This is a genomic window from Vibrio sp. TRT 1302 (genome assembly GCF_050113875.1).
Lineage (GTDB): Bacteria > Pseudomonadota > Gammaproteobacteria > Enterobacterales > Vibrionaceae > Vibrio.
Genome location: NZ_JBNJOF010000023.1, coordinates 1 through 56047 on the forward strand (window position 1 = coordinate 1; position 56047 = coordinate 56047).

A 56047-nucleotide genomic window follows, 5' to 3' on the forward strand; every position below is an offset into this window, starting at 1 on the left:
GAGCAACTTTTTGCTCGATCTGAGCAAGATCTTGCTCGATTCGAGCAAAAAGTTGCCCGGAAGCAAGAAGAGTACCAATGAGATTAATTTGCCAACGATGGTTACTTACTAAAGCTACAACGCCACGCCAATATCGCGCTATATCTTTTGACATTTTAGCTTGTAATTAAGGCGAGGTTTCGCAAACTCTTGTACACGGCAGTCTGACGATCAATCGGCTTACATATAGAGAGCAAATCATCAATGAAATGGCTCAATGCTCTAGCTTCAATCTTACGTACGCCACGCTGTTGAGCTTCGTTGAGGTAGTCGTAAACGCTAGCCGCACCAAAGTCACCAAAGATCATCTCGCCAAGCTCGTTGATCAGTACATTATGTGCATAAAGATCGCCATGACATACTCGGTTGTCATGCAAATGATTAAACACATCCAGCATCTGATCGACGATCTTTTCTATTTGTTTTACTGAAAGGGTGAAGCCAGCTTTGAACACGTCACGAGTACAGGTTTCTAGAGTCGGTGGCAGGCCTAAATTAAAGTAATCATCAGGGATTAACTCCATCACTAATGCCAGATAATCCTGCTCACTAACCTGAGCGATGGATTTGACTAGATTATCGTGATGTCCGGTTTGCAGGCAGGCTTGTAGCTCGTCACAAGGGTAGCCGTCGCTAGTCACCTCACCTTTGAACACTTTCACCGCTACATTGGCAGGGAAGTCGAAGTCGGAGTTTAGCCAATTAGCATGAGAAATAATGCCTGAAGCCCCTTGTCCCAATACATGATTGAGTTTGTAGCTGTCGGAATTGACCTGTGGAACACTCTGCTGATGAGATAGTCGTTCACAAAACGGGTTACCAGCAAAGGCCATCCAAGACAGTTTAGGCAGTTGCAGTAGCACATCAGGGAATCGCTCTAGCTGGTTGGCCGACAGGCGCACTAACTCGAGGTTTATCAAGTTGCCAAAACTGGATGGCAGTTCCTTGATCATGTTTCCGGCTAGCGCGAGTTTTTGCAGACGAGGTCGATAGCCTAGAGATTCTGGTAACTGCACAATTTGATTGTCAGTTAATATCAACCAGCGCAGTTTTTCTGGTAACGAATCCTCGGCAACTCTTACGATTTGATTGCTTTTGAAGCCAACCATTTCGAGCTGCTTACATTGACCTAATATCAAAGGTAAATGTGTGAATCGGTTGTTAGAGGCAAAAAGGATTTTTAAACCCGTTAACTCAGTTAGCCACTGCGGTAGATCACTTAAAAGGTTGTCTGACACGTCTAGAATTTCTAGTGAGTCAGCCAAAGTTAAAATCTCTCGAGGTAGCTCTGTTAGCTGCTCGCGAAGTTGAAGACGTTGAATACCGGCTAATTCGCCGCTTTTAAGTTGTTCTACTGTATGCAAACTGGCTGCCTTTATGTGCTCTGGAATGAAAAAGAGAGCGCGTATTCTACGCAGATTGACGTATAAAGGCGAGGTAAGAGGGCAATTTTGAGCAGATAAAAGCCGAGTATAGTGGTACTCGGCTTGGCGTAGTGCTGATAATTACAAGAATGCTTTGAATGGCAGTTCAGGTTCGTTTTTGAAGATGTCTTTAAAGCCGCGGAAATGCTGGTAGTGCATACGACCTTTATCTGTTGGGTAGGTGTATTTGCCACCGACTTGCCAAAAGAATGGAGCAAATTGATATTGCAGGCGATCTTTCTTCATGTTCCACAGTACTTCAATTTCACGTGGATCATTTTGGAAGTTAGCCCAGATATCATGGTGGAATGGCATCACAACCTCACAATCGAGAGACTCTGCAGCTCTAAGAATATCGGATGATGTCATCTTATCTGTGACACCACGAGGGTTCTCACCGTATGAAAGGAGAGCGACATCAATTTGGTATTCGTTACCATGCGCCGCATAGTAATTCGAGTAGTGTGAGTCCCCTGAGTGGTAGACGGAGCCTCCGGTTGTTTCAATTAAGTAGTTCACCGCTCTTTTGTCCATTCCATCTAAAATGTTTTTGTCGTAAGAGGACGTGCCTTCAGGAAGAGTGACCAGTGCCGTACGATCAAAAGAGTCTAAAACACGGATTTTGAGATCACCGATTTGGATCAGGTCGCCAACTTTTGCCACTACGCAGCGCTGCTCGGGTACACCCCAACTGATCCATAAGTCGACACAAGCTTGCGGACCGATAAACTTCACATGCTCAGGGCAATTTTGCAATACCGCAGCTGCGACGTTGATATCGATATGATCAGCATGGTCGTGGGAGGCGAGTACCGCATCGATTTCTTTGATAGCAAAAGGATCAAGTGGGAAGATCGCCGTGCGCAAATTAGGTTGGAGTGCTTCAACCCCACCCATGCGCATCATTTGATGCTGGTTTTTCATTAACGCATTCTTTTGCGTTTTTTTACCTGTACCACACCAGAAATCGATTGAGATATTGGTGTTACCTGCGCTTTTGAGCCAGATGCCGGTACAGCCAAGCCACCACATAGAAAACGTATTCGGTTCGACTACTGTGTTTTCAATCTCTTCGTTTAACCATGTACCCCATTCTGGGAAGGTATTTAAGATCCAAGATTCACGGGTTATTTCATTCACTTTGCTCATAACAGTACCTTTGAGTTTACGATATTGGATTAATTTAGGGTGCAGGAAGCCAAGCGTCTTAACAGATGGTTGAGACGCTGAACTAAGTATTTGTTATTTATCTATTTAATTTCTAAACCAGAATGACTTGCGTTCCACGGGCTTCTATCGCTTTGACGACATCTGGATTGGCATCTTTGCCAGTGATGACAATGTCAATTTTACTTGCTGGGCAGAAAAGCATTCCGGTTCTTTGCCCCACTTTAGAGCTATCAACGACCACGACCAGCTTGTCGATTTGTTCGAGCATTTGTTGCTCGGCCACGGCGGTAAGCATGTCTGCTTTATAGAGCCCGGCATCGGTCAGTCCTTTGCCAGAGGTGAACATCCAATTACCCGCATAGCTACCTAATGAGTCTGGAGCTGGGTTAAGGAAGATGTTTTGTGCCTTGTTGTATTGCCCCCCAATAATGATCACGTCCTCATGATCTTCATTGATTAGGTAGCTCGCCAATGGAAAGTAATTTGTGACGATTTGGACATCTTTGCCACACAACTTTTGGCCGAGCAAAAATGCGGTCGAACCACAGTTGATCACGACACTATCTCCAGAGTTACACAACTCAGCTGCCCGAAGTGCAATCAGGGACTTCTCTTCGTAGTGGTCAGTGCTGTTGATGTTAAGTGGTGACCATTTTTTCTTTTGATTTTCTATTCGTTCTGCACCGTTGCGAACTTTACGCAGCTTACCTAGCTCATCCAGTTTTGAAATGTCGCGACGAGCGGTCGCAGGAGAAACATTAAAACTATCAATGATATGTGAAACATTGATGGTGTGGTTTTCTTCTAATAACGACAATATGCCGTTGTGTCTTTGTACTTCATTCATTGTTATCACCTGTTCAAGTTTGTGATTACTTGGTGATTGTCTGTGATTTGTTTTGATTCTAATAATCACCACTTTGAATGTCAAATGGGCGTGAAACAAAAACATGCCACAAATCACAATATTATATAAGTTATTGATTTATAGGTGTTTTGTTGATTTTTATGTGACCGGCTACCCAAAAATAGCCACAAGTGAGAGGCAAAATTGATAAAAATCAAAATAATCACAAATGAGCATTGAATGATTACTTTTGATTGTTAAAGTTTAGTCCGTGAGCAAAAGAGGGTGTATTTCACTACCTACAAATGAAAGCGCCCTGTCCTACGAACCAAATAAAAATACAAAGACTATTAGGGGTAAAGATATGGAGTTCTTATACGACATCTTCTATATTTTTTACAGCCAAGTGATGACCAAGGCTCCGCTATTGCTGGGCTTAGTGACATTGATTGGCTATTGGCTGCTTAGACGTGATGCCACTACTATCATCAAAGGATCAATCAAAACCGTTGTCGGTTTTATGCTTGTTCAAGTCGGTGCGGGCACTTTGGTTGCTGGCTTTAAACCCGTGATTTCAAAACTATCTGAATATCATGGCTTAACTGGCTCGGTCATTGACCCATACACCTCAATGATGGCGACCATGGAAACCATGGGCGACAACTACTCTTGGGTGGGGTATGCGGTTATTCTTGCGCTGGGTATCAACATTCTTCTTGTCCTTTTCCGTCGCTATACAGGTATACGCACAATCATGCTGACTGGCCACATTATGTTTCAGCAAGCGGGTTTGATTGCCGTGTTCTACTTTGTTCTTGGCGCGAGCATGTGGGAAACCATTATTTACTCAGCGGTATTGATGGCTCTCTACTGGGCGATATCTTCCAACATCATGTTTAAGCCGACAGAAGAAGTCACTGGTGGTGCGGGTTTCTCAATTGGTCACCAACAGCAGGTTGCATCTTGGATTGCGACAAAAATAGCGCCAAAACTGGGCGACAAAAAAGACAGTGTTGACCATCTTGAGTTGCCTAAATGGCTCCATATTTTCCATGACAGTATTGCGGCGACTGCCATAGTCATGACGGTATTCTTTGGCATTATCTTACTTTCATTTGGTTTGGATAATCTTCAACAGATGGCGGGTTCAACCCACTGGTCTATTTATATTCTCGAAACTGGTCTTAAGTTTGCGGTCGCGATTCAAGTGATTGTTGCTGGTGTTCGTATGTTTGTTGCCGAACTTTCAGAAGCATTTAAAGGGATCTCTGAGCGCGTTATTCCTAACGCTGTATTAGCAATCGATTGTGCGGCTATTTACGCTTTTTCTCCTAACGCGATGGTATTTGGTTTTATGTGGGGGGCTTTAGGTCAATTTGCTGCAGTTCTGGCAATGTTGGCATTTGATACACCCATTATGATCATTCCTGGATTTATTCCGATGTTTTTCTCCAATGCCACAATTGGTGTGTTTGCCAATCACTTTGGTGGCTGGCGAGCCGTGATGAAGATCTGTTTTGTGATGGGCATCATTGAGGTGTTAGGTAGTGCATGGGCTATTCACCTATTTAGCCAACAAGGGACTGAATTTAATGGTTGGATGGGTATGGCTGACTGGGCCTTGGTATTCCCGCCAATAATGCAAGGTCTCTCAGCATCTGGAATGTTCTTCTTTGTTCTATTAGCTCTGTCTGGGGTGTACATGTTCTTTGCAGCTAAGCAATTACGTGCGGAAGAAGATGCTCAAGGTGTGGTGACGGTATGTGAAGAGCCTGAAGTTATCGAAGCCGTCGAGCAAGCACTAAAAGCGAGTGATGGTGTGCGCCCGGTGAGCATTTTAGCGGTATGTGGAAATGGTCAGGGTTCGTCGATGATGATGAAAATGAAAATCGGCAAGTACTTGGAGAAAAAAGGTATCCCTCATGTGATGGACTCGTGTGCGGTATCTGACTACAAGTCAAAGCTGGCATCGACAGACATTATTGTTTCTTCAAAGCATCTATCGGCAGAAATGGAACCAGGAGAGGGCAAGTTTGTACTCGGAGTACAAAACATGCTCAATCCAAACTCTTTTGGTGACGAGCTACTCGACATCATCAATAAGAACTTCGTCCGAGCTAAGTAGCCTGTCAATCAATAGACAAGTATCCAATAACAATAATCAAGTGCCAGTTATCGCTGGCACTCCATTGGAGATAGAACCATGGGTTTTAAGCAATCACTAATCGACAATAACTCAATCAAACTACATGCCAGTGCAGCCAATTGGCGTGAGGCTATCGCTATCGGTACGGACATGTTGATTGCCTCAGGCGCGATTTTGCCAAGTTATCATCAAGCCATCATCGACAGTGTTGAGAAACTTGGTCCATACATTTGCATAGCGCCAAACTTAGCACTGCCTCATGCCCGCCCTGAAGATGGGGTGATAAGAACCGCATTTGCACTCGTTACTCTTGAACAGCCTGTGTTGTTTGATGGTGAGGAAGAACCCGTTGATGTACTGATTACCTTAGCTGGTAGTTGTTCTAATCAGCATATGGAAGGGTTAATGGAAGTGACTAGTGTACTTGATGATGAAGAGTCCGAAACAGGGGTAGACCTAAACAAGTTACGTCGTTGTCGTTCCAAGACCGACGTGTTTAACGTCATTGATCAAGCACTTGCGGAATTGGTCTAAGGAGAAAGTATGTATAGCGCACTCAAGCAACGTGTTTTGCAAGCTAACCTTAAGCTGCCTAAATATGGTCTAGTCACTTTTACTTGGGGCAATGTATCTGAAATCGATCGCCAACTCGGCGTTATCGTCATTAAGCCCTCGGGGGTTGAATATGATGCAATGACAGCTGATGACATGGTGGTGGTTGATCTGCAAGGCAAGGTAGTCGAGGGAAGGTTAAAACCATCGAGTGATACGGCAACACATATCGAGATCTATAAAGCATTTCCAGAAGTTGGTGGCGTAGTACACACTCACTCACGTAGTGCGACTATCTGGGCGCAAGCAGGAATTGATATCCCCGCCTTAGGCACCACTCATGCGGATTACTTCTACGGTGATATCCCTTGCACTCGTAAGTTATCTCATGACGAAATTGCCGGAGCTTATGAGCAAAACACTGGGCTAGTAATCATTGAAGAGTTTGAAAAGCGCGGTATCAAACCTATGGCAGTTCCAAGCGTGATAGTGGCAGGACATGCACCATTTTCGTGGGGTAAGAACTCGGATGATGCTGTGCACAATGCCGTTGTTCTGGAAGAAATTTCAGCGATGGCTTTGGCGACTCGCTCATTAAATAGCGGAATCAAAATACAGCCTGAGTTATCTGATAAGCATTACTTACGTAAACATGGTGATAACGCTTATTACGGCCAGCGTTAACCCTTTTTGTTGCGAGGAGACTCGATGTACAAAGTATTAGCATTAGATTTGGATGGCACCGTGTTGACTGATGAACACACTATCCATCCACAAGTAAGGCAAGCAATTCAAGAAGCTAAGCACAAGTGCAAAGTGGTGGTGGTCACTGGACGCCATCATACCGCAGCTAGACCCTATTATTACGAGCTTGGGCTAGACACACCGATCATCTGTTGTAATGGCACTTATGTCTACGACTATGCCAACGATCAGGTGCTAAAGCAAAATGCAATAGCGAAAGATGATGCGCTGGTCTTTATCGAATTGGCACGAGAGTTTCAGGTCAAGATGGTGATGTATATCTCCGATGCGATGACTTACTCAAACTACAACCCGATTACTTACATGCAAGCCTTAGAAGGCTGGGCAAGTACGGTACCAAGTTCCTTTAGACCGAAGATCTACCGAGTGGATTCATTCAGCGAAACGGCGAAACAGAGTCAGTATATTTGGAAATTTGTCGTCGAAGGGTGTCCGAGCTCTGTAGAGCGTTTACTAGAGCATCCATGGGTCAAAAGACAGTTTAATGGGGAACGTTCTTGGTCAAATCGTATCGACTTTTCCGCCAAAGGTAACAGTAAGGGTCATCGCCTTGCTGAGTATGTTTCCGAGCTTGGTTATCACGCCAATCATGTGATTGCAGTGGGAGATAATCACAATGACATCTCAATGCTGCAATACGCCAATTTAGGGGTTGCAATGCTCAATGCTGACGACCACGTTAAATCACACTCAAAGCTCGTGTGTTCTACAGATAACAATCATGATGGGCTAGCCCGTCTAATACGTGAAAAAATTAAGGGATAAAACCATGGCAAAACCAATGATTCAAATTGCTCTAGACCAAACTAACCTGCCCGCTGCGATTGAAGTGGCGAGCAATGTTGAAAGTTTTGTAGATGTCATTGAGATCGGTACCATTTTAGCGTTTGCCGAAGGGATGAATGCGGTTTCTACCTTACGCAAAAATCATCCTAAACATATTCTTGTATGCGACATGAAAACCACCGATGGTGGTGCCATTCTGTCTAAAATGGCTTTTGAAGCCGGGGCAGATTGGATCACGGTTTCGGCTGCCGCGCACATTGCAACGATTGCAGCATGCAAAAAAGTTGCGGATGAACATGGTGGTGAAATTCAGATTGAAATTTATGGCAACTGGACGATGACCGATGCGCAGGCTTGGGTCGATCTTGGTATATCACAAGCCATTTATCACCGTTCTCGAGATGCTGAATTGGCGGGTGTTGGCTGGAGTGAAGATGATCTGGATAAGATGCGTGCGCTGTCTGAACTGGGGCTTCAATTGTCGATTACAGGCGGTATTGTGCCGGAAGATATTTACCTGTTTGAAGGTATTCAAGCGAAAACCTTCATCGCTGGCCGTGCATTAGCGGGAGAAAAGGGCAAGCAAACGGCGGAATCTCTACGCACTCAAATTGACCGTTTCTGGAATTAGGGGGAAGCTATGTATCAAAACTTGCAACGCCATCGCATTGGTTTGTATGAAAAGGCGCTGCCTAATCAATTGAGTTGGGAAGAGAAACTCAAAACCACCAAGCAACTTGGCTTTGATTTTCTTGAGATATCTGTTGATGAGTCTGATGAACGCCGTTGCCGTTTGGATTGGGATGACGAGACCATATATGCATTGCGTCACCAGTGTGAGCAGTACGCTATGCCTTTGCAGTCCATGTGTTTAAGTGCACACCGCAAATTTCCTTTTGGTTCTGCCGATCCTGAAATTCGCAAACAAGCGTTACTGCATATGGAAAAAGCGATTGTATTAGCATACAAACTGGGGATTCGTACCATTCAACTTGCTGGATACGATGTCTACTATGAGCCTTCAAATCAAGTATCTCACCAACGATTTATCGAAGGGATGCAACAGTCTGCTAAGTTAGCCGAACGAGCGGGTGTGATGCTTGCGGTTGAGATAATGGATACCGACTATCTTAACTCCTTGAGTAAATTTGAGCTGCTACGCCGAGAAGTTGACTCTCCATACTTCACCGCTTACCCCGATGTAGGTAACATTTCTGGGTGGAACTATGACGTCGTGACAGAGTTAAAGTTGAGCAAGCCACATATCACGCAGATTCATCTGAAAGATACCTACCGAGTGACGTCTGATTCTCAAGGTCAGTTTCGTGATCTTGTCATAGGGGAAGGTGAGGTCGATTTCAATGCCATCTTTACTACGCTTAAGCAGACGGGTTGTGTTGTACCATTGGTCATTGAAATGTGGGCGCAAGATGATAATTGGAAACAGAACATAATTACTGCTCAACACAGATTAAATCAAGCTTGTGACCATGCCAATCTGCCGAAACTTTTTGCGGCTTAGTTCTACGTTAATTGTTTTAATTTCCTAGAGCCTCCTGCTCCGGAGCTTGTTTAAGCGCCGTTGATCCCAACTGGGATAGTGCAGCATAAATCCCCCGTACTATGCTGCACACTTTCAGTCGAACGTATAAGATTTGACTTACAGGTTGGCTTGACGCAAAGTTGCGCTGACTTTTCCACCGAGTAAGCTGCCTACGCACATGAAACTGCTTCACTTACAACTGTTCTGGTACGAAAAACATCACACTTTGTTGGAGATGGAAGATTTACCGACCTTGACTGCTAGCCAAGAGCAAGAGCTCATAGAGTGGGTGAAAAAACATCGTAAAATATTGAGCTACGAAGTCCATCAACAGACTTGGGTCAAAGTGAATATTGATGGTTTTGCGTCACAAATCCGCCTTAACCCTAATGGCACACTATCGGAAAAAGATCTCTTCAGTGATAAATCTCTTCAAGGGCTTTGGAAGGTGGTCGATGGATTTTTATTTATTAAGGTGATTAGTGGTGAATTTGTCGTAGAGTACCAAATCGTTGGTAGCAGCACTGATAACATCCATAGTGGTATCGAGTACATCAACGGTCAAGTGAGCACTTATAGCAAGTTTGTCGTCACCAAATGAGACATCCTCAGGCGCAAAATATCGATATTGCGCCTGAAGTTATGTGACTACCCACGGTGATGGCGCATTAGTTGGCGGTAGCTTATCAGTGATAGCAGAGCAAAAAACGCAGGATCGCTCCAGCCAAACCCAACAAAGATACCGGTAACCCCAGCATAACCCGTGATGGCGACACCAAGTAGGTTGGTTGTTAGCAGCGCCTTGAGTAACTGTCGCACTGTTTCTCGATGTTCTATCTCTTTCAAGAACAGACTGACTGCCGCGACACCACCAAGAAAGATACTGGTATGCTGTGAAAGGAAGTAAGCGTATTGGTCATTGATTTCGACACCGTACATCGGCCACATAATGCGAGGCATAAAAAATAACGCCAAAGCAAATACGGCGTAGATGCCACCATGAATGCTAAAGAAAGCCTTATTACTCATCATTCCTCCTCAACGGTTAATGGGGCCATTGTTGATGTTTGTCAGTGGTTGGTTAACGTCGAAGATAATCCCTCTAACTTGTGGAACTCCCATCTGTTTGAGTCTTGCTGCATGCATAGCTAGATAGTTATTTGCAGTTGTTTCATCTTCAAACAGGTAGACGCCGCCGCCCAGTTTGTCTGCTTCACTTTCTGTCCATATCTTCCATATTAGACCTGGTTCTTGATTGATGGACTGTGCGAGGCCGACCAGAGCCTTCGACATCTCTTCACCCATTGGGCCGTTATATTCAAAATCGACTTGTAATAGTTTCATCTCATCTTCTCTTTCAGTTGTTGCACTGTATGTGCTGTTGTTTGATGCAGCTATTGTTGTCTATATAAATTGAACAGAAAAGTTCATAATATTGCGTATAAGTGTCTAAATTTTTGACAGGTAAATCATGAGACTGAAAAGTACCTTAGAGCAATGGATGACCTTACAAGCGGTGGATAGTGCAGGAAGTATCCAAGCGGCTGCGCTGTTACTAAATAAAAGTCACACGACTTTGATTTACTCGATTAAAAAGCTTGAAGATCAACTTGGAGTGAAGCTGGTAGAAGTTAAAGGTAGGCGCGCCAGTATCACTGAGCATGGTAAGTCTTTACTTCGGCGTGCAAACAGTATGTTAGAGCAAGCTAGGGAGTTGGAGGAGTTGAGCCAACAGATTTCTGCTGGTGTCGAATCGGAAATAACGGTCGCTATTGATCACTTATGCGACCCATCTCTTCTCTACAAGCCGATGGCACAGTATCTTAAACGAAACAGCACCACTTCAATACAGGTTATCGAAACATCACTCAGCAAAACCACTGAAATGGTCACGAGTGAGAGAGCCGATGTGGCAATTATTACTCTGCCTGTGACCAACTATCCAGCGCAGGTACTATCGATGACGAGTATGGTTCCTGTCGTCTCTAGTGAGCACCCACTAGCAACACAGAGAAATATCTGTATGGCAGACTTTGCTACCTATTGTCAGGTCGTGATCCGCGATCTTGGGGCGGATGCTGCCGAGTATCGAGAGCAGAATGTGGGCTGGCTGAAGGCTAACCAGCGGATAACCGTCGATAACTTTGACCATGCCTTTCGAGCATTAGAAGAAGGGGTTGGCTTTTGTCGTCTTCCGGAACATATCCTTGCCAAGAGAAATCATGGCCAACTAAAGGTTCTCGACATAGAGCATAATGCTAAGTATCAGGTCCCGCTGCACATCACCTTACCAAAAGGAGTGAAAACGGGTCCAGCAGCAAGGTGTTTTTACGACCTCTTGCTAGAGAATGTTAGCTAATCAACCTATCTATCAGTGGGGAGCGAACAATCACAGTCAGTAATTGCTCACAACCAACCATTTACGTTTGAGTGACGCAAAAAGTGACCGACGACACGGAGCTAAAATTTACCGTCGCTAAGCGGCTTCAAACTTGTTGTTGATGTGCGATATTTCACGCAGATGCAGAGATGTCAGATTACGATAGCGGTGACAGTAATGAGAACTGAAAAAGAGAAAATGTTAGCGGGTGAGCCTTATCAGGCATGGGATGAGCAACTTTACAATGAACGAATTGAGTGCCGTAAAGTTTTGCAAAAGTTAAACAACAGCATTCCAAATACTGATGAGTGGCGATCCGCGATAGATCGCTTGATCCCTGATTCACAAGAGGCGTATCTAGAGCCTCCGTTTCGCTGTGATTATGGCTCTAATATCAAGCTTGGTAAGAACTTCTACGCCAACTTTAACTGTGTTGTGTTGGATGTGGCTGAGGTGACGATTGGTGACAATGTGCTGTTTGCCCCCAATGTACAGATTTACACGGCTGGTCATCCTTTAGATGTTAAAGGCCGCGTCGAGGAAGGGGTGGAGTTTGGTACACCGATTGTCATAGGTGATAACGTCTGGCTTGGCGGTGGTGTGATTGTTTGCCCAGGTGTGACCATTGGAGACAACAGTGTGATTGGTGCAGGCAGTGTGGTCACTAAAGACATTCCTGCCAATGTGGTCGCGGCTGGGAATCCGTGCCGGGTACTTAAAACTATTGAGCAGTCATAGAGCCTATTGGATTGATGTTACGAGGGAACTCATGGCATCAATCCTGACAGGTCACCCAATTTCGAAATCAATGCTAGGTACGGACCGTCTCTTCCGCGACCAATACCTTACGTAGCAATCCTGCCAATTGTTTTTGCTCATCTGCGGTTAATGCGCTGAGCATATGATCCATATTTGCTACGTGATCATTAAGTGCGGCATCAACAAGCTGCTTCCCCTTGTTAGTCAAAATAACTTTGCAGCTGCGTCTGTCCTCTTCGCTAAAGAGTCGTTCAACTAATCCATCTTTGACCAGTTTTTCTAGGCGTGTACTGACCGCACCAGAAGAAAGCATCAAGGTTTTATACAGCTCTGTTGGGGTGGTACCTGTCGGAGTACTGCGGCGCATAGTGGCAAGAATATCAAACTCAATACTGCTGAGACCGTGTTGTTTGAATATCGGATCCATCTTTGCTTTCCATGCATTGCTGGTACGACGTAGCCTTCCTACCACTCCCATCGCTGAGCAATCTAGGTCGGGTCTGACGTGTTGCCATTGAGCCAGAATGGTATCGACATTATCCGCTGACATTTTTATCTCCCACATAAATATCTTTTTAAAAAGATACTTGATCAAAAAAACGATCTCCATTACTTTATAAAAAGTATCTTTTGTAAAAGATACTTTCATTTGAGATTAAATGGGGTGGGAAAATGAATGGAATTGATCAGATCAAAACTATCGCTTTGACGGCTATTGCACCTGTGGTGTGGGGCAGTACCTACATAGTGACAACAGAGATGCTGCCACCAGAGAGCCCTTTACTCGCATCGACTATTCGCGCGTTACCTGCAGGCTTGCTGCTGGTGGTTCTTGGGAATATGTTGCCTAGTCGAGCATGGTTGATGCGCCTTGCTTTATTGGGTTTTCTCAATATTGGTCTGTTTTTTTACTGCTTGTTCTTTGCAGCGACGTATTTGCCAGGTGGAATGGCGGCAATGGTGATGTCAGTCCAGCCTGTTGTTGTGATGTTGTTGAGTTGGAAATGGCTCAAGTCTGAACTCTCATCTCTCCAGCTTTTCGCTAGTGTTGTCGGCATGGCGGGTATCGCTCTGTTGGTGGTCAATAGCTCCGCAGAGCTTAGTGCCATAGGCCTATGTATTGCGATCATCGGGACGTTGAGCATGGCAAGTGGTGTGATACTGACCAAAAAATGGGGCAGACCACAGGGTATGACTCTGCTCAACTTTACTGGCTGGCAGTTGTTGTTTGGTGGCTTGATGTTACTTCTCGCTGCCTTGTGGTTTGAAGGTATTCCACACCATCTCAACATGACCAACTACCTTGGCTACCTCTATTTGAGTGTTATTGGTGCTGTACTTGGCTATTTTCTTTGGTTCCGTGGAATAGAAAAGCTGCCACCTATTACCGTCTCATTTCTCGGCTTTCTTAGCAGTGTATCGGCCTGCATCTTAGGCTATTTGGTACTCAATCAAACCTTAACTGGTTTACAACTTCTCGGTGCTGTAAGCGTGTTGATCGCCATCGTCCTTGCCGCGCCACGCACCAGTAAATCAGGCAACCAACGCCCATTACTTAAACCTTTGAAAAGGAATTAATATGAACATTACTATTGTTGCAGGCAGTCAACGTGCCAACTCCCAAAGTGTTAACGTTGCCCACTATCTCAAATCTCTGGCTCTGAATCATTTTGAACGAGCGGATGTGCTTGACCTTCATCAACGGAATCTGCCGTTGTGGAACGAAGGTGTTTGGCAAGGAACTGACGAGTGGCAGCAGTGGACGCCAATAGCGGAAACACTTAAACAGTCAGATGCCGTGATATTGATTACGCCAGAATGGCACGGCATGGCGACGCCAGCGCTGAAAAATTTTCTCCTATTGACCACGGATGAGGAGCTCGCGCATAAACCAGTATTATTAGTGACGGTTTCTGCGAGTGTGAATGGTGTCTACCCAATCAGTGAACTGCGTATGACCGGCAGTAAAAATAATCATGCGTGCCTTCTTCCTGATCACCTGATTTTTCGTAACGTAGAGCAATTGATGACCGATGACCATCAGTGCACCGATGAGTTGATGCAGCAGCGTAGTGAGTACACCGTCTCTTTGCTGGCCAGTTATGCACGAGCGCTTGCTCCGATACATCGAGATATGGTTGTGGCGGGTAAGCCATTTCGTTATGGCATGTAAAGACCTTCAGACACGAGGCAATCCAACGGATTTGTGGCTCGCTAGATGTTGAGGTGGCAGCAAAAAGCCGTGGTAAATACCACGGCTTTTTAGATTATTGGGTTTGGCACTCAGCAGGGGCTGGGCGATTTTGCCGGATAGCCAGTATGGCTTGAGGCAGTAATGACATCACAATCATGCCAACCATTAAGCTGTACTGGAATGGTGTGAAAGACTCTCCAAGCAGTACCAGCCCTGAGACAATACCTGCAATTGGGTTAGCAATTCCCCCAAACGTAAAGTCGACGACAGACATGCGTTGCAACAACCAAACATACATGCCATAGCCAAGAGCGGTGTTCAAACCAACCACCCAAAGTAGACCTGACAAGTTAGTCATTGAGAAATTGTGCGCCAGCGCCGCGTACTTAGTCGGCTCCATCGTAGCTTGAACGCCTGCGGCAACCGATAAAATCGCACCACCAAGAATCAGTTGCCATGTTAGCACTGTCCACCAGTGCATCCGGCTACCCAGTGATTTAGTTAGCGAACTACCAACAACAATACACATGATGGCTGCCAGCATAGCGCCTAGGCCAATAGGGTTGAGCGTGATTGAACTTGGATCAAACAACATCCACGCCAAAACAATTAAGGCCGCCCCACTTACCGCTTGAATGATACCTGGGCGACGTTTGTTGATCAGCCAGTTATAAACCATGGCAAACACTGGAACAGAAATCATCCCGACGCCGGAAATCGCCGATGGCAGAGTCAGGGCCATCACGAAGATCAAACCAAAGAAGGTTGCGATGTTGATTAATCCAAGACTAAACAGGATTTGCCAGTCGCCTTTTTTCGGCAGACTAGGTCTGAATGCCAACAACAGAAGTCCGGCTGGTAGTGCGCGAATCGCCCCCAGTAATAGGGGAGGCCAGTCCGCAAGTGTATATTGCGTGACCGCATAGGTGGTTCCCCAAAAGAATGCCGGAATCATGGCAAGTAGTATATTCATAATAACTATCTTTACGTTAAGATACTTTTGTGAGGAATGTACGCTTAAAATCGCTGTTTGTAAAGTATCTCTATGTTAAGATATTCGAAACAGCATTTTGTTACTGGAGACAAACATTCATGGACGCTATTGATAGAGTAGTAGAGCATTGGGCTAAGGAAAAGCCGGATCTAGAGACAGAGCCGATGGCGATTATGGGCCGATTGATGCGAATCGCCAAATATATGGAGACTGAAGTTGCTCAGCTACATAAGCGCTATGACCTAAAATTAGGAGAGTTTGATGTACTGGCGACACTGCGTCGCAGCGGAAAGCCGTTCCGTCTTACTCCCTCAGAGCTGATTGATTCGATGATGTTAACATCTGGCGCGATGACTAACCGCTTAGATAAACTGGAATCAAAAGGGCTGATTAGCCGAGAGCACAGCAAAGAAGATCGCCGCAGCGTCACTGTAGAACTGACCCAAGATGGTTTTGTTCTGATTGATAAAATCATCGAAGAGCATGCGGCAGTTCAGGCGAAGTTGGTCAAAGGTATCAATGCCAATCAGAAGAAGCAGCTCAATACGATTCTAAAGAGTTGGTTGACTCAGTATGAGTAGCGATTGAGATGAGAATTCTTAAACTAAAACGCCAGCGACGAATCGCTGGCGTTGTTTTTTTAAGAGATTATTTATTCAGTAAGGATTCCAATACTAATGCCTGTATCTGGAAGAAAATTCGGTATTAAGGCATTAACATAATCTAACGTCACTTCGTTAAAGGTTTCTTCATAGTTGAGTGCATCATAGTAGTTAATACCCACCGCAGCGTTACTGCCATAGGTATACGCAGTACTCAGATCATCAGAGAGCGTTGAAGCAAATGAATCCTTAAACATGGTTTTGAACTGCTGTAGCTCTTGAACGCTAATCCCTTTTTCTTTCATCAGTTGAAATTGATATTTAACCTCTTTAATTGCTTGCGCTTCATATTGGGGATCGAGTGTCATTGTGGCATCAAGTAGATTCCATGAAAATGTGCCATCGTTATACTGCTGTTGTACCTGGACGTTGTACACCCAACCATTTTTCTCTCGCAGCGTATCAAATAAGCGCTGATTTAGCGTGCTTGCGATAATGAGAAACGCAACTCGCTCTTTGATTGAAGCCACGCCTATGCGCGGAGAGCTATATCCAAGATGTATGTGGCTTTTACCTGCTTCACCATCAGTAAGTGTAATACGCTTTGTTTTAGGAATTTGGTATTGTGGCGCTGTACGTTTTGAATAAAGTTTCCCTTTGGGAAGACTACCGACAAAGCTCAGTATGTCACTACGAACACGATCAGGAGTAAATTTTCCCACTACAACCAAAGTGTAGCCATCTACCTGTTGGTATAGTTGGCGATACAACCTCTCTATGGACTCAAGCGTTACTTTGTTAAATCGTTCTGCAGTTGTGTTCGCACGGACAGCTTCAAAGCCAATTCGATTTTCTTGCAATTGAATATGGAATTTCTCGTTCGGTGTTAGTGTTTGCATGTTTTCAACGGTTGTTTTTTTGACTTGTTCAAATACCGTTGGGTTGACAACCGCGTTTTGCATTGCGTTGTAGAGTATAGATAAAGCCAGTGTTGCATCTTTGGCTTCTGATTGGAGTTCAATACCATTAAATGCAGCTCCGATTACAGGTTTTAAACTCATGTTGTGAGAGCGGAGTAAGCTTTCCATTTGTGCTGGTTGTATCCAGTTTTGACCGCTTTGAGCAAAGATGGCTGGAGCTAACATTGCTGCATCATACTCTTCGATGGTTTGCAACCTGTTGAGTCCTACGTTGGTGAACATTAAGAAAGAAATACGATCGCTGTTACTACGTGGCTCTAAAATCACGTCGACGCCATTTGAAAGTTGCCAGTGTACAATGCCGTCTTGCTTAGACTCTTTCAACACCTTGGCTGGTGGAAGTTGTGGTACAGGAATAATCGGCAACGAAAGCTCTGTCGGAGGAGGGACTGTGAGACGTGATGCCAAGGCGATCTGCTGCTTTAGTTTGTCGTTGTCGAGCTTTGTGCCTGAAAAACTCCAACGAACTGGCTGCGAAGCCCAGATTTTTAAATATTGATCGAGTCTTTCTTTATCGATCCGGCTTAGGACATTTTGTGCCAACGAATCATCATCTGTAGGGTTACTGAATACCCCATTGTTTTCAATGCGGTTGAGGATGCGATTGACAATAGCAGATGAAGGCAATTGGCTTTCATCAGCGAGTTTGAATGATGCCCATTTTTTATTGAATGATGCGTACTCAGACTCAGTCAGCCCATATGCTGATAGGCGTGTTAGCTCTTGAGTCAGTGTTTGTATTGCTATTGGGTGAGACTGATTGTTATGACCCAATGTAATACTGGTGACTGGCCTATTTGAAATTTGACCTGGACTTACGTCAATACTAAATGCTGTATCTTGGTTTGCATCATCAGACTGTTTCAAGCGTTCATATAGGACATCGCGAAAGCTTCGTTCAAGGTAGGTTTGGAGTACATCGCCTTGAGTTTTTATCTCCTGTTCTGCGCCGATGAGCAACGCGTTGGAAAAGGAAGTTGCTTGTTCTTTTTGATAGAAGAATGTTTTTAGGTTGGGCTTATAAGGTTGATGAGTACTGGTTTCAACTGGTGTTTCATTGCCACCAAATACTTGCTTTATATAGTCCAACCGACGTTCGTTAATATCACCAACCACGACTAATACACTGTTGTTGGGTTGATAATGAACTTTAGTAAAAGCGGATAATGCTTGTCTAGTCGCGGATGTCGTAATGTTCTCCTCACCAATTGGTGATTTATGCTCTAATCCTGTCCCATTGATTAGGGCGTCAGTACTTTTTGGGGCATAACTTTCGTGCGATCTGAGTAGCCTTTCCGCATTGATAACTGTCTTCTCCGTTTTTAGCTGATCTAGCGGGAAAGTAAACCTTCCTTTGCTGATGTCTGCCAGCCAGTCCGAGAATTGATAGAATTGAGCGTCTTCAATTTCTTTGTTATTTAAATCCACAATGTATTGTGTTGTGTAATAACTAGTGAAGGCGTTGATATCTGGACCTAAAGACATTCACGATAAAGTGATTGTAAGGCTTCAAAAGAGTGACTTTGTGTACCTTGAAACGCCATGTGTTCAATCAGATGTGCATAACCTCGTTCATTGTCTGTCTCGTCGTAAGAGCCGACATCGATATTGAGATGTAAAGTTGTATTCCCACTTTTCGTGTTGAGTACGTAGTAACGAAGTCCATTTGGCAATACTCCTGAAACGAGATCAGGGTGCGAGACCAAAGGTTGATTGAGTATTTCGTTAATATCAATATTGTCAGACTCATTTGACTTGCAACCAATTAAAATGACAGCCCATCCTGCGAGCAAGAGTGTTTTCCAAACCTTCATATCAGTTCCTTGTAACGAGCAAGTTTTGCTTTTTTGTTTAATTGAATGGATAAGATTCAGTAACGCCAGAAGTAGCTTACCGAAAAAGTAGGGCTGTCTAACGCGTATACACTATGAAACCACCCTTTAGGTTGCACCAACATTTCTCCTGGATGTAGTATCACCTCAACAACCTTGGCGTTTTTAAATTGAGGGAATACATCAAAGTTGGGGTTTTCTGGTTTTACCCAGCAGGGTTGGTAATTGCTGTTGTACGCCTTCATTGGATACAAGTAGGGTGCTTGGTCTGCTGAGTACACCAATAGCTTTTTACGCCCAATAATTTGATATAAAAAACCACACATGGGATCGCGGTGTAAACTACTGGCCGGTATGTGTGTGGGAACACAACCTAGCCATATCTGAGGATCGGAAAAGTCTTCAGCTGTAAAATAAAGGGGCATGAACCAGGGTTTCATTGCTTCTGGTAACGACGCTCCTTCTGTATACGGTTTGGTAAATCCCTCCACAAAGTTCTTATCGTAGCTTACTTCAAACTCGCGCATACGTTGTGTAAATTGACGCATGGTTTCTTTGTCTTCAGCCGATCGAACGCGAACTGTTTCATCCCCAAAGTGTTCATCTAGCGTGTCTAATGTCCAGTAAGTGTGATCCCTAGGCAATTCCATGCCTGTTACAATAAATGGTCTATTCTTGGCTAATTCTTCAAGTAGTTCGATTTCGGTAGGGTTGGATAAACGAGCAAAATTTGAAATGGATTCCGCGTTCATTTCAGCGTGCTGTTCTTCCGCTTCTTTAAAACGAGATTGAATCCATTCATTTGGTTGGAGCATCGCTTTCGCCATATGATTGGCGATATGCTCATCTCCTTCGAATTTAATTTGCCCAATAATCTCAGGATCACGGTAGTCAATGGTCGTAATATCGCGCTCAATCTGTTGAGCTAAGTTCAGAGGCAACCGAATCGTGCATTTCGGATTGGATATAACCCCTTCTTTAATCTGTTCACCTTTAGAATCACACTGGATATAAAAACCTGTTGCTTGTTTATCTTGTTGTTCAAACAAAAACTGGCAACTCATGGGCAACCCTTCTGGGTTTTCAAAGCCTTGCCGTAACACATTCATCAATGGAATCATAACTATATCCTTATCTTTCAATTAGTGCTTGATCGAGGTTTTCTTTAATAGGTGCGATGAAATAATCTATCAAAGGACGATCTCCGGTAATGATGTCCGCTTTTACTGACATGCCATATTGAACGCGCATTTCTTTGCCTTTGATATCGAAGTGTGTTTCTTCTAGCGTTAGATAAGCTGGGTAAAAGAGCTGTTCATTTTCCATCACAGCATCTTGTGAGATGTAGCTGACTTCAGCAGGTAAACTGCCATATCGAGTGTAGGAAAACGCATCCACTTTCACGCGAGCGTTTTGACCGACATGGATAAACCCAATGTCTTTACTGGGGATCATGATTTCCGCAATCGGCGGTGCATCGGCGGGGATGACTTTGAGTAGTACTTCCCCTTCTTCAATGTAATTCCCTCGATCAATTGCCGACAATTCTTGAACCACCCCACTGATAGGAGATTTGATTTGGCTATTTCGGCGCACCTCTTCCAGCTTTGCTAACCGTTGCTCAAGATCGACTTTGTTCAACTTAAGCACCCTTAACTCTTCCATTAATGCCAACTGGAAACTGTCTTGTACTTTTTTCTTGTCTTTTTCTAAGTTGGCTATCTTGATATTCAAGGCATAAGACTGTGCACGACTTAGTGAAATATCGGATTGAAGCTGAGCCAATTTTACTTCTTGGTCGAGGAATGTCATTTCACTGGCGTAACCGCTATCTTTAAGCTGCGAGTTAGCTTGCAATCGCTTTTGTTCCAATGGTAACTGTTTCATCAATCGCTTTCTTTGCTGGTCGATTACCGCATTTTCCGACTCCAGCTCGCGTTTTTGCTCGTCTAGATCCTCTAAATCATTATTAAGCTTTAGGTATCTGGCATGGGCAATTTCTTGATAGAGGTTTGAGAACTCCTCTTGCTTTTCTATTGCGGTTAATTGCCTGTATGGCACAAGTGCATTAATTCTTGCTTGTACATCCATGAGCTCAGACGATACAGACGTTATATCTGCCGTAATTTGCTTGGTGTTTAACGTCACCAGTATTTGCCCTTGCCAAACTTGCTGCCCTTCTTCAACACGTACCTCTTCGACTAAGCCCATCGATGTACTCCGCACCGTGTTCGCTTTCCCTACTGGAATAATGCGTCCTGTCGTTGGTGAAATGATCTCAATTTCCGAGTAAATCGAAATAACAATGGCGATTATGATGGAAACGATCATCACCACTATTAAACTGGAGGCGAATGGAGCTTTATGTTTAGCTCGATTCCTTAACACTTCTGGGTGAAAACAAATTTCCGTCATGTTATTCACCCTGCATTGTCAGGCGCTGGTAGTGCACTATTCGAAGGCACTTCACCTATCTGATATTGGTACAGCTTACGGTAGTGACTTGGTGCGTTGATTAACGATTTATGGTTACCTTGTTCGAGCACCTCGCCACTTTTCATGTAAATAATGGCATCGGAAATCCGCGCTAACGATAAGCGGTGAGTGATAATAATGATGGTTTTGTCTGTTTTTAGCTGCGCCAAATTGGCCACAATATTGGCTTCGGTTTCGTAATCTAAAGCACTGGTCGCTTCATCCAGAATCATAATCTGCTTATCTGATGCGAAGGCTCGGGCGAGGGCAATCCGCTGAATTTGTCCACCAGAGAGGTTCCCTCCTTGCTCAGCCACTGGGGTATCGTAGCCTTGGGGTAAGCTCATAATAAAATCGTGAATATCGGCCAGTTTTCCAGCTCTTTCGACCCATGAGTGATCATTGATTAAGGAGTCGAACAAAATGTTCTCGCGGATGGAGCCGGCAAGCAAAATACTCTTTTGTTGCACGACAGCGACTTGCTCTCGTAGCGAAGGTAAAGCGATTTCTTTGAGTTCTATGCCATCGAATAAAATGTCGCCTTGGTAATGGTCGTAGTTCCCAGCTAATAACTTCGCTAAGGTACTCTTGCCTGCTCCAGATTCGCCCAAAATACATAGGGTTTCTCCACGGCGTATCTCTACACTGAGTTTATTAACCGCCAGTTCATTTTGATTGTATTGAAATGAAACATTACAAAATTGAACACCCTGTGTGAGCGTTTTAATTTTATGCAGATGCTCTCCACTGCTTTCAGATTCAGCCTCCATGATTACGTTTACGCGTTCTAACGATATTTTGAAGGCGACAATTTCTTCCCAAATTGAGGCTAACCGAAGCAGGGGGCCTGTTACTCGATCTTTCATCATATTAAAGGCAACTAATGCACCTAACGTCATGGACTGATCCAATACATAGGTTGCACCCATAAATAAAATGACAGCCTCAGAAAACTTATTTATAAGTTCAGATAATTGACCAGAGTAAATGTTGACCTTGGCGAGTTCATACCCTTTTTTTAGTTTGATGTCGAATGCATGGTAAATTCGACCTAATACCGCATCGCTCTTTCGGTTTGCTTTAAGGTGATCATACGCGGTGATACTCTCTATCATCCTATTTTGATAATCAATGCTCGCAGAGAACATCTGTTCATTCGATTTCTTAATTTTTTTGTTAAAAATGAAATACTGCAATAGGTGAAGAGGTACAGTCATTAACAGTATTAAGCTAAGTGAAGCATTAAGGTTAAAGATCACGATGAAGAAGATGACCATAAAAATCAAATCCAAGCTAAATTGAGAGAGCCAGTTGGATATATGGTTTTTTATTTGATCTAACTCACCCAAGCGAGATAACACGTCGCCGACATTGGTGTTGTCAACTTCAGTTTTTTTAAGGCTGAATAGTTTCCCAAAGAAGTGGTGGCTTACTTCCGATATATGAGTATTGTTCATCCAGGCGCTTAAAATTGAACTTAGTGTCGATAAAGAACAATCAATTAAAGCCGCTGTGATTAAAACAGTAAGAATAACAATAAGAGTTGCGCTACCTTCCGAAACTAGAACTCTATCTATAATCGCCATAAATGATAATGGGACAGATAGAGAAATTATGTAAACAAACATTGAACTAATAATAATTAAAAATAGAAGGGAACTTAATTTATAAAAAATGGTTTCTAACATCACTCCATCTATTTTTTTCATAATGAACCACCATGAAGGTCACAGAAAACATTAAACCACAATACTTTAATGAGAAATTTTTAGATATTATCAGTAACTAATTTTCCTCTAATTCATTTATTTTTTTTATAATTGGATCTATATACTTTAATTTAACGTACGATACTGATAATAGAGCTATTATAAGGCCAATTCCATTGAGTTCACTTATGTCAAACAAAACGACCATAATAAGTAATATGTAAAATATTGCCCAATTAAAGTTGTCAATTTTTCTCTTATCCATAGTTAAAACTCCAAGTCATAGGTGCTCCTATAAGTGAGAGCACCTTATATTTATCAATCCTAATTTGTACATGAATTTATTGCAGCACCCCATTGATAAGCAGCATTTGCCACAGTTATGGGATTTGGCGCAGCAACGGCTGCTGCGGTTGAAATTACTGCTTTAGCAGAATCAGTGTAACAATCATAATTGACATTCGAATATATACTGCCGCCGCCGCCGCCGCCGCCGCCGCCGCCGCCGCCGCCGCCACCACCGCCAAAGGCGATACCGTTAGCACTTTCTACGCAGTTACAAATCTTATATACTTTAGACATAATTTGATTTCCTTATTAATTGAATTATGTAAGTGGATAGGCGATACAACGTCAGGCCGTTACACTTAACGATGTATCGTGTATCCACCTCTGGCATCTAGTCATTGATTGGCGTATTCCTTTCCCGTCCAGCGGTGTACTTTTTTCGTTTTCCCATGTTTGTCTCGGCTGATACTAAATGCCTGCTCTTTAGGGAACACCGTCGACGTCAAATCCGATAAAATTTCTTTTACCCCTCCCCATGGGGCAACAAAGTCGTTAAAGAACAAAAGATCTCCACTGCTCCACTCTCGGTGGTAGAGGGCTCGGCTGTCTTGAATCAGTTCCTGTTTGGTGTTTTCATTTACTTTTGCCCAAGTCACAAACCCTATTGGTTGATTTTCATCATTGTCATACACACGTAGTTGACCTCGCCAGTTAGCCGGGCAGATTTCAACGTCCATATAGTCTGCTAAGTTAAACTCTTTGTGCGTGTTGGAATGTGTAAGTAGGTGAAAGCAATATCCAAGATTGCGATAGAAATTATTGGTGCTCATTATTGTTTCTCCAAAGGTTCAGCTTAGTTTTCGTATATTGGCATACCCTTTGTCAGCCAGAGCCCAGCAAGTAGTACGCTCGAATCCAAAGGTTGTTTGCCACGCTTTGATTACATCCAAATGCCGACCAAAAGGTGAGAGCATATATAAAATTGTTGGCTCTCCGTCGTCAGTGGATGCTTCTAACAAAGCTAATCGTTCAGCTTCCGATGCATAACCATGCGTTTGAATCTCTTTAATTCGAGATTTAGGTACTTTCGCCCAAATCACAAACCCTATTGGCTTCTGTTTGCTGTCCAATGAGATAAAATTACGCCCTTTATTTGCTGCAGTAACGAGTAAACTGTAAGCTTGTTCAATGCTCTGCTCTTGTCGAGTGCAAAAAGCGGCTAACATACCGAACACGCCAAGTGCGACAGGACAATCAATGTTAGTTTTAGCTTCAATTGGTGGTAATGGGTTCATCATCGTTCTTGAGTCCTGCTGCTTGGATGAGAGTGGTTGCCGTTAGTTTTTCTCCCATGCACATGTAGTCAATAATTTGCTTTCGCGAAACTCGGTTGTCCAATAACGCTAAAGCAAGGCGTTCTCCTGTTGCTCTCGCTAGCGGGTAGTAACTTCCGTACTCCACTTTGTTTTCTTTTTTCAAATCACCTGCATTTTTTATATACCAATCTGATTGCTCTCTATAGGCATTCCAAAAAGCTTTCGCTTCATCTGGTTCTGTACTTTGTGTGATGTAAACAAGCGATAGAGCTTCCCAAAAAAATGCAATGATTTCTTTAACTAATATAGATGGCTCAAATTGATAGAAATTTTGATTTTCCATTGCTAGGTTATAATGCATTACATGAGCTAACTCATGCCATAGAACTAGATCATCTCCGATACTGAAATTGTTATACCAAAGTATATTCGGAGTCTTCTTATATCCACTAAGACAAGTCAATGATGAACTAAATCCACTCTGCTTTTGTATGTTGCAATTTAGCCAGTGTTTTTTGATTTTCCAATCATTGTTTCTCATTGTTTTGATAAATAGTTGTTTTAAATCTTCAGGTTTTCTTCTTTTTTTTGTTGCTTTTTCGTTTGTTCTTAACGGACTTAAATATGTTTTTTTTAGACGATAAAAGGTAGGGTGACTCAATGTTTTTATATTGTTTTTCTTCAGTTCATGTCTTTCGTCATGTTTTTCTTTATGGCTATCGCACATGAGCTTATTGAGGCTTTCCTTAACGTTTCCATTTGTATTTAAGTATATTTCTTGTAACTTGCCTGAATAGAGGATTACGGCATCTTCCCATTTTTGGTCTAATGGACGTTTTGTTTTTTTTCTCAAATTAATATCACATAGAATATCAAACAATAAATTGTCTAATTTTGTATAATAGTATGCAATTTTTACATTTGATATTGTCTCTTTGTTATTAATTTCACTTAGGATTTTTTTTATGTTTGTTTTGGCCAGTTTGTGAAATTCGCTTATGTTTTTCATAACTCTTCATATCTAGTGTAACAATGCCAATTCATATGTTTACCATACATGACCTATGGATACATTCTATGTAAAAAATAATAACTATTATTGCTTCGGGATTTTTATTCTATATTTTAATTTTTTTAATGATTGCTTTGTTAATTGGATGGCATTTTTTCCTAGCGGTTCGTAGGATTTTTTACTTAAAAAGATAGGTTTTAATGAGAGGAAATGTTGGCAATAATCAATAATGTTTACAGTGTTGATTATTAAATTTTGATTATAATCGGTTTCAAGTAATTGAAACCGATTAGGTGCTTGGTTGGTAAGCTATAATTGAACCTAGAGGGTTATGATTATGAATTAGTGGGCCTATTCCTTTAGCTAGTTAGCTAAGAGATGGCTTCGTCGGAGTAGAGTCGTGCGTGATCAATGCCTCCAAGTGCGCAAGACTCGTCAATATCGGACAGATCACCGCTGACACCAACCGCGCCAAGGATGTTTTTTTCTGCGTCTCGGATCAGTAACCCACCGGGTACTGGAACCATATTACCGTGAGCCAATACGTTAACGGCGGAGATAAATGCAGGACGGCTGTCGGCATCCTGAGCGAGTTTCCTCGACGAACAACCGAGCGCGAGTGCCCCCCAAGCTTTAGCGATGGCGATGTCTGGTCGCATCATACTAGAGCCATCTTGACGTTGCAGGGAAATGAGCTTACCCCCGCTGTCGAGAACAGCGACCGTAAGCGGTGCGCATTTGTTCTTTAAGCCTGCCTGAAAGGTGCCGTCTATGACGGACAGTGCTTGTTCTAGAGTTAAACTTCCCATGTTATCTCCTGTTAACGTTTACCAGCCTGACTTACACAATGTAAGTCAGCGAGGTATTACTCAGCTCCTTGTAGAAGCTGATAGCTTGGTAAGGTCAGGAAGGTGGCGAACTCTTTTGCTGTCGACAGCTCGAAGAAAAGGTCAGCGGTTTGTTCAAAGCGGCCAGCAGCAAATCGAGTGTCACCCACTTCCTGTTTAATGGTGTCGAGCTCTTGGTATAACCATTGGTGGAAGAGCTCTTTGGTAAAGGTTTGTCCGTCGTCGAGTACGACGCCATGATGTATCCATTGCCAAATGTTGGCACGTGAGATTTCCGCGGTTGCAGCATCTTCCATCAGGCCATAAATTGGCACACAACCATGACCTTGGATCCATGCTTCGATGTAGTAGAGAGCAATGCGGATGTTTTTGCGCACGCCTGCTTCGTCTCGACTACCTTCACATGGCTTAAGCAGTAAATCGGCTCCTATTTCGTTGATTGGACTAACGAAATCAAGCTGGTTTGGTTTGCCATTAAGGTTCTTTTCGAATACCGACATTGCGAGGTCAACTAGCGCTGGGTGAGCCACCCAAGTACCATCGTGACCATTGCGTGATTCACGCTCTTTATCTTCGATGACCTTGGCAGTCACGCGCTCCATCTCTGCGGGATCTTTAGCTGGAATAAAGGCCGACATCCCCCCCATCGCGAGTGCTCCTCGTTGGTGGCAAGTACGCACTAACAGCTGGCTATAGGCATTGAGGAACTCTTTGTCCATCCCGACCACATGACGGTCAGGAAGAATGCGATCAGCGTGATTTTTCAACGTTTTGATGTAGCTGAAAATATAGTCCCAGCGGCCACAGTTCATTGCGACGATGTGATCGCGCATGGCATACAGCATTTCATCCATCTGGAATACGGCTGGTAGCGTTTCGATGAGCACTGTGGCGCGAATGGTGCCGCGTTGAACGCCAAAGTAATCTTCGGTGAATGAGAAAACATCATCCCACCATTGGGATTCTTCCATACTTTCCAGCTTAGGAATGTAGTAGTACACACCGAGTCCTTGCTCAGCACGTGCCAAATAGTTGTGATAGAAGTAAAGCGCAAAATCCATCAAACAACCCGGAATGGGTTTGTCTGCGTATTGAATAGATTGCTCCGGCAGGTGCAGGCCTCGCGGACGGGCAATCAGTAGTGCAGGGTCATCACTGAGCTGATAATGTTTGTTTTTTGCTTCATCGTGATAACTGATAGTGCGAGCATTCGCATCGCGTAGGTTAATCTGACCTTGAACCATGTTCTCCCATGTTGGGGAGGACGCATCTTCAAAGCAGCACATAAACACTTTTGCGCCAGAATTAAGTGCATTTATAACCATCTTACGATCTATTGGACCAGTAATTTCTACTCGTCGGTCAAGCAGTTCTCGGGGTGGGGTGGCGATCTTCCAGCTCTTGTCATTGCGAATTTGCTTAGTATCAGCGCGAAAGCCTGGCAATTCGCCAGCGTCATAACGCTTTTGTTGTTCTTCGCGAGCTTGCAATAGTGCATCTCTGCGCGGTGCAAACTTCTCTACAAGTTTGGTTAGGAAAGAGAGAGCCTCTTTAGACAGTATGGCTTGGAATTCTGGGTTGTCCGTATTACCAACCACGCGTAGACAGGCAGTCTCTTCTCTTTCTGCTACATCGTTCATACTCATTGTTCGTCTCCTTTAAACAATATCGAATGATTTTGTGTACAAAATTGATTGTTCACGAATACTTATATTTCAATTTATGTAAACAATCAAAGGGTATTTAACAATTATTTTTCATTTGAGCGCTTGGGTAATTATTTTTATGTAAAGATATTTTATGTAAAGCAATGATTTCTAGGCTTTAAAGGGTAAGTGATCGCTTAAAGTAAATGCTCTATGTTGAAAAAATGTTGCATTTGGGGGTTGCCAAATTCTAAATATGATTCATAGTACACAAAGTATCTTTGAATTGTATACAATCGAAATGGAGGTTCGCATGGCAAAGATGAAGGCAATTGAAGCAGCGGTAGAGGTGTTGAAGAAGGAAGGTGTAAACATTGCCTTCGGCGTCCCTGGTGCAGCCATCAACCCAATGTACGCAGCAATGAAAAAGCTTGGTGGAATCGATCATGTTTTAGCGCGTCACGTGGAAGGTGCGTCGCATATGGCTGAAGGTTACACCCGCACCAATCAAAACAATATTGGTGTGTGTATCGGTACATCAGGCCCAGCGGGTACGGATATGATTACCGGTCTTTACTCGGCATCGGCAGATTCAATTCCAATCTTGTGTATTACAGGACAGGCACCACGTGCGCGTTTGCACAAAGAAGATTTTCAGGCGGTGGATATTGAGTCGATTGCCAAACCTGTCACCAAGTGGGCGACGACGGTTCTAGAGCCTGCTCAGGTGCCACGAGCATTCCAGCATGCATTCCATCTGATGCGTTCAGGCCGCCCTGGTCCGGTTCTTATCGATCTTCCGATAGACGTACAGTTAACGGAAATTGAATTTGATATTGATACCTATGAGCCGTTGGAAGCTTACCAACCCAAAGCCACTCGTGCTCAGGTTGAGAAAGCAATGGCAATGCTATGCGAATCAGAAAATCCAGTGATTGTTTCTGGTGGCGGCGTGATTAATGCGGGCGCTGAACCATTGTTGCAGCAATTCGCCGAGATCACTGGCGTTCCTGTCATTCCTACTTTAATGGGATGGGGTTCTATTGCCGATGATCATGAGCTAATGGCGGGTATGGTTGGCTTGCAGACCGCACACCGTTACGGTAACGCCACTCTGCTTGAGTCTGATTTTGTCTTTGGTATCGGTAACCGTTGGGCGAACCGACATACAGGCTCACTGGATGTTTACACTAAAGGACGTAAGTTTGTTCACGTTGATATTGAACCGACTCAAATTGGTCGAGTGTTCTGTCCTGACTTAGGCATTGTCTCTGACGCTAAAGCAGCATTAGAACTCTTGGTTGAAGTGGCTCGTGAGTGGCGAGATGCGGGTAAATTGCCAAATCGTAGTGCTTGGGTGGGGGAATGTCAGCAGCGCAAAGCGACGATGCTACGTAAAACCCATTACACCGATGCGCCAATCAAACCAATGCGCGTTTATGAAGAGATGAATAAGGCGTTTGGTCGCGATACTTGCTATGTCAGCACCATTGGTCTGTCGCAAATCGCTGCTGCCCAGTTCTTACATGTATACAAACCGCGTCACTGGATTAACTGTGGTCAGGCTGGTCCGTTAGGTTGGACAACTCCGGCAGCACTAGGTGTTCGTGCAGCGGATCCAAATCGCGATATCGTTGCTATCTCTGGTGACTATGATTTCCAGTTTATGATCGAGGAATTGGCGGTTGGTGCTCAGTTTAATTTGCCTTACATCCATGTATTGGTGAACAACTCCTATCTAGGTTTGATTCGACAAGCTCAGCGTCAGTTCGACATTGATTACTGTGTTCAACTTGCGTTCGAGAACCAAAATGCACCTGAACTCAATGGGTACGGTGTTGACCATGTGGCGGTTGTCGAAGGTCTAGGTTGTAAAGCGATACGTGTTACTGACCCAGAGCAAATGCAGGAGGCATTCGCACAAGCGAAAGAGCTCATGAACAAGCACAAGGTTCCAGTGGTTGTTGAAGTTATTCTTGAACGTGTCACCAATATTGCCATGGGCGTTGAAATTGATGCGATCAATGAGTTTGAAGCGCTAGCAGAGAGTGTTGATGATGCGCCGACTGCACTGATTCACAACAGCTAATCAAGACAGAATAAGGAAATCAAAATGGCTAAGTTTGCAGCAAACCTTTCGATGTTGTTTACCGAACTGGACTTCGAAGATCGTTTTGAAGCCGCCGCGAAGGCAGGTTTCTCAGGCGTGGAATACCTTTTCCCTTACGCCTTAGAAGCGCAGCAAATTAAGGAGAAGCTTGATGAAAACCAACTTACCCAAGTGCTCTTCAATTTGCCGGCCGGTGATTGGGAAGCGGGCGATCGCGGTATCGCGGTGGACCCAAAGCGAATTGAAGAGTTTCAAGCAGGCGTCGCAACTGCGATCAAATACGCCAAAGTACTGGGTAATACCCAAATCAACTGTCTTGCGGGGATCGTTCCACAAGGCGTAAGCCAACATGATGCACACGCCGCATTTGTGATTAACCTTCGTTATGCCGCTCAAGCGCTAAAAGAAGCGGGTATTCGTCTGGTTATTGAAGCGATTAACACGCGTGATATCCCGGGTTTCTTCCTTAATACCACAGAGCAAGCGAAAGCGATCATTAAGGAAGTCGGTAGTGACAACCTGTTTATTCAGTATGACATCTACCACATGCAGATCATGGAAGGTGATTTAGCACCAACCATGTCAGCGAACATCGAGCAAATTGCTCATGTGCAGCTGGCTGACAATCCAGGACGACATGAACCGGGGACGGGTGAAATCAACTACCCATTTATCCTCAAGCATTTGGATGATCTCGGCTATCAAGGTTGGGTTGGCTGCGAATACAAGCCGAAAACAACCACAGCAGAAGGCTTAGATTGGATCAACTTATACCGCTAATCACGGTATTGCCCACCTTATAAAGGTAGGCACAAGTTACGGAGAACAGAATATGAAAATTGCATTTATCGGTACTGGAATCATGGGCAGACCAATGGCTGCCAATCTACAAAAAGCAGGCTATGACATTGTGGTTTCAGATCATTTCAACCCACCGCCAAAAGATCTTGTGGAAGCGGGAGCGATAGTTTGTCACTCACCAGAAGAGGCCACACGTTTAGCCGATGTGGTTATCCTCATGGTGCCAAACACACCTCAGGTTGAAGATGTGCTATTTGGTGAAAAAGGTGTTGAAGCTGGCCTGACAGCGACTAGCGCCGAGGGCAAATTGGTTATCGACATGAGTTCGATTTCACCAATGGCAACTAAGGCGATTGCAGCACGTATTAATGAAAGTGGTGCTCAGTATCTCGATGCGCCAGTGTCGGGTGGTGAAGTGGGCGCGGTTAACGCCACTTTAAGCATCATGGTGGGTGGTTCACAACAAGCGTTTGATAAAGCACGTCCACTGTTCGAAGTGATGGGTAAAAATATCACTTTGGTGGGTGACAATGGTGCTGGTCAAACTTGTAAAGTAGCCAACCAAATTATCGTTGCTCTGAACATTGAAGCGGTTTCTGAAGCGTTAGTGTTTGCTTCAAAAGCTGGTGCGGATCCCGCACGAGTCCGTCAGGCTCTATTAGGTGGTTTTGCCAGCTCGAAGATTCTTGAAGTCCACGGTGAGCGCATGATTGAAGGCACCTTCGATCCGGGCTTTAGAATCTCTCTACACCAAAAAGACCTAGATCTTGCACTGACAGGCGCGAAAGAGCTTGGAGTTGCACTACCTAACACCGCAACAGCTCAAGAGCTCTTTGAAGATTGTGCCGCGTTAGGTGGTCAAAATTGGGATCACTCTGCCTTGATTAAAGCGATTGAGAAACGCTCTGATCATTCAATCAGAAAGTAATTCCGTCCGGGGCGTAGAGGATTCCTCTCCCTTTATTGCTCCTTGGGTTTGGCATGAACCCTAAATTTATTGCTACTAAATCGCGTAGTTTTTTCGTCTCCTTTTATACGCGTTCCCGTTGTAAGGCAAAAGGTAGGAGTGCTTATGGGGCTCCGTCTTAGCAGGCACCTGGCGTACTTACTTCGGGATTTTTTCTTCTCATTGTGAACTGCGCAATATAGTGAGTTCAGTTAATAGAGGGAGGCTTGTGATATGTTAATCGGGTATGCCGACAGGCTGACATCACAGGGCAAAAGAGATGCAGTTAAATACCCTAATCGCTCGTCAAATTGTGGAACGTGCGACGAAAATTATCCAATTTCCCGTCAACGTTATGGACGAGAACGGACAGATTATCGGATCCAGTGATCCAACCCGTTTACATCGCACTCACGAGGGAGCCTTACTGGCGATTCATGATAACCGTACTATTGAAATTAACCAGACGGTTGCCAGTACACTGATTGGTGTAAAAGAGGGAATCAATCTCCCCATTCTTTACCAAGATAAAGTGATAGGAGTGGTAGGAATATCGGGTCAGCCGGATGACGTCAGAAGTTATGGTGAGTTGGTCAAGATGACGGCAGAACTGATCATTGAGCAAGAAGCCTTAATGGCACAGATTCAGTGGAACAAGCGTCATCGAGAAGAGTTGCTGATGCAACTAATACAAGGGTCGACTCTAAACGAGAACCAACTGCTATCGATCGCAGAGAGACTGGATCTGAATCTTGCGCAGCCAAGAGTTGCGGCCGTAGTAAAGGTTATACCGAAACAGGGACAGTCATTGACATTAGAGCATTTGCAGAAGTTGGTGCATCTCTTGGACTACCCTGAACGAGACAATATTGTTGGCATAGTCTCTGTGTCGATGAATGAAGTGGTGGTGCTAAAACCAGTGACTCTTGTGGAAGGGAACTGGAATCAGAATGAAGAGAAAGCGCGGGTTAAACGTCTATTGAAACGCATCGCACAGGAAGCGGACTTCTCAATTCAGATCGCACTAGGGCAATACTTTTCGGGGTTAGCGGGTTTAGCGCGCTCTTACGAAACCGCTAAAGCGACGCTTGCGAGTGCAGAGAAGAGCAAAGAAGCGATCTTGTTCTACCAAGATCATAAGTTGTCAGTATTGGTTGGCGGACTAAAACAAGACCAATGGAGGCGTTCTCAACTGACGGAACCGTTAGAAAACCTGTTGCGACACGATAGCAAAGGCATACTTATTAAGACGCTCAGAGTGTTTTTTGATCAAGACTGCGATCTAGCTCAAGCTTGTGCAGCGCTACATATTCACCGTAATACCCTGCGCTATAGGTTAGATAAGATAGAAGAAATTACTAACTTAAAAATCAATAATTTAGATCATAAGGTGCAGTTATATTTGGCACTTAAATGTTTGTAATTTAATAGAGTAATTTGTGCAAGTTGACATATTTAAGGAGTCTTAGCCGCTTGAAATTTGTCAGTTTGCATAAAGGAATGATGGTGGAATCACTGAATAATAACCTCGTCCCTACTGACACCCTCAATGTCGGAAATGAGTTCTGGCGTAGAGAACAAACAATACTATAAACGGAGTTATCATGAGTCTGATCCTAATCCTGCTGGGGGTGATAGCCTTTATCGTCCTCGCAACCACCAAGTTTAAGTTACACCCCTTTTTAGCACTCATCGTAGCAGCATTTTTAGCTGCATTTGCTTATGGCTTACCAGCTGACAGTATTGCTAAGACCATCGCTTCAGGTTTTGGCGGCATTCTTGGCTATATCGGCCTAGTGATTGTTCTCGGTACCATAATTGGTGTCATCCTAGAGAAAAGCGGCGCAGCGATTACGATGGCTGATACTGTGATTAAAGTACTGGGCGATCGTTTCCCGACTCTGACGATGAGCATTATTGGTTACATCGTGTCGGTGCCTGTTTTTTGTGATTCTGGTTTTGTCATCCTTAACTCGCTGAAAGAGTCACTGGCAAACCGTATGAAAACATCCAGTGTCGCAATGAGTGTGGCGCTAGCAACGGGTTTATACGCAACGCATACATTCGTGCCGCCAACACCTGGTCCAATTGCTGCCGCAGGTAATCTAGGTCTTGAATCTAATCTAGGTCTGGTTATTGGTGTGGGTATCTTCGTTGCCGCAACTGCAGCGCTAGCGGGTATGTTGTGGGCTAACCGTTTTAAAGATGTTGAACCAGATGCGGCTGAACAGGCAGAAGAGATCAAGCAGGACTGGAAAGAACTTAAAGCGTCTTACGGCGAACTACCGACTGCGGGTCAGGCATTTGCACCAATCTTTGTGCCTATTTTATTGATCTGTTTTGGCTCAATTGCCAAGTTCCCAAGCCTACCTTTGGGTGAGGGTGCACTGTTTGATGTGTTGGTGTTCTTAGGTCAACCACTGACTGCACTGCTGATTGGTTTGTTCTTGTCAGTACGTTTGCTAAAGAGCGACAACAAAGTTGAAGAGTTTGGTCAGCGTATTAGCCAAGGCATTACTGCGGCGGCTCCAATTCTACTCATCACTGGTGCCGGTGGTGCATTTGGTGCGGTTCTAAAAGCAACACCACTGGGTGAATATTTAGGAACAACGTTGTCTGCTTTGGGCGTCGGTATCTTTATGCCATTCATTGTGGCGGCGGCTCTAAAGTCTGCGCAAGGTTCGTCAACGGTGGCTCTCGTGACTACGTCTGCGCTTGTTGCCCCGATGTTAGCTCAACTCGGACTAGACTCTGAAATGGGACGAGTACTTACAGTGATGGCGATTGGTGCTGGTGCGATGACGGTATCGCATGCGAACGACAGCTTCTTCTGGGTTGTCTCTCAGTTTAGCCGTATGTCGGTTGGACTCGCCTATCGCGCACAAACCATGGCAACTCTGGTTCAGGGCGTGACAGCAATGACACTGGTTTACATTCTAAGTCTTGTTCTTCTGTAACAAGCCAAAATAGGGAACTTATATGAAAGTAGTTATCGCTCCAGATTCTTACAAAGAAAGTCTCACTGCTATGGAAGTGGCAACTGCGATTGAAAATGGCTTCAAAGAAATCATGCCAAACGCAGAGTACATCAAACTGCCGATGGCGGATGGTGGGGAAGGCACAGTGCAATCCCTCGTTGACGCTACTGGAGGCGATATCGTAACGGTTGAAGTGATGGGGCCTCTGGGTCAGCCAGTCACAGGCTTTTACGGACTACTTGGTGATGGTTCAACGGCCGTTATCGAAATGGCGGCAGCCTCAGGGTTACATTTAGTTGAGCCTAGTGAACGCAACCCCATGTTAACCACAACCTACGGTACTGGCGAATTGATCAAAGCGGCGCTGGATAAGGGAGTTGACCATATCATTATCGGTATTGGTGGCAGTTCCACCAATGACGGCGGTGTGGGTATGGCGCAGGCACTTGGTGCTAAGCTAGTGGACGAACAGGGAGCCGAACTATCATTTGGTGGCGGTGCTTTAGCGAACCTTGCTAGCATTGATTTGTCTGGTTTAGATCCCCGTCTAGCCGACGTGCAACTCGAAGTTGCCTGCGATGTTGATAACCCTTTGTGTGGTCCAAAAGGTGCTTCACATATCTTTGGTCCCCAGAAGGGAGCGACACCAGAAATGGTGGTTCAGCTTGATGCAAACCTTGCTCACTACGCTAAGGTGATTCGTCAGACCAACGGTAAGGATGTGATAGATCAAGCCGGAGCGGGTGCTGCTGGAGGTCTGGGGGCTGCGTTACTTGGTTTGTTTGACGCGACACTTCGTCCTGGGATCAACATTGTCATGGATGCCGTTAATCTTACTGAAGTGATGAAAGATGCAGACCTAGTGATTACGGGTGAAGGGCGAATTGACAGCCAAACCATACATGGAAAAACGCCGATCGGAGTGGCACGTACAGCGAAACTTTATGATCTGCCCGTTATTGGGATTGCGGGAAGTATCGCTCAGGACTGCCGAGTGGTTCATGATCATGGACTTGATGCAGTGTACAGCGTGGTGCTCGGTGCCACTGATTTGCCGACAGCTCTGAAAGAAGCGGCATTCAATGTCGAAATGACTTCGCGTAACATTGCTGCTGCGTTAGCGATGAAGTTTGATTAAGTTACCTTATTCTCATGTTTCCAACGGCCACGATTTTAGTGGCCGTTTTTATTTCATTGAAACGGGCACTAACCTTTTTGGTAACGCCATTTACCATTGTTAGCAGTTTGTTTACTATGACTTAACAGATTGATATAGGAATACGTAATGACACGCATTAGGCAAAAAAATCAGGACTTGATCATTGAAGTTGCGAGTGAACAGTTTGCGACTCAAGGATACGCTGCGACGAAAATGATCGATATTGCCAAGGCCGCTGATATCCCTAAGGCGAACGTATTCTACTATTTCAGTTCCAAAGACAAGCTCTATTACGCCGTATTGCAGACCGTGACGCAACCCCTGCTTGAAGCATCTCGACCGATTGAAGAGTTGAGTGATCCGGTTGAGGCTCTGAGCCAGTACATTGAGGCGAAGCTACGTATTTCGAGAGATCATCCCCATGCGTCAAAAGTATTTGCCAACGAAGTGATGTCGGGTGCGAAAGCTCTGCCAAAAGACATTGGTGATGAGCTGTTTAAACAGGCTCGAATGATGATGGACAAGTTCTCGACGTGGTCTCAGCTTGGATATATGGATGAAGTTCCTCCTCAACACCTCATGTTTACCATCTGGGCTGCGACACAGACCTACGCAGACTTTGGCTGGCAGATCTGTAATGTGATGCAGAAACCTCAGCTTGATAACGAAGACTATCGTCAGGCTGCTGAGTTTTTAACCCAATTAGTCATCAAAGGCTGCGGAGTTAAGAGCAACGGCTAGGTGATTGAGCTAATTTCTATCCACAGTGATGTCAGAAATATAGCCATTGCCTACTCCTTGTGCCGGTAATCACGCTCATCATATTCTCCGCTTTACCTATTATTGAATCGCGCCGTGATGCGGGTTTTGATGATATACTCCCCCGCTGGCTGTTCCTGTGAGCTATCACACCATATGGACGCTATCACTGTTTCTTCGCTAGTTGCTAAGGTCGTTAATTCATGTCATTCAGTACTCTTTTACTTAGTCCTGAGCTCGTGAGCTCATTATCTGCTGATATCAGTAAACCAACCGATATCCAAACTCTGGTGATTCCTGAGCTATTGGCAGGAAAGGATCTCATCGCACTAGCGAACACTGGGAGTGGTAAAACGTTAGCTTATGCCTTACCACTCGTAGAGAAGATTAAGGCTGACCCTAAACAGCAAGCGGTGGTACTCGTTCCAACACGTGAGTTAGCAATACAGGTAACTCAGGTTTTTAACCAGACTGCGGCTGCGTTTAACTTATCGGCCATCTGTCTGTGTGGTGGTGTGGATAAAGCTGAACAACAGCAAGCTCTTTTGCAGCAACCGGAGATCATTGTTGCGACAACGGGCCGTCTGCTTGACCTTATCAATGATGGACTGAATTTGAACAGTGTCTCTTATTTGGTTCTCGATGAAGCGGATCGTTTATTGGATATGGGCTTCTGGCCTGATGTACAAACCATTGCCAGCCGTACTAATCCACAACGTCAGACAGCGATGTTTTCGGCGACTTTTTCAGATCAGCTTAAAAAACAGGCCAGCACCTTGATGTGTAGTGCAATTGAACTTAGCGCTCATCAGCAAAATAGTACCAATAAAGATGTTTCTGAAAGTTTGTATCTGGTTAACAAAGGGAGCAAAACGAAGGCTTTGATCGAATTGATTCAACAGAATAAGTGGTCACAGGTTTTGGTGTTTATTGGTGCCAAAGAAAACGCAGATGCTCTAAGTAAAAAACTTAATAAGGCGGGTATTGTTAGCCAAGCTCTACATGGAAACAAAGATCAGAATGAACGGGAGCAGATTCTAGCTCAATTCAAGACAGGTCAGAGTCAGGTTCTGATTGCTACCGATCTGTTAGCGCGTGGTGTTCATATCGATCAACTGCCAGCCGTTGTTAACTTTGAGCTGCCGATGCATGCTGAAACATACGTTCATCGCGTTGGCCGTACCGCTAGGGCAGGAGAGCAGGGGATGGCGCTTTCATTAGTCTGCCATGGTGAAACAGAAGCGCTGAATGCCATTCGAGCACTGACTCAGCGTGAGCTGCCTTTGGCTGAATTGGAGGGTTTCCCGGTAACCGATAAGCCTTCAACTGGTGAAAGCAAACGTGCGCCGCGCGATAAAAAAGCCAACCGCCGCACCAACAACAAGAAGAGTATTAAGCAGTTTCAGGGTAAGCGCCCGGCACCACGCGCAAAATAGTCTTGCTAAGAGTCTTTAGTATATCTCTGTGTTTGAGAGAATTTTACAAGCTCGCAGTTATGAATAGCCTGCTTGTGCTATGCAGAGAATTGTTGCCCTTCAACCATTAGCGCATCTAGTTTCACAATCAAGAGTTTCATTTTTGGAAATACTGATTTTCCATATTTCCATCAAACGCTCGCTACTATGTTAAAAAAAATCAAAATGCATCCAGGAGGGGCATTACATATAACTAGTAAAGAGGCTTGAAATGAACTCAACAAAAACACTTATTTTAGACAACCAACCAATTATTCGAAGTGCAATAGCATGCATGCTTAAAGACATTGCGACTCAGACTAATATTTTCCAATCAAATTCAATTCAAGATGCACGTAGGATCCTGAGAGAACATAGTATAGACATGATAATACTAGACATTAGATTGAAAGATGGAAGCGGATTGGATTTTATACAACGTATTCGACAAGGTGGATTTGGAGGCAAGATATTGTTTTTTTCGTCACATGAGAATCACGTATATAGTAATACGGCTAAAAGTATTGGTGCGAATGGGTATATTCTCAAAACTGAGGAGTCTTCGTTAATTGTTGATGCAATTTTATCAATCATCAGAGGATACACCGTATTCAAACAGCGCTTATTTAAAGAAAACGATATTCCTAAGTTGTCTGAGCGTGAATCATTAGTTTTTAGTTACTTATCCAAAGGCTACACTAACAAAAAAATATCAGAGGTATTATCTTTGAGCTCAAAAACGGTGAGTACTTATAAGTCTAGAATTCTAGAAAAATACAATGCTAGTTCTATTATCGAAATAATAGATTTTCAACAAGCGTAATTAAGTGCCTTACAGAAGACCTACGTCGTGACTTATTAATATTGTTGTAATAATATTAATAAGTCACGGCTCGAAAGTATAAGATAATTCCGTATCATTACTATTTTTTTACAGTAAATAAATACTGGTTACTGTTGCGACCAATGTCGGTATTACGACTTTTGATTCGCTTGGGATTCATTTTTCATTCGTCTGTCGCGTAGCAACAAAGAGCCAAATTAAAGACGATAAGTAAGCACGAAGAGTAACACTAATTGTCAGATGTAGTTGATGATGAGAACTGATGATCTTTCTAAAGTATGCGCGTTAAAGATTTCGATTTTATCAACAGTATGCTCGACGCAACCTTGTTGCTCGGTAAAAGAGCGATCGTGCAAACTCAACTTGCAAGGTTCCTGAATGACTCTTCCTTTAAACGTGATTTGGCCGCTTACAGATTTAAATTTTGCTTCTAAACCACCATTCGACGGGGTGTTTGGTAAGTCACTTTTAGACATTACCGACGCAGAAAATAGTAGACATAAAGTCAAAAAACACCTCATTTTTCATACTCCTCACGGTTTTTCATACTTAGTAGTTAGTAGATAAATCGCAAGTAAGCAAGAAATTTCTTACATTGATTGAATGGAGCTAACGTTAAAGTTTACACCATGCTTTCCCCTTCCCCGTAAATGTTCTTCATATTTAGTGCAATTTTAACAGCAATGAGCGTTACTTTTGTTGTTGTATAATGACTTTTACAACGCGATGATTATTTACAGCATATCGTTGAATATCCGGGCGGGTTAAGTCGAGTTTGATTTTGTACTCATACCGTTTTTCCTGAGGCTGCCCTGTGTTAGTACATGAGTTAAGTTCGATCTTCTCTGTCTTTGTATAAGCAGATTCGTCGATAGTAGTCTCAAAAAAAGTTAATGTCTCAGAAATTACATCAATGTGATAGCCAATGCCTTGATAAACACTTTTAGCAGATAGTTTTGTGATAGTTTTTGAAGCAGTTTTTTCACACGTTTTTACAAAATAAGAAATATGATCTCCGTATGAAAAATAACTGCTATCAGACGTAAAACCTGCGTCCTGGTAAAGTAAATTTTCACCGTCAAAGAGTGCTACTTGATAGTTGTACTGAGCGGGCGAATCTTTGGCCAAAACCGATAAACTTGCTAGTAAAGAAAATAACGCTATCGTCAGTAATTTGGTTTTCATCATATCATGTCAGAGTTAATCATTTCACAGCATAATATCAGTGCTAGTGAACTGAAATAAAATTTAGGTTAATACCATCGAATAGAAAATAAAAATTACTATTGGTCAGAGTATAAAACGATTAATAACTGATAGATAACACTACAGTTTTTACGATCCAAAGTAATAAATTCACTCCGTTTACCAAGTTTTTATAAGAAAGGAAAATTAGACGTACTGGTTAACAGGATTATTTATGAATAGACGATTGTTAACTAAAAAAATAGTTAAGACACTTCCGACCTACGTTCTTCCATTACTTGAGAATACATGTTTGCTTTCACACCGTAAATTATTTGAATATGGTGTTGATCAAGTACAACGATACCATGTGCCCCATGTTGTTTTAATTGTTGTTGATCTACAATGAAAGTATTGTGAAGTGTTAGTCGTAAACGCGTCGCACATGCGCCTGTTTCAATTAAGTTATCCATACCTCCAATTGCTTGTAGAATAACATCTACATCTTGCTCTAGATTAGGGTTTACCAGAGTTATTGCTTTGAGTGGATGAGAAAAAAATTGTCGCATAAAGTTAAGCTCATTCTTTAAAGTAGAAACCGTACCACAAAGATAAGTTCACAGTAAATACACCAATTATGATTTATAATCCCATTTTTGGTTAAGAAAGAATTAAGTGACTTGACGAGCGTATTATCCTACATAAATTTGATTGTTCATGATGTAGCTAATTGTTGTAATATTCGAATGATTCAAACTAAAGATTCGTAATGTTATGAAGGTTAGTTATAAATTTTTTGTACTTGTATTGATGGTTTTTAATACCGACGCTTCAGAATTGGATAGTGGAGAGTGCTCGTTCTCAAATCAAAGGCTTGTATATTCTGGTGCAGATTTACCAAGTACTAACAGTATTTATCTGGATGGTGAAGTACTCGGTCAGCTTCTAATTTCTTATAGTTATACATGTAAAATAAACTCCAAAACGAATAATGGTATGTCACTACAAATCGGCACAGTAGGAGCGAGTTCGAGTCATATATCGGGAGTTGACTACAGAAGTAATGTGAAAGGGATTCAACTCAAAGCCAAAGTGCTGCAGTCGCAAGTTGCGGATTAAGTGGCATGAACTACATTTAGAGAAGTTTATAACCCGCACAAATACTACCATTAGCGGTTCTTCAGGAATTCTAGCGTTTGATGTCGTTAAGTCTGGAGAAGTCAGTGATGTTACATCGGTAAAGTTAAATTTAGAGAGACCATTCAGATTAATATCTTATTTGTGGACCCAGTCTGTTCAGGATAGCTATCCTGATACAAGTGATGTATTAGATTCTGGTGATATCCCGGTCTATAATACGTCTTGTGTTAATATGCATTCTGCCATTGCTGATATATCAGCGAAGAGAAACGAAGTGAATGAACATTCCAATCTAATTCTGAATTGCTCGGATAGTTCGGTGATGCAAAACAATGCGGATTTGCTTATCAGTCCAGTAATTAACACGGGTCTATCACTAAGTTCAAAAAGTTACACGTTGGCGTATGATTCTGATGGGTGGGCTTTGTCTATGAACTTATTCAATAGTGTTAGAGCTGAAAATCAGATGCGGCTTTCTAACTCACACAATTTTAACCATACTAATGGAAGCATTGGTGTCAATATTCCAATGCGAGATAAGTATTTGTTTGGGGCCCAAGCAATCTATGGAATCTACAGCTTTAAAACTGAACTACCTGGGAGGTCAAACTAAATTCAATCTCCAATCTACTCTGCTATCACATCAAACATCCTGATTAATCCTTACTAGTAAGTAAGGTCAGCTTTCCAAAAACAAGGAGAGTTGACACACCAAAACTACGCTATTACAAGCTAAAGCCAAAGTCATAAAAAAACCAATAAAATATCAAACCATCGAGCGGTTAAATGCCAATGTGTCACCTCTTTCAAATGATATTGAACTGTATATTACTTCCAAGGTTCAGGCGTACTACCTTGCTGTTTGGCACGCCCCTATTTTTTAACAACTTAATAGTGTTTGCTTCGCCCTATTCTATGTTGTCAAAAAACTCCGTTTGAATAGGAGAGGATTTTATAACATTAGACATTGTGCGAAGAAATATTTTAGTCAACATTTCGTTTTGTTGAGCATGATGATATAACCCAATCGTCAACCCTGTTGTTGGTAGTGGCCAAGTGATGTATGGGGCTTTGTAATAGTCAGCTATAAATTTTGGGACGAAGAAGCAGAGTTTTTCACGATGAACTAATTTCATTGCCGAATTTAGGTTATCGGTTATACATGGGAAAAAGTTAAATGTGAAGCCATGTTTGTTTGCAATATTGTTCAAGTTTGTCTCTACATCATTCCAGTCTTTTAGTCTTAGAAACATGAAGTCATTCTTAAGAGTAAGCTGTGCTAATGTTTTCCCTGTGTCCTCTATGGGACAAATTACGACTAATTCACTTTCAATAATACGTTTGTATTTAACCTTGCCAGGGTGAGAAACTAAGTTTAAATGTATGCCAAAGTCTAATTCTTCGTTTTGAATTTGTTGATTGGTCTTAGAGTCCCAAGTGAACAGCTCTATACTTGTATTTGGAAACTGCTTATGTAATTGAAGAGATATCTCATCACCATAAAGTTCCATTAGAATATGCGTAACAGCGGCTCTTATAGGCTTTCGATATTGCTCACTTGAAATCGTATTTTTAGATGCAAGTGTATAGCGAATATCTCTAAGCATTATATCTATCTGAGGTGCGACACTTTTGACATACTCCGTTGGAATCATTTTATTATCCGATCGTACAAAAAGAGGGTCTTCTAATTGCTCTCTTAGCTTTGCGATATCTTTACTGACAGAGCTTGTGGTTTTGCCCAGCCTTTGACCAGCTAGTGATAAGCTTTGCGTCTGGTACACAGCTAAAAGCGTATACAATAAGTGCAGGTTTTCTATCTTTTTCATAGGGCTAAAGTGCTCATATCAATAAAGTTATGCAATGTAGTATATTTCGCACGCAGCACTTAATCTAGTCTTACATAAACATCTCATATAATCGGATAACATAGTTCACCATAAGCCTAGTAGATTTCTTTACTTTAACGAAAACAGATAGTAACAACAGAGATCATACTTGCCGGCTTGCAATTGAACTAACTTGCTTGAGTATCTATTCAATCCAAATAGGGAAAGAAAATGTATCAATTTGTTACACCGTCATTAGTGATATTACTATCAGTATCGCTGATAGTGATCGTAATTAGCGTGAAACAACGTATGCGAAGTAATGGTCGATTTATTTGGAGTAATGATGTTATTTCTGAAATGCCTAGTTTGATCTTTTTAGAACATGGAAAGAAGAATACATTAGAAGCATGTAATTGCCCATATTATGATATGTGTTTAATGTCTGGAGGATGTCAAGTATATAATCAGATCAATGGGAGAGAGGAAAATGTTTTCAATTTAAAAAATATGTCCTCAGAAAAGCGATGTGAATTTGGAATTGTCGATAAAGTTCGCGTTACAAAACGAGCGATATCCAATAGCAAAAAAATATTAACAGTGGTTGATGATGTTACGCGTGAATATGAGTATTGTTCAGCGCTCGAGAAAGCACATAGTTTGGCAGAACAAGCTGTACAAAGTCGTGAGCGATTTTTGGCAACCATGAGTCATGAGCTTAGAACACCAATTGCGTCTATGGTCGGTTTGTTGGATCTAATGTCTTATGAGGATAGAAGTGTTTCGGATAACTATAAATTAAAAAGTTTGATGTCTTCTGCTAAGAACTTACAGTTACTCGTTAACGATATTCTTGATTACAGTAAGTTAGATAGTCAAGGTATATCGCTAGTAGAGCAGTATGTATCGTACACAGATCTTCTTGGAGACTTAATTAGATTGCATGAGGCGTCTGCGAGAGAAAAGGGATTGGTTTTCGAGACACGTTGGGAGTATAGCGAAGTAGATCATATATTGATTGACTCACTTAGATTAAGTCAGGTAGTGAATAATATTCTATCAAATGCAGTCAAGTTTACAGAATATGGTCGAATTAAAGTTACTGTTAGTGTGTCGAAGCAACGCATAACTATAATTGTCGATGATACGGGAATTGGTATTAGCGAAGATAAACTCGCTTTTATCTTTGATCCATTTCGACAGGCCGATGACTCTATTGAACGAAGATACGGCGGTACTGGCCTCGGCTTAGCAATTGTGAAAAGACTCACTAAGTTGATGTCTGGTGACATTTCTATTAACTCCGTAGAAGGACAAAGTACGTCAGTACAAGTTTCTCTTCCTATCAAAGGCTATAAATACAGAGATAAATGCTTTTGTTTTAGGTACTCAGGAAAAAATGAACAAGTTTTAGAGTGGTTTACATCTTTATGTCACTTCAATGATAACTGTATGAAAATTGTTGACTCGATTGATGACATAGAACCGAATGATGACAATGAGCGTTACGTTCTTTTAAACAACAATCATTTAGGAATGGGCTTTGACAACGAAAGACGTATTTGGCAGGTTAATACCGAACCGTTCTATCCAGACTTATTTTATAAGTGTAAGGAAAAAATAAGTAAAAATAAGCAAGGTATTATCGGAGAAAACGAAAACACGTTAGTAGGATTAACGGTGTTAATAGCTGAGGATAATCCCATTAACCAATATATGTTGGGTGAACAGATGGAGCTATTGGGTGTTAAGGCTGTAATTGTTTCAGATGGCATTGAAGCCCAGAGAGAGTTACAGATAAATGGCGATTCTTACGATATGTTAATAACAGATGTACACATGCCGAAGATGGATGGTATATCTTTAGTGAAATGGGTTAGAGATAACTTAAATTCATTCAAAAACAAGCCAATATTAGGATGTACAGCAGAGCATTCAAAGTCATTGAGGAAAAAAATGCTCGATTTTGATGACGTAATCTTGAAACCTTTTGAAGTTAAAAGTTTGTTTAAAGTATTGTCAAGCAATAAAGTTAAGTGCAAAAGGTTTTCTGGTAAAAATAAAAAAATATCTGATTATATTTCTAATCTACCTGATGATAAAAAGAAAAACTTGTACAAAATATATAGAGATACTATGACAAAAGATTTGCATTTAATTGAATCCGAATCTGATCGTGGACATATTGGAAGGATTGCTCACAAAATAAAAGGTGGGGCGAATTCTTTAGGGGAGTTTGAAATAGGTGATATTGCAGGGAAATTAGAATCGGTATGCCGCAATGACTTTGCAAGTGCAGAGGAACTTAGTGAGGCAAAAGCAGATTTGATTGAAGTTTTATACAATAAATTGAGAGAATCCGACAGTGGTCATGTATAAGAATGTTTTGTTGATTGATGATAGCAATATTGATAGAGAAGTCACAAACGTGTATTTAAAAGATCTAGGAGTGGATGAGGTTCAGCACGCGGAAAATGGAGAGATAGCATCTAGAATATTAGCAACTGAAAGATTCGAATTAATCATTTGTGATATTGATATGCCTATATGCGATGGTCTAGATTTTGTCCGCATACTTGCTACGATTGACAAGTCTATCCCTATATTAATGATTAGCTCTGTTGCTCAAAGTTATTCCCAATCACTGGTGCTGATGGCAGAGCAATTAGGGCTTAAACACGTTAGCTTTCTTCAAAAACCTTTGTGTATTGACACCATAGAAGAAACTTTACGGTGCCTGTTGTTTAGTCAAAGCATGAATGTAGTGAAATCGTATGACCACTTTAAGTTGCGTGATTTACTCTCCGCTTTATATGGGAACCAGATAGTAAACTACTATCAGAAGAAAGTGGCGATAGGCTCCATGGAAGTTGTCGGCTATGAAGTGCTTTCTCGTTTTGAACACCCGACTCAAGGGACAATCCCCCCAAGCAGGTTCCTTACTGATGATCTGCCTACAAGCTTTTATACCCAACTCTTTCTCCTAAGCCTAGAGAAGGCAATATGTTATTGGAAACAAGCTTCTATTGATGTTTCATTTTCAATAAATGCGCCACCTGATATTTTTTCTAATTCAGGCTTGGTCAAATCTATAATCGAGTTAGTAAATTCTTATAACTTTAACTTTGATAAAATAATTATTGAAGTGACAGAAGGTAAGGAATATTTTCTTAACTGTGATTTTTTATACGCTTTTAATAAGTTATCTCTTGTCGGTGTGAAGTTCTCAATCGATGACTTTGGCGATGATTATGCCACATATAAAAAATTGGCGAGCCTTGCATTTCACGAACTTAAAATATCTCGACAACTAATATTAGCAGGAAGTGAGGATGAGAAAACCTATGCATTGATTAAAAATATCGTTTTGGTTTGCCGAGATCTTAATATTCAGACTGTAGCGGAAGGAATTGAAAATCAAGATCTATTTAGATTGGCTAAAGATCTGAGATTTGACATTTGTCAGGGTTTTTTGTTGGGTAAGCCAAGCCCCCAAATATAGAGGTTTAGTAGATGAAAATTTTGATTGTTGACGATCATCCGCTTGTCTGTGCAGCACTTAAACAGGTGATAGAAGATCATTTCCAACATGCAAATGTAGAGCAAGTCTTTGAAGCAGATAAGGCTTTGTTACATTTGGCAGAAAACAAGGTCGACTTACTCATACTAGATATCGAGTTGGATGGTGATGATGGTTTCGAACTGTTGAACAAAGCAAAGTTGACTGGTTTTGAGGGCAAAACCATTATTATCTCAAGTAAAGATGAGCAGTTATGTAGTGATATCGCTATTAATGCTGGTGTATCAGGTTACCTAGATAAGAAAGAAAGTGTCACTCGTGCAGTTGATGCGATTAACGCTGTGCTGAATGGTTACACTTTTTTTCGGTCACACCAAGGGAGGATGGTTGTTAAGCTTTCTAACCAAGAGAGTACAGTGCTTCGGTTGTTGCTAGAAGGACATACAAACAAGTCGGTAGCGAGAAAAATGGACATAAGCGAGAAAACGGTGAGTACCTATAAACGCCGAGTCCTTGACAAATATGGTGTTAAGTCAGTTTTCAACCTGGTTAAACATCTCAAGGTGATTTCCCTCTAAGAAAACAAACTTTTCCCAACGATACATCACTTGATACTAATATGACACTTCGTTTATAGGTTATTAATACATTGCATCTTACGAGGTAGTCATGCATCAAGAAAAGCGAATTAACTTTCTAATTGTTGAATCACAGCCTTTGCTACGTCATTCTTTGGTTAAGTTTTTAGAAAATCAAGAATTTACTGGGGATATCTATAGTCTGGACAATTGTTCTAAACTGGCTAACGAATTGAAGAGTAGGCCTGTGCACTGTATTATATTTGATCCCCTTTATGATTTGTCTACAGCATCAAAAATAACGAGTTTTTTAAAAGAGTCATATCCAAATATATACATTATTGCATATAGTATGAATACGTCTCTATCTTATATTCGACTTTTTAATAAAATGAATATTAAAGGTGTTGTTTCTCGACTAGATTCAATTGAAATACTTCAGTCGGCTTTAGTCGCTGCAGTAAAGGGCTTCGAGTTCAAAAAGTCTGTTAGCTATAATCAAGAGCATAAAGTTCAATTGTCAGCGCGTGAGATTACGGTATTGAAATTACTAACAGAGGGACATAGAAATAAAGAGGTTGCTAGGAGGCTTAACATTAGTGATAAAACTGTGTCGACTTATAAGAAGAGAGTGCTAGACAAGTTCAATGTTTCTAGCATTATGGATATTCTACCTAAAGATACCTCTCGTAGTTTTGTTGTTTGATTTTGTATTTTATTTGAAAATCTTGATATGACAGGACACTTCAAATGGAGAATATTAGGATTGATTATTTTATATGGTAAACGGTCTTGATAAGACTCCTGACCGTTTTAATATTGATTGCGCTTAAGTAAGTTGATTTCTATGAAATTAGAATAATCTATCACGGATAGATACGTTGTTTGTTATCAGTGGTGTACAGAGCCTAATTCTTGAAAAATAAAGTTACAGAAGCAAAAAACAAGACAGCAAGGGAGTTAGCTAGTAACCCCCTCTATACAATAAAACCTACTAAAATTTATATGACAGACCAACGGATGTAGAACCAAAAGAAAGGTTGCTATCAGTCTGGCTAAGGTTAGAGGGTTTTTTATCAACATTGATTCCATCAGCTTGAGTTATAGCTCTGATGGTTAGGTTTGCTATTGGAGAATATTCAACGCCAACTCCAAAGTGCAATCCTAGTCCGCTATCTTCCTCCAGCAAAGACTCGCTATTCGCACGGAGGTTAACATAGCCTAGTCCAATTAGGGCAAATGGGCGTATTGTATTCTCAAAGGTGTAACCTAGGTTAGCAGATATAGACGTCGAAATAGGGGCCATTAACTTTTTGCCTCTATGCTCCATATTTCCGTAATCGTTGTAGTTTGCTTCGATGCCAACTATGCGATTAAAATGATAACCACCATAAAAATTATATCCCAATCCATCAGCATCTAGACTGATGTAATTATCCGTGCTGGCACTTTGGGATAACCCAATATCTACACCAACATATGACCCTTCATATTTTTCATTAGCTGAAGCGTACATTGTAATGCAGAACAAAGGTACAATTAAAGTTACGCGTTTTTTTATTATCATTGCGAATATATCTCCATTAATAGATGCGCATTGATATGATATTTCCTTTTGTTTTTTAGTAAACACCTATGAGTGAAGGAATTTTGAAGTTATCTTGTAGGGTAATTCGGTCTCGGTCGAGTTACTGAGAAGGTGCTAAAGCAACCAAATTTTTAACGAATTTTTTATTTTTCAGATTGGCCTAAAATTCTGACGTCCTTCAGTTGCTAAATTGTCGAATATACCAATTGTTATTACCCGTAACAGTTGTTGTTATATTATTCTTTAGCCGCTTGGTTCGATATGCTAGGTGTTTATTTTAAACAAGTTCAATGAGGCGAATTTTAAGCGTTTCAATGCTCGATCTTGTTTCATATGATTAAGTCGAACGTTTATTACACCCAGACTATTTCGGTTAACTTAATCCATTGTGGAAAATCTATTGGGACAGGTGTGTAGGAAACATATTACAGCTCACGGACTGATGTCCTACATAAGTCGTGCGTCAAATTTTTAATAATATAACTTCACTAGTGAGTGAAACTCACTATCCATTGAAAACAATAGAAAGGATATAAGCGACCATGAGAAATATCATAATCAAAGGAACTATTTTTAGTTGCATGTTACTAGCAAGTACAGCCTCTCAAGCAGCGGATGGACAAATTACCTTCAACGGTAAGATTGCGGCTGGTTCATGTAAAGTAGATGGCGCTGCTACCGGTGGTGGCTCCGTAGATAAAAATTTAAACATGACAATGCCAAGCATTAGCAGCTCAGCTATAGGGACAGCGGTAGGCTCACGTGCTGGTATGACTGCGTTCACGATTTCACTTTCAGACTGTAAAGGTCAGAGTGCTACGGTAGCCGAACAAATGCGAGTGACTTTTGCTGGTCAAGGTGACCCATCAAATGCATATGTTTTAAAGAACACTGCAACTACGGGTGCAGCAACAGGTGTTGGTATTCAATTACTAAAAGCGGATGGAACCAGCGTTATCGACATCAATGGTGGTAGCAACAAGTCGGACGAAACAACGCTGCCGCTTTCAGGCGATGCTGGACAGTCTTATATACTCAATTTTAATGCAGCGTACGTCAATGTCAGTGGCTCTGCACCTACTGCAGGTGTTGTAACAGCGACAGCAACCTACGCCATCGAATACAACTAAACTTCTCGTTTTAAATCCTCCCATATGGGAACTATTCCATTGGAACGGTTCCCAGTTATTCACTCAGACCGGAATGTAGAATGAAATCAGATGGCATTATTTATTCTCTATTATTACTGCTATTTGCTTATCAGGTGGAAAGTTCTGAGTACGATCTGAATTTTATGAATAGCAATATTATCGGAAAGGAGATAGATACTTATTGGTTTGAGCGAGGCATTTCGCCAGGTAGCCATATGATTGACGTGGAGCTTAATGGACTTAACGCTCAGCGAATGCTAATCAAGTTTGTAGAAGACACCACGGGTAACCTTCAGCCGTGCTTCTCAAAAAAACAATTGAATAGTTTGAGCATTAAAGTCCCTGAAATGAGTAGAAGTTGCTATATGGTTACGGACATCAATCCTAACGCGGCAACTGCGAACTATGTTTCTTCACAGTCATCTCTAGTTGTTAGTGTTCCTGATATCAATATAGAAAAGCCTGATGGAAAACTAAAAACGCCGTCTTCTAACTGGGACGAAGGTATTAATAGCGTTAAATTTAATTACAACTCGTATATTAGTGGCACAAATAATTCGTCTGATGTAAATGGCTATTTGGGTGTCCAAGCGCTAGCAAGTTTTGGTATGTGGCGTTTAAAAGGCGGAGGAAACCTATACAAAAGTGGCAACGATTTAAACTCTAACGTGAGTGATTTTTTTGTTTACAGAGATATAGATTCTATTACATCTCGAGCAAGCTTTGGTGAAATACGCTCCGGCAACATTTCTGCTGTCAATGGTTCATTGCCTTTGACTGGCATTCATCTCGAAAAAGCAACTAATATGTATAAATCCCACTGGAACAACTATGTCCCCATTTTAAGAGATACCGCTTTAAGTTCAGCTAAAGTTACCGTTCTTCAAAACGGATTAGTGCTGTACAGTCGAGTAGTTCCACCGGGAGAGTTCGCCATTGATGATCTTGACGTATCAAGTACAGGTGCGGATTTAGAACTCATTATTGAAGAAAGTGATGGGCAAATTAGGCGCAGAACAATCCCCTTTACTAAGCTGCCTTCTTTACTTCGCGAAGGTAATTTTAACTATTCCTTATCTGCTGGACAATATCGTAACTCTCACTCCTCTTTTCAACCGGTGGTTTTAACTGGTGGTTTGGAGTATGGACTTGGGATCGTTACACCTAAGTTTTCTACGTTGCTATCCGACCAATATCATTATGGCGAATTGGGATTAACTTATGACCTAGGACAGTTTGGAGCACTATCTCTCGAAGGTGGTGCATTGCGCTATTCTGGTTTAGAAGACCAACGGCAGTATAGTGGTTTTATTATTAAAAGCTTGTATGCAAAACAGTTTTATCGTTCATCCACAAGCCTACAGTTGGTCGGTTATCAATACCGGTCTCCTGATTTTCAGACCTTTGAAGAGTATGTTTCTACCTTATATCAACCTGATATCAGCAGAACTGAGCTCGGTTTGCGAAACAGATTTGAAGTTTCACTTAGTCAACCATTCAGCGAGGCAACATTGTATTTATCATATAAGTATGACACTTATCATGATTCACCGTTGAGTGGCACCTCGCTTTATTCATCGCTCAGTTTTAGCTTTGGTCGAGCTTCTGTAGGTTTGAACTATACCATCAGCGATACAGTTCTAGCCAACTATGGAGTGAGTAGTGATAGAAGGTTGGGTCTTTCGTTATCCCTACCACTTGGCGAAAATAGAGACAGTAGCGTGGTATTCTCATCCACTCATAGGAAAGACACGGGGGCATTTAACAACCAGCTATCGTACAACGGAACTGTAGGAGATTATGACTACACCACTAGTGTTGCGCATGATACAGACACCGATAAAAATTCAGTATCCGCAAATGTAAGAGCCACGAAATCTTATGGACAGTTTTCTGCGAATGTTCAATCTCACGGAAAAGTGACATCTGGTAGCTTAAGTGCGAATGGCGGCCTGCTTGCCTATCAAGGAGGCATTGTCGCCACTCAGTACTTGGGCGAGACTTCCGCAATCGTTAAGGTTGATAATGCCAATGACTTGGTTGTTAATCACAACCCGACGACAAGAACCAATAGAAATGGTGTCGCAGTTGTTCCTTATGCAAATGACTATGGTTCTAATAAGATCCATATCAACGCTGAGAAAAACCCTGATGTTCAGTTAGTGGAGTTCAGTAAAACCTACGTCCCTAGGAGAGGTTCGACCGTGTTAGTCAGCCTAAAAGCTCGCGTAGGAAAACGCGCGCTAGTGAAACTACACGCCGAAGATAATTTGTTTGGAGAGCCTGTTGTTTCAATAGATAACCAAAACGACGAGGTGTCTTTCGTAGGAACCGATAATATTGTTTATCTATCAGGTATTAAGCCTGGTGAGTCAACAACTTTCATTGTTGGTTCTGACCTTTGTAAATTTTCATTGAATGTAAGCCCTGACTCTAAAAATTTGCAGAACATCGTTGAGCGAAATTGTAATTAGGTACAAAAATGTTATTGAAATCTTTGTTAGTTATTGTCGTTAGTATTTTACCCATTATTCAAGCGTATGCCGGAGTGCGTCCAATAAATACAAGGGAGGTGATGTCAACGTCCAAGGAGCATCAAATCGATATTATCAATGACTCTACGGGGGAGTACCTTGTTCAGTCTTGGATTGAGGACACCGAAGGAAATACTAGCAGCCTCCCATTGGTATTAACGCCACCTGTCTTTAAGCTGGGTGCTAAAGAAAGAGGTTTTGTAAGAATACTTCCTGTTGGTAACAATCTTGCTAAAGACCGAGAAAGTATTTTTTTCCTTTCAGTACAAGAAATTCCAAAAAAATCTCTTAAGGGCCAAAATCAGTTAAGCATAGCGGTAAGAACTCGAATAAAAGTCATTGTTCGACCGGAACAGTTAGATATGCAAGGGTTAGATGATGCAGCAAAAGAACTTTCTTGGAAAATCATTGAGAAGGATGGAAAAAACTACTTGCAGTCATCCAATAATAGCCCTTACTACCTAAGCCTTGGCCACTTATCAGTAACCAGTGGTAGTATTTCCAAAATGCTTGATGACAGATTCAACATGACGCCACCTTTCGGTCAGCAAAAATATGCACTACCTGATGGAATCAACGTGAAAAATATGACGTTGGAATACGGAATTATTAATGACTATGGTGGTTTAAGTGAAATTCAAACTGTTAACTTTTAGCATCTGTATGGCCGTGTATTCGGAAGCATGGTCAACTCCCAATCCTATAGATGATGACACTGTACATACCGACTACTTTGGCTTTGCAACAGGTTACCAGCCTACATATAACTACTTTTCTCCCAAAATCAATTATGGTGTAAGTATCACTCCATCATTGGTGCTTGATTCTCGTTTTGGCTACAACAACAGCACAGAGTTAGACAGTAAGAACTTTCAAGCTAGAGTTTCTTTATTTGGGAGAACATCTTTTTCTTCGAGCACTTCACTACTTAATGGCTCGTTCATTCAGTATGAAGATGGTAACAACCCATTTCAAGCAGGGGTCTCAAGTATTCTTCAGCTTCAACTTGATAAGGAGGTCACACTTTGGGGAGAAGTAGCTGCTGTAGTTAAGAAAGAGACTGAAGTAAAAGTGAATCCAGAGTTTACTGTGGGGATTTCATGGGCACTTTCCACTTCAAGGCAAGCTAGCTCCATAATTTCACAACCACTTTCCGCTGTAGACCTAGGGCTTGTAACGCAGGATGTATCAGATCCTGCTTCGCTACAACAGCCGGCAACCATTTCAGAAAAGGCTGTAATTGAAGTCACACGGGTGTTTGAAGTAAATTCAAGTTACGTTACCAATGATTCGGCACTCAAAGAAAGTATTCAATATCTTCACGTACACCCTAATTTGAACGCTCGAATCGTTATCAAAAACTCCAAGGATGGGCCACAAGAGTATAATGATTGGATCGGTCAACGTAGAGTACATAGATTGCGTGAGTTTTACGCAACCCATGGTATAGGTATATACCGACTCGAAGTTAGTTATTCTACTAAGGATGAGATTCTTCAACCATTGGTTCAAATATCATATTTCAAAACCAAAAAATCTTAGTTCTTATAATCCATATTTATTTTTGATTTATGGCAATCCGTCTGCGCCTTGGTTTTTCTATAAGTTTTTGCAACCCATTTTTTACTCAAATAGTGAAAGATATATAAACTAATATAGAAGTAACTTATTTATCGGAAGTTGCTACGATTGAAGTGAATGCAGGTTACTCTCGCTAAATAACGTTTAATATGTGAGGTTATTTTATAGTTTTGTTAAATCGGTATCAGGCGCCGACTTTTATCAATCAATCCTACTTGAGCACGTTTCTTTACCATAAATATATCGGCAAAGCTTAGTGCAAGAGGCCTTAAAAAGTAGAATGCTGAGTATGTCCCCCGATTCAGATTGAGATTGATAGTCTGCGATAAACTTATAACTAGTTATATTTGAAAACTTTAATATTAAGTAGATTGGGAGTTAATCAATTGTACTGAACAGATAACAAAGCTTGAAAACTGTAGTCACCATAACCTGAACCGCTCCCAAGGGAAAAATGCGCTCGCATTGGAATGGTAAAGCTACTCCCCCCGCTGCTATTGCTAAATTGGTACATAGTTGAAAACTTCATTTGAGTTTCCGCTCCGACACTATTGAAAATGTTCATTGATACTATTCGTCCACCTGAATTATACAATAATGACTGGCTGTCAGAACTTAAGGTTACACCGGCAGTCATCACTGGGTTGACCGTCAATTCGATGTTGTTTTGCATTACCGAACTATTAGAACAGTTCAATACTATATTGAAGCGACTACTCACTTCGTTATTCTGTAAAGGGATTAACCGCGGAACTTCAACAATGGAAGGGTGTGTAATATCGCAAGATGCGTTATAAACCGGAATGTCATCAGTACTGTCCATATCGCTATGGTGAGGGTAGACAGGTTTCAGGTCCCAAAACACCGAAGATGCTATTCTAAATGGATGTTCTAAGTTTAAGTTCACTGACGTGCTAGCATTACTTATTGTACCTGACTTAATGACCTGAAAAGTGGCGATATTAGATGTACCCCATTGATACCCACCGCCGACATTGTGTATTGCAAACTCACCAGCCTGACCCCCGAATTTGTTTACGGAGAAATTTGATTTTAAAATAATTCCATCAATATTGCTTCGGTATATTCGATTGGCTCCAGTGTAGCTGGCTCCCGCTCCATAAGTCCCTATGATACCTTGATATGTGCTAGCATGGCATTCAAAGTCGAACTTGATGTACATAGTACCGAGCACATCACCATCAAGGTAAATATCATTCGCGCCTGGAAAACTAGCGCCCACATAATCGAGTTTTAAGTTCGTGAATATGCATTCGCCCTCTTCTAGTGCTAGTGCAGAAAATGACGTTGAAACAGTGAGTAACAGCAAAATAGAAAACAAACTAAGTTTACGCATATAACCTCTCAGAAAAGCACATATATAATACATAACCCCCACATAAATGCCTGTGCGTTTATTCCTACATACTTGATAGTTTTCGCCGAATAACCTTTTTTCGAGGAAAACTAAGCTAGCCGAACAAACACTATGAATATGCCTGTGGAAACTGTTCGACCACCTGAGCTATACAATAATGGGCTACTGCGGGGGGGGGGGGGGGGGGGGTGTTATATATAGAAGT

The 56047-nt window shown here is 42.2% G+C and carries 53 protein-coding genes; 30 read left to right on the plus strand and 23 right to left on the minus strand.

The window, feature by feature from the left end; translation table 11 throughout:
• Positions 1–155: 155 nt before the first annotated feature.
• The 3 genes from ACQEXP_RS18465 to ulaR form a co-directional block, all read right to left on the minus strand.
• On the minus strand, positions 156–1403 hold the full coding sequence (locus ACQEXP_RS18465; protein WP_426971179.1) for a leucine-rich repeat-containing protein kinase family protein: 1248 nt from the start codon (positions 1401–1403) through the stop codon (positions 156–158).
• Between the two features lie 141 nt (positions 1404–1544).
• Positions 1545–2612: an L-ascorbate 6-phosphate lactonase gene (gene ulaG / locus ACQEXP_RS18470; protein ID WP_426971180.1), complete on the minus strand. Its 1068-nt coding sequence runs from the start codon at positions 2610–2612 to the stop codon at positions 1545–1547.
• Between the two features lie 112 nt (positions 2613–2724).
• Positions 2725–3480 (minus strand): HTH-type transcriptional regulator UlaR, encoded by a 756-nt coding sequence (gene ulaR, locus ACQEXP_RS18475; RefSeq protein WP_426971181.1) that lies wholly within the window; start codon positions 3478–3480, stop codon positions 2725–2727.
• 364 nt (positions 3481–3844) lie between these two features.
• Between ulaR and ACQEXP_RS18480 the strand changes: the two genes are divergently transcribed.
• The 7 genes from ACQEXP_RS18480 to ACQEXP_RS18510 all read left to right on the plus strand — a co-directional run bounded on the left by ACQEXP_RS18480 (position 3845) and on the right by ACQEXP_RS18510 (position 9873).
• Complete coding sequence (locus tag ACQEXP_RS18480) at positions 3845–5605, plus strand: PTS ascorbate-specific subunit IIBC (RefSeq protein WP_426971182.1); 1761 nt, start codon at positions 3845–3847, stop codon at positions 5603–5605.
• A 78-nt stretch (positions 5606–5683) separates the two neighbouring features.
• Positions 5684–6160 carry a PTS sugar transporter subunit IIA gene (locus ACQEXP_RS18485; RefSeq protein WP_426971183.1) on the plus strand — a complete coding sequence of 159 codons (477 nt, stop codon included), beginning with the start codon at positions 5684–5686 and terminating at the stop codon, positions 6158–6160.
• 9 nt (positions 6161–6169) lie between these two features.
• On the plus strand, positions 6170–6862 hold the full coding sequence (locus tag ACQEXP_RS18490) for an L-ribulose-5-phosphate 4-epimerase (protein ID WP_426971184.1): 693 nt from the start codon (positions 6170–6172) through the stop codon (positions 6860–6862).
• Positions 6863–6886: 24 nt separating this feature from the next.
• Positions 6887–7708: a Cof-type HAD-IIB family hydrolase gene (locus tag ACQEXP_RS18495; protein WP_426971185.1), complete on the plus strand. Its 822-nt coding sequence runs from the start codon at positions 6887–6889 to the stop codon at positions 7706–7708.
• Positions 7709–7712: 4 nt separating this feature from the next.
• Entirely contained in the window at positions 7713–8360 is a 648-nt protein-coding gene (locus tag ACQEXP_RS18500; protein WP_426971186.1) for a 3-keto-L-gulonate-6-phosphate decarboxylase UlaD, read from the plus strand.
• 9 nt (positions 8361–8369) lie between these two features.
• Positions 8370–9251 (plus strand): L-ribulose-5-phosphate 3-epimerase, encoded by an 882-nt coding sequence (locus ACQEXP_RS18505; protein ID WP_426971187.1) that lies wholly within the window; start codon positions 8370–8372, stop codon positions 9249–9251.
• 199 nt (positions 9252–9450) lie between these two features.
• A complete protein-coding gene (locus ACQEXP_RS18510; RefSeq protein ID WP_426971188.1) occupies positions 9451–9873 on the plus strand; it encodes a hypothetical protein in 423 nt (140 codons plus the stop codon).
• Between the two features lie 47 nt (positions 9874–9920).
• Here ACQEXP_RS18510 and ACQEXP_RS18515 read toward each other — a convergent pair whose 3' ends face one another.
• Together ACQEXP_RS18515 and ACQEXP_RS18520 are read right to left on the minus strand one after the other, a co-directional pair.
• Positions 9921–10301, minus strand: a complete 381-nt coding sequence (locus ACQEXP_RS18515; RefSeq protein WP_426971222.1) for a hypothetical protein — start codon at positions 10299–10301, stop codon at positions 9921–9923.
• A 9-nt stretch (positions 10302–10310) separates the two neighbouring features.
• Positions 10311–10616 (minus strand): monooxygenase, encoded by a 306-nt coding sequence (locus tag ACQEXP_RS18520; protein ID WP_426971189.1) that lies wholly within the window; start codon positions 10614–10616, stop codon positions 10311–10313.
• A 127-nt stretch (positions 10617–10743) separates the two neighbouring features.
• Here ACQEXP_RS18520 and ACQEXP_RS18525 point away from each other — a divergent pair, with 127 nt between their 5' ends.
• Together ACQEXP_RS18525 and ACQEXP_RS18530 are read left to right on the plus strand one after the other, a co-directional pair.
• Positions 10744–11631 carry a LysR family transcriptional regulator gene (locus ACQEXP_RS18525; RefSeq protein ID WP_426971190.1) on the plus strand — a complete coding sequence of 296 codons (888 nt, stop codon included), beginning with the start codon at positions 10744–10746 and terminating at the stop codon, positions 11629–11631.
• A 198-nt stretch (positions 11632–11829) separates the two neighbouring features.
• On the plus strand, positions 11830–12390 hold the full coding sequence (locus ACQEXP_RS18530; RefSeq protein ID WP_269375324.1) for a sugar O-acetyltransferase: 561 nt from the start codon (positions 11830–11832) through the stop codon (positions 12388–12390).
• A 73-nt stretch (positions 12391–12463) separates the two neighbouring features.
• Here ACQEXP_RS18530 and ACQEXP_RS18535 read toward each other — a convergent pair whose 3' ends face one another.
• Entirely contained in the window at positions 12464–12961 is a 498-nt protein-coding gene (locus tag ACQEXP_RS18535; RefSeq protein WP_426971191.1) for a MarR family winged helix-turn-helix transcriptional regulator, read from the minus strand.
• Positions 12962–13083: 122 nt separating this feature from the next.
• Here ACQEXP_RS18535 and ACQEXP_RS18540 point away from each other — a divergent pair, with 122 nt between their 5' ends.
• Together ACQEXP_RS18540 and ACQEXP_RS18545 are read left to right on the plus strand one after the other, a co-directional pair.
• A complete protein-coding gene (locus ACQEXP_RS18540) occupies positions 13084–13989 on the plus strand; it encodes an EamA family transporter (RefSeq protein ID WP_426971192.1) in 906 nt (301 codons plus the stop codon).
• Between the two features lies 1 nt (position 13990).
• On the plus strand, positions 13991–14584 hold the full coding sequence (locus tag ACQEXP_RS18545) for an NADPH-dependent FMN reductase (protein ID WP_426971193.1): 594 nt from the start codon (positions 13991–13993) through the stop codon (positions 14582–14584).
• Positions 14585–14678: 94 nt separating this feature from the next.
• Here the strand turns inward: ACQEXP_RS18545 and ACQEXP_RS18550 are convergent, their stop codons facing one another.
• A complete protein-coding gene (locus ACQEXP_RS18550) occupies positions 14679–15578 on the minus strand; it encodes a DMT family transporter (protein WP_269375328.1) in 900 nt (299 codons plus the stop codon).
• A 119-nt stretch (positions 15579–15697) separates the two neighbouring features.
• Between ACQEXP_RS18550 and ACQEXP_RS18555 the strand changes: the two genes are divergently transcribed.
• Positions 15698–16180: a MarR family winged helix-turn-helix transcriptional regulator gene (locus tag ACQEXP_RS18555; protein ID WP_138971578.1), complete on the plus strand. Its 483-nt coding sequence runs from the start codon at positions 15698–15700 to the stop codon at positions 16178–16180.
• 71 nt (positions 16181–16251) lie between these two features.
• Here the strand turns inward: ACQEXP_RS18555 and ACQEXP_RS18560 are convergent, their stop codons facing one another.
• The 11 genes from ACQEXP_RS18560 to aceB all read right to left on the minus strand — a co-directional run bounded on the left by ACQEXP_RS18560 (position 16252) and on the right by aceB (position 28307).
• Complete coding sequence (locus ACQEXP_RS18560) at positions 16252–18666, minus strand: insulinase family protein (protein ID WP_426971194.1); 2415 nt, start codon at positions 18664–18666, stop codon at positions 16252–16254.
• Positions 18657–18995 (minus strand): insulinase family protein, encoded by a 339-nt coding sequence (locus ACQEXP_RS18565; protein WP_426971195.1) that lies wholly within the window; start codon positions 18993–18995, stop codon positions 18657–18659. The genes ACQEXP_RS18560 and ACQEXP_RS18565 overlap by 10 nt, the downstream gene beginning before the upstream one ends.
• A 56-nt stretch (positions 18996–19051) precedes the next feature.
• Positions 19052–20134: a cupin-like domain-containing protein gene (locus ACQEXP_RS18570; RefSeq protein WP_426971196.1), complete on the minus strand. Its 1083-nt coding sequence runs from the start codon at positions 20132–20134 to the stop codon at positions 19052–19054.
• Positions 20135–20144: 10 nt separating this feature from the next.
• Positions 20145–21428, minus strand: a complete 1284-nt coding sequence (locus ACQEXP_RS18575) for an HlyD family type I secretion periplasmic adaptor subunit (protein WP_426971197.1) — start codon at positions 21426–21428, stop codon at positions 20145–20147.
• 5 nt (positions 21429–21433) lie between these two features.
• A complete protein-coding gene (locus ACQEXP_RS18580; protein WP_426971198.1) occupies positions 21434–23197 on the minus strand; it encodes a peptidase domain-containing ABC transporter in 1764 nt (587 codons plus the stop codon).
• A 324-nt stretch (positions 23198–23521) separates the two neighbouring features.
• A complete protein-coding gene (locus ACQEXP_RS18585; protein ID WP_426971199.1) occupies positions 23522–23779 on the minus strand; it encodes a hypothetical protein in 258 nt (85 codons plus the stop codon).
• A gap of 101 nt (positions 23780–23880) precedes the next feature.
• Positions 23881–24315 carry a toxin-activating lysine-acyltransferase gene (locus tag ACQEXP_RS18590; protein ID WP_426971200.1) on the minus strand — a complete coding sequence of 145 codons (435 nt, stop codon included), beginning with the start codon at positions 24313–24315 and terminating at the stop codon, positions 23881–23883.
• Between the two features lie 18 nt (positions 24316–24333).
• A complete protein-coding gene (locus ACQEXP_RS18595; protein ID WP_426971201.1) occupies positions 24334–24783 on the minus strand; it encodes a hypothetical protein in 450 nt (149 codons plus the stop codon).
• Positions 24758–25810, minus strand: coding sequence for a hypothetical protein (locus ACQEXP_RS18600; RefSeq protein WP_426971202.1), 1053 nt, complete (start codon positions 25808–25810; stop codon positions 24758–24760). Before ACQEXP_RS18600 ends, ACQEXP_RS18595 begins: the two co-directional genes overlap by 26 nt.
• Before the next feature lie 374 nt (positions 25811–26184).
• Positions 26185–26622: a GlcG/HbpS family heme-binding protein gene (locus ACQEXP_RS18605; protein ID WP_138971646.1), complete on the minus strand. Its 438-nt coding sequence runs from the start codon at positions 26620–26622 to the stop codon at positions 26185–26187.
• 56 nt (positions 26623–26678) lie between these two features.
• A complete protein-coding gene (gene aceB / locus ACQEXP_RS18610) occupies positions 26679–28307 on the minus strand; it encodes a malate synthase A (RefSeq protein ID WP_269375330.1) in 1629 nt (542 codons plus the stop codon).
• Between the two features lie 313 nt (positions 28308–28620).
• Here aceB and gcl point away from each other — a divergent pair, with 313 nt between their 5' ends.
• The 9 genes from gcl (at position 28621) to ACQEXP_RS18655 (ending at position 39337) form a co-directional block, all read left to right on the plus strand.
• Positions 28621–30396: a glyoxylate carboligase gene (gcl, locus tag ACQEXP_RS18615; RefSeq protein WP_269375331.1), complete on the plus strand. Its 1776-nt coding sequence runs from the start codon at positions 28621–28623 to the stop codon at positions 30394–30396.
• Positions 30397–30420: 24 nt separating this feature from the next.
• Positions 30421–31197: a hydroxypyruvate isomerase gene (gene hyi / locus ACQEXP_RS18620; protein ID WP_269375332.1), complete on the plus strand. Its 777-nt coding sequence runs from the start codon at positions 30421–30423 to the stop codon at positions 31195–31197.
• A gap of 52 nt (positions 31198–31249) precedes the next feature.
• Complete coding sequence (locus ACQEXP_RS18625; RefSeq protein ID WP_426971203.1) at positions 31250–32146, plus strand: 2-hydroxy-3-oxopropionate reductase; 897 nt, start codon at positions 31250–31252, stop codon at positions 32144–32146.
• Between the two features lie 298 nt (positions 32147–32444).
• Positions 32445–33587 (plus strand): sugar diacid recognition domain-containing protein, encoded by a 1143-nt coding sequence (locus ACQEXP_RS18630; RefSeq protein WP_426971204.1) that lies wholly within the window; start codon positions 32445–32447, stop codon positions 33585–33587.
• A 181-nt stretch (positions 33588–33768) separates the two neighbouring features.
• Positions 33769–35121, plus strand: a complete 1353-nt coding sequence (locus ACQEXP_RS18635) for a GntP family permease (protein ID WP_138971643.1) — start codon at positions 33769–33771, stop codon at positions 35119–35121.
• Positions 35122–35143: 22 nt separating this feature from the next.
• Entirely contained in the window at positions 35144–36280 is a 1137-nt protein-coding gene (locus tag ACQEXP_RS18640; RefSeq protein WP_426971205.1) for a glycerate kinase, read from the plus strand.
• Between the two features lie 147 nt (positions 36281–36427).
• Positions 36428–37042 (plus strand): TetR/AcrR family transcriptional regulator, encoded by a 615-nt coding sequence (locus tag ACQEXP_RS18645; protein ID WP_269375336.1) that lies wholly within the window; start codon positions 36428–36430, stop codon positions 37040–37042.
• 221 nt (positions 37043–37263) lie between these two features.
• A complete protein-coding gene (locus ACQEXP_RS18650) occupies positions 37264–38496 on the plus strand; it encodes a DEAD/DEAH box helicase (RefSeq protein WP_426971206.1) in 1233 nt (410 codons plus the stop codon).
• A gap of 250 nt (positions 38497–38746) precedes the next feature.
• Positions 38747–39337, plus strand: a complete 591-nt coding sequence (locus ACQEXP_RS18655) for a response regulator (protein ID WP_426971207.1) — start codon at positions 38747–38749, stop codon at positions 39335–39337.
• A 711-nt stretch (positions 39338–40048) separates the two neighbouring features.
• Here the strand turns inward: ACQEXP_RS18655 and ACQEXP_RS18660 are convergent.
• The gene (locus ACQEXP_RS18660; protein ID WP_426971208.1) at positions 40049–40546 is read right to left on the minus strand and encodes a hypothetical protein; all 498 of its coding nucleotides are present in this window, start codon (positions 40544–40546) and stop codon (positions 40049–40051) included.
• A 263-nt stretch (positions 40547–40809) separates the two neighbouring features.
• Positions 40810–41112 (minus strand): glucose PTS transporter subunit EIIB, encoded by a 303-nt coding sequence (locus ACQEXP_RS18665; protein WP_426971209.1) that lies wholly within the window; start codon positions 41110–41112, stop codon positions 40810–40812.
• Between the two features lie 427 nt (positions 41113–41539).
• On the opposite strand from ACQEXP_RS18665, the gene ACQEXP_RS18670 reads away from it, so the two are divergent.
• Positions 41540–41662 carry a hypothetical protein gene (locus ACQEXP_RS18670; protein WP_426971210.1) on the plus strand — a complete coding sequence of 41 codons (123 nt, stop codon included), beginning with the start codon at positions 41540–41542 and terminating at the stop codon, positions 41660–41662.
• A 929-nt stretch (positions 41663–42591) separates the two neighbouring features.
• On the opposite strand, the gene ACQEXP_RS18675 is transcribed toward ACQEXP_RS18670, so the two are convergent.
• Complete coding sequence (locus tag ACQEXP_RS18675; protein ID WP_426971211.1) at positions 42592–43512, minus strand: LysR family transcriptional regulator; 921 nt, start codon at positions 43510–43512, stop codon at positions 42592–42594.
• 231 nt (positions 43513–43743) lie between these two features.
• On the opposite strand from ACQEXP_RS18675, the gene ACQEXP_RS18680 reads away from it, so the two are divergent.
• The 4 genes from ACQEXP_RS18680 to ACQEXP_RS18695 all read left to right on the plus strand — a co-directional run bounded on the left by ACQEXP_RS18680 (position 43744) and on the right by ACQEXP_RS18695 (position 48316).
• A complete protein-coding gene (locus ACQEXP_RS18680) occupies positions 43744–45891 on the plus strand; it encodes an ATP-binding response regulator (protein ID WP_426971212.1) in 2148 nt (715 codons plus the stop codon).
• Positions 45884–47014: an EAL domain-containing response regulator gene (locus tag ACQEXP_RS18685; protein ID WP_426971213.1), complete on the plus strand. Its 1131-nt coding sequence runs from the start codon at positions 45884–45886 to the stop codon at positions 47012–47014. The genes ACQEXP_RS18680 and ACQEXP_RS18685 overlap by 8 nt, the downstream gene beginning before the upstream one ends.
• 11 nt (positions 47015–47025) lie before the next feature.
• Positions 47026–47610 (plus strand): response regulator, encoded by a 585-nt coding sequence (locus ACQEXP_RS18690; protein ID WP_426971214.1) that lies wholly within the window; start codon positions 47026–47028, stop codon positions 47608–47610.
• A 91-nt stretch (positions 47611–47701) separates the two neighbouring features.
• Positions 47702–48316, plus strand: a complete 615-nt coding sequence (locus ACQEXP_RS18695; protein WP_426971215.1) for a response regulator transcription factor — start codon at positions 47702–47704, stop codon at positions 48314–48316.
• A 288-nt stretch (positions 48317–48604) separates the two neighbouring features.
• Here ACQEXP_RS18695 and ACQEXP_RS18700 read toward each other — a convergent pair whose 3' ends face one another.
• The gene (locus ACQEXP_RS18700; protein WP_426971216.1) at positions 48605–49177 is read right to left on the minus strand and encodes a porin family protein; all 573 of its coding nucleotides are present in this window, start codon (positions 49175–49177) and stop codon (positions 48605–48607) included.
• Between the two features lie 602 nt (positions 49178–49779).
• Here ACQEXP_RS18700 and ACQEXP_RS18705 point away from each other — a divergent pair.
• The 4 genes from ACQEXP_RS18705 to ACQEXP_RS18720 all read left to right on the plus strand — a co-directional run bounded on the left by ACQEXP_RS18705 (position 49780) and on the right by ACQEXP_RS18720 (position 54425).
• Positions 49780–50328 carry a fimbrial protein gene (locus ACQEXP_RS18705; RefSeq protein ID WP_426971217.1) on the plus strand — a complete coding sequence of 183 codons (549 nt, stop codon included), beginning with the start codon at positions 49780–49782 and terminating at the stop codon, positions 50326–50328.
• 80 nt (positions 50329–50408) lie between these two features.
• Positions 50409–52823 (plus strand): fimbria/pilus outer membrane usher protein, encoded by a 2415-nt coding sequence (locus tag ACQEXP_RS18710; RefSeq protein ID WP_426971218.1) that lies wholly within the window; start codon positions 50409–50411, stop codon positions 52821–52823.
• Between the two features lie 8 nt (positions 52824–52831).
• Positions 52832–53539, plus strand: coding sequence for a fimbrial biogenesis chaperone (locus tag ACQEXP_RS18715; protein ID WP_426971219.1), 708 nt, complete (start codon positions 52832–52834; stop codon positions 53537–53539).
• Positions 53514–54425: an OmpA family protein gene (locus ACQEXP_RS18720; protein WP_426971220.1), complete on the plus strand. Its 912-nt coding sequence runs from the start codon at positions 53514–53516 to the stop codon at positions 54423–54425. Before ACQEXP_RS18715 ends, ACQEXP_RS18720 begins: the two co-directional genes overlap by 26 nt.
• Before the next feature lie 421 nt (positions 54426–54846).
• Here ACQEXP_RS18720 and ACQEXP_RS18725 read toward each other — a convergent pair whose 3' ends face one another.
• A complete protein-coding gene (locus tag ACQEXP_RS18725) occupies positions 54847–55821 on the minus strand; it encodes a hypothetical protein (RefSeq protein WP_426971221.1) in 975 nt (324 codons plus the stop codon).
• Positions 55822–56047: the final 226 nt, after the last annotated feature.

Bases quoted from the DNA above. Each gene is read 5' to 3' on its own strand.
- ulaG (WP_426971180.1), bottom strand. From the start codon at position 2,612: ATGAGCAAAGTGAATGAAATAACCCGTGAATCTTGGATCTTAAATACC.
- ulaR (WP_426971181.1), bottom strand. From the start codon at position 3,480: ATGAATGAAGTACAAAGACACAACGGCATATTGTCGTTATTAGAAGAA.
- ACQEXP_RS18480 (WP_426971182.1), top strand. From the start codon at position 3,845: ATGGAGTTCTTATACGACATCTTCTATATTTTTTACAGCCAAGTGATG.
- ACQEXP_RS18485 (WP_426971183.1), top strand. From the start codon at position 5,684: ATGGGTTTTAAGCAATCACTAATCGACAATAACTCAATCAAACTACAT.
- ACQEXP_RS18490 (WP_426971184.1), top strand. From the start codon at position 6,170: ATGTATAGCGCACTCAAGCAACGTGTTTTGCAAGCTAACCTTAAGCTG.
- ACQEXP_RS18495 (WP_426971185.1), top strand. From the start codon at position 6,887: ATGTACAAAGTATTAGCATTAGATTTGGATGGCACCGTGTTGACTGAT.
- ACQEXP_RS18500 (WP_426971186.1), top strand. From the start codon at position 7,713: ATGGCAAAACCAATGATTCAAATTGCTCTAGACCAAACTAACCTGCCC.
- ACQEXP_RS18505 (WP_426971187.1), top strand. From the start codon at position 8,370: ATGTATCAAAACTTGCAACGCCATCGCATTGGTTTGTATGAAAAGGCG.
- ACQEXP_RS18510 (WP_426971188.1), top strand. From the start codon at position 9,451: ATGAAACTGCTTCACTTACAACTGTTCTGGTACGAAAAACATCACACT.
- ACQEXP_RS18515 (WP_426971222.1), bottom strand. From the start codon at position 10,301: ATGAGTAATAAGGCTTTCTTTAGCATTCATGGTGGCATCTACGCCGTA.
- ACQEXP_RS18520 (WP_426971189.1), bottom strand. From the start codon at position 10,616: ATGAAACTATTACAAGTCGATTTTGAATATAACGGCCCAATGGGTGAA.
- ACQEXP_RS18525 (WP_426971190.1), top strand. From the start codon at position 10,744: ATGAGACTGAAAAGTACCTTAGAGCAATGGATGACCTTACAAGCGGTG.
- ACQEXP_RS18530 (WP_269375324.1), top strand. From the start codon at position 11,830: ATGAGAACTGAAAAAGAGAAAATGTTAGCGGGTGAGCCTTATCAGGCA.
- ACQEXP_RS18535 (WP_426971191.1), bottom strand. From the start codon at position 12,961: ATGTCAGCGGATAATGTCGATACCATTCTGGCTCAATGGCAACACGTC.
- ACQEXP_RS18540 (WP_426971192.1), top strand. From the start codon at position 13,084: ATGAATGGAATTGATCAGATCAAAACTATCGCTTTGACGGCTATTGCA.
- ACQEXP_RS18545 (WP_426971193.1), top strand. From the start codon at position 13,991: ATGAACATTACTATTGTTGCAGGCAGTCAACGTGCCAACTCCCAAAGT.
- ACQEXP_RS18550 (WP_269375328.1), bottom strand. From the start codon at position 15,578: ATGAATATACTACTTGCCATGATTCCGGCATTCTTTTGGGGAACCACC.
- ACQEXP_RS18555 (WP_138971578.1), top strand. From the start codon at position 15,698: ATGGACGCTATTGATAGAGTAGTAGAGCATTGGGCTAAGGAAAAGCCG.
- ACQEXP_RS18560 (WP_426971194.1), bottom strand. From the start codon at position 18,666: ATGTCTTTAGGTCCAGATATCAACGCCTTCACTAGTTATTACACAACA.
- ACQEXP_RS18565 (WP_426971195.1), bottom strand. From the start codon at position 18,995: ATGAAGGTTTGGAAAACACTCTTGCTCGCAGGATGGGCTGTCATTTTA.
- ACQEXP_RS18570 (WP_426971196.1), bottom strand. From the start codon at position 20,134: ATGATTCCATTGATGAATGTGTTACGGCAAGGCTTTGAAAACCCAGAA.
- ACQEXP_RS18575 (WP_426971197.1), bottom strand. From the start codon at position 21,428: ATGACGGAAATTTGTTTTCACCCAGAAGTGTTAAGGAATCGAGCTAAA.
- ACQEXP_RS18580 (WP_426971198.1), bottom strand. From the start codon at position 23,197: ATGAAAAAAATAGATGGAGTGATGTTAGAAACCATTTTTTATAAATTA.
- ACQEXP_RS18585 (WP_426971199.1), bottom strand. From the start codon at position 23,779: ATGTCTAAAGTATATAAGATTTGTAACTGCGTAGAAAGTGCTAACGGT.
- ACQEXP_RS18590 (WP_426971200.1), bottom strand. From the start codon at position 24,315: ATGAGCACCAATAATTTCTATCGCAATCTTGGATATTGCTTTCACCTA.
- ACQEXP_RS18595 (WP_426971201.1), bottom strand. From the start codon at position 24,783: ATGATGAACCCATTACCACCAATTGAAGCTAAAACTAACATTGATTGT.
- ACQEXP_RS18600 (WP_426971202.1), bottom strand. From the start codon at position 25,810: ATGAAAAACATAAGCGAATTTCACAAACTGGCCAAAACAAACATAAAA.
- ACQEXP_RS18605 (WP_138971646.1), bottom strand. From the start codon at position 26,622: ATGGGAAGTTTAACTCTAGAACAAGCACTGTCCGTCATAGACGGCACC.
- aceB (WP_269375330.1), bottom strand. From the start codon at position 28,307: ATGAGTATGAACGATGTAGCAGAAAGAGAAGAGACTGCCTGTCTACGC.
- gcl (WP_269375331.1), top strand. From the start codon at position 28,621: ATGGCAAAGATGAAGGCAATTGAAGCAGCGGTAGAGGTGTTGAAGAAG.
- hyi (WP_269375332.1), top strand. From the start codon at position 30,421: ATGGCTAAGTTTGCAGCAAACCTTTCGATGTTGTTTACCGAACTGGAC.
- ACQEXP_RS18625 (WP_426971203.1), top strand. From the start codon at position 31,250: ATGAAAATTGCATTTATCGGTACTGGAATCATGGGCAGACCAATGGCT.
- ACQEXP_RS18630 (WP_426971204.1), top strand. From the start codon at position 32,445: ATGCAGTTAAATACCCTAATCGCTCGTCAAATTGTGGAACGTGCGACG.
- ACQEXP_RS18635 (WP_138971643.1), top strand. From the start codon at position 33,769: ATGAGTCTGATCCTAATCCTGCTGGGGGTGATAGCCTTTATCGTCCTC.
- ACQEXP_RS18640 (WP_426971205.1), top strand. From the start codon at position 35,144: ATGAAAGTAGTTATCGCTCCAGATTCTTACAAAGAAAGTCTCACTGCT.
- ACQEXP_RS18645 (WP_269375336.1), top strand. From the start codon at position 36,428: ATGACACGCATTAGGCAAAAAAATCAGGACTTGATCATTGAAGTTGCG.
- ACQEXP_RS18650 (WP_426971206.1), top strand. From the start codon at position 37,264: ATGTCATTCAGTACTCTTTTACTTAGTCCTGAGCTCGTGAGCTCATTA.
- ACQEXP_RS18655 (WP_426971207.1), top strand. From the start codon at position 38,747: ATGAACTCAACAAAAACACTTATTTTAGACAACCAACCAATTATTCGA.
- ACQEXP_RS18660 (WP_426971208.1), bottom strand. From the start codon at position 40,546: ATGATGAAAACCAAATTACTGACGATAGCGTTATTTTCTTTACTAGCA.
- ACQEXP_RS18665 (WP_426971209.1), bottom strand. From the start codon at position 41,112: ATGCGACAATTTTTTTCTCATCCACTCAAAGCAATAACTCTGGTAAAC.
- ACQEXP_RS18670 (WP_426971210.1), top strand. From the start codon at position 41,540: ATGTCACTACAAATCGGCACAGTAGGAGCGAGTTCGAGTCATATATCG.
- ACQEXP_RS18675 (WP_426971211.1), bottom strand. From the start codon at position 43,512: ATGAAAAAGATAGAAAACCTGCACTTATTGTATACGCTTTTAGCTGTG.
- ACQEXP_RS18680 (WP_426971212.1), top strand. From the start codon at position 43,744: ATGTATCAATTTGTTACACCGTCATTAGTGATATTACTATCAGTATCG.
- ACQEXP_RS18685 (WP_426971213.1), top strand. From the start codon at position 45,884: ATGTATAAGAATGTTTTGTTGATTGATGATAGCAATATTGATAGAGAA.
- ACQEXP_RS18690 (WP_426971214.1), top strand. From the start codon at position 47,026: ATGAAAATTTTGATTGTTGACGATCATCCGCTTGTCTGTGCAGCACTT.
- ACQEXP_RS18695 (WP_426971215.1), top strand. From the start codon at position 47,702: ATGCATCAAGAAAAGCGAATTAACTTTCTAATTGTTGAATCACAGCCT.
- ACQEXP_RS18700 (WP_426971216.1), bottom strand. From the start codon at position 49,177: ATGATAATAAAAAAACGCGTAACTTTAATTGTACCTTTGTTCTGCATT.
- ACQEXP_RS18705 (WP_426971217.1), top strand. From the start codon at position 49,780: ATGTTACTAGCAAGTACAGCCTCTCAAGCAGCGGATGGACAAATTACC.
- ACQEXP_RS18710 (WP_426971218.1), top strand. From the start codon at position 50,409: ATGAAATCAGATGGCATTATTTATTCTCTATTATTACTGCTATTTGCT.
- ACQEXP_RS18715 (WP_426971219.1), top strand. From the start codon at position 52,832: ATGTTATTGAAATCTTTGTTAGTTATTGTCGTTAGTATTTTACCCATT.
- ACQEXP_RS18725 (WP_426971221.1), bottom strand. From the start codon at position 55,821: ATGCGTAAACTTAGTTTGTTTTCTATTTTGCTGTTACTCACTGTTTCA.